Origin of the sequence: Xanthomonas cannabis pv. cannabis (genome assembly GCF_000802365.1) — a bacterium.
Classification (GTDB): Bacteria; Pseudomonadota; Gammaproteobacteria; order Xanthomonadales; family Xanthomonadaceae; genus Xanthomonas; species Xanthomonas cannabis.
Genome location: NZ_JSZE01000076.1, coordinates 1 through 40,933, shown reverse-complemented (window position 1 = coordinate 40,933; position 40,933 = coordinate 1). Strand labels below are relative to the sequence as shown.

Below are 40,933 nucleotides of genomic sequence, written 5' to 3'. Positions count from 1 at the left end.
CCTTGAGCTTGGCGGCCAGTTCGGTGCGCGAGCCGAGCGCATCGTCGCCGCCGGGCGTGGACAGGCGCCGCGCAATCGCGGCCGCTTCGTCGTGGTGATAGCCCACCTGCAGCAGCGCGGTTTCGACATCGGTGCCGAGCACAATGTCGGTGGGCTCGCCCTTGTTGCGGCAGGTGACCTCGGCGATACGCGTGGTCAGCGCCAGGCGCTCGTCCCACTCCGGCGACTGCTCGCCTTGCCGCAGCAGGGTGAGCGTGAGCACGTCGGACCAGGCCTGGCGCAGCAGCGATTGCACGAACCGCGGCGGTGCGCTGTTGTCGCACACCTGCTCGATCCGCGCCTGCGCCTGCTGTTTGGCAGTTTCCAGCCGTTCCTTGCCGCGCGCGGCATCCACATGCCGGCGTTCGGCCACGTCGGCCTTGCGTGCCAGGACGCGCAAATGCGCCTGGATGTCGTCGTTGGCGGCGGCGAAGGTCGCCTCGTCGCCCTGGTAATCGTTGACGATGGTGTCGACCGCGGCGCCCAGCTTGTGCAGCAGCTGCGGGTCTACATCGTCTTCGCCCAGCCACACCGCGCCGGACTCGGCCACGGTGTTGAGCAGCTCGCGCACCGGGTGCTGGTCGCGCACGAAGAAATGCGTGTCGGCCAGGGCTGCGCGTACCACCGGCACCTGCAGCCTGGCGAGCAGGGCTTGCGCAGGTGTGTGATCGCGCACTTCGCGTTGCATCTGTGCGTAAAGCAGGCCAAGCAGGTCGAAGGTGTCGTTGTCCTGCGGCGACAGCGTGGCGTCTGCGCCGTGCTCGGCGCGCAGCAGCTCCAGCACCTGGCGCTGCACCGCATCGATACCGGGTGCCGGCGACAACGCACCCGGGCGTGCGCCCGTCGCGCCCTGCAGGCTGGCCAGTGCCTTGCCCAACGCGGCCTTGGGCACGTTGGGCGCAGCGCTGGCTGCCGGCGCTGCAGCCGGCTGGGCGGCGGCCTGCAGCAAGCTGCCCGGGGCGGTAGTGCCGTGCGCGCCAGCGGTGCCGGCTGCCTGCCAGTGGCGTGCCGAGGACATCAGGCCGCCAAGTGCGTGTGCGGCCTCGTTCAACCCGGGCGAGGTCGCGTGCATGCTGCTGGTAGCACCCGACGCTGCAGGGGGGAGGCCTTGCGGATCGAGCAGGGCACTCTGCCAGGCGCTCGGAGCGGCGTGCCCGTGCCAGCCGTTGGCCGGCCGCGGGGAGCGTTGCGCGCCGCCGTGCGCGCCTGCTGCGGCGTTGCCTGCAGGTGGCGCCGCACCCGCTGGCGCGGTGCGGCGCGTCTGCACATGGGTGGGCTTGACCAGGTAGGGGTGATAGATCAATCCGGGCAGGATGCCTTCCTGCGCGAGCATGGCATTGGCGCTCTCGTAGACATCGCCCAGGCGATCCATCACCTGATGCTCGAAGACCTTGTACAGCGCGAGCTGCCCATCCAGGCCGAGACCCAGGGACTGGCCGCACTCACGCACGATCCGGCACAGGGCATAGGGCCCGAGCGGCAGGGCGTCGAGCTCGAATTCCGGCACTGCGCCGATCACTGCCAGACGTTGCGCCAGCAGTTGCAGCGCATCGGCACGCCGCGAGGTCTCGCGGCGTGCGATGTCGCTGAGCACGATGTCGCGATCGATGTCGGTGTCTTCCACCAAGGTCAGCGTCTGCGGTGGCGTGGACGCTTCGGCGGGCGGCATCAGCGCAGGGCGCTCCTGCAATGCCGCCAGGTCCTGCGCCAGATGCTGCAGGAACAGCTGCGGAAAGCGGTCGATGTGATCGCGCAAGCCGCGCATCTGCGCGTAGGTATCGGCCTGAATCTGGCTGTTGCGTGCGTGCTCGGCCTGATGCAGCAGCGCGCGTTCCAGCTCGACGATGGTCAGCCGCAGCGGGCCGCCGAGCGCCTGCACGCACTGCGCATGCAGCCTGCCAAGCAGGCGCCGGCCGCGCGCGGAAACGGGCGCGTCGGCGATCGGGCTGCTGAGCGTGGGCTGCAGGGAGGACAGGGGCGTGGACATCCGGGGAGATGGGCTCGGTGCGAAGCGTGAGCTATGTAGCATGTTTTCCGGCGGCGCAGCGATCATCGCGATGCGAGGTGCCAGGAGTCCGGTGCCGGCCGCGCCGCCTCGATGGGGCACGAGCCCACGCTGGCGCATGTTCGCCGCACCACGATGTTGCCGGCGCAGCAGCGGGGCGCGTGATCAGGTCAAAAACAGCTCGACCACGTCGTTGGTGAAGCGGCGGCCCAGCTCGGTGGGCACCACGCGCCCGTCCTGTTCGACCAGCCAACCCTGCGCCACCGCACGCGCGACCGGTGCGGCGATGGCCGACGCGGCCAGGCCGGTGCACGCTTCGAAATCGCCCAGGCGAAACCCTTCGTGCAGCCGCAGCAGATTGAGCATGTATTCGAACGGCAGCCGCTCGCGCGGCACGACCTCGTCGCCGCCGACCGATGCGGGCGTGCCGGCGCTGGCCAGGTAGCTCTGCGGATGCTTGTGCTTCCAGCGCCGCAGCACGTGTTGTTCGGCGCCGGAACTGATCTTGCCGTGCGCACCTGCGCCGATACCCAGGTAGTCGCCAAACCGCCAGTAATTGAGGTTGTGCGCGCACTGCCGGCCCGGTTTGGCATAGGCGCTGACTTCGTACTGCGCATAGCCGGCCCCGGCGAGCAGCGCTTGGCAATGTTCCTGGATATCCCAGGCCGCATCGTCGTCGGGGATGCCCTTGGGCGGCCGCGCGAAGAACACCGTGTTCGGCTCCAGCGTGAGCTGGTAATGCGACATGTGGGTGGGCTGCAACGCGAAGGCGCGTTCGAGGTCGCGCTCGGCCTGTGCCAGGGTCTGCTCGGGCAGCGCGTACATCAGGTCGATATTGACATTCTCGTAGCCGGCATCCTGCGCCAGCTTGATCGCACGCTCGGCCTCGGCGCTATCGTGGATGCGCCCGAGCCGCTGCAATGCCACATCGTCGAAGCTCTGCACGCCAAAGCTCAGGCGGTTCACGCCGGCGGCGCGGTAGTGTTCGAAGCGGCCATGCTCGGCAGTGCCCGGATTGGTTTCCAGGGTGATTTCAAGATTGGGTGCAAAGCGCAGCCGCGCTGCAGCCGCCTGCAGGAATCGGTCGATCGCCTGCGGCGGAAACAGGCTGGGCGTGCCACCGCCGAAGAACACCGAATGCACCACCCGGCCCCAGACCAGTGGCAGGTCTGCATCCAGGTCGCGGATCAGTGCATCGACGTATTCTTCGAACGGCAGCACGCCCTTGGCCGCATGCGAGTTGAAATCGCAGTACGGGCATTTGCGCACGCACCAGGGCAGGTGCACGTAGAGCGAGAGCGGGGGCGGGATCAGGGCGGGCACTGCGTGCGGTCGTCGGTTACAGCGTGAGCGCGTGCAGCTTGTGCTGCAGCGTTGCCAATGCCACTGCGCGGTGGCTCAGGCGGTTTTTCATGTCGCTGTCCATTTCCGCCGCGGTCAGGCCATGCACCGGATCCAGAAACACCGGGTTGTAGCCGAAGCCGCCATCGCCACGCGGTTGCGTGGTGATCACGCCCTCCCAACCGCCTTCGGCGATCAGCGGCTGTGGATCTTCCGGGTGACGCAACAGGACGATCACCGCGTAAAAGCGCGCACTGCGGCGTTCGGCGGGCACGTCGCGCATGGCATCGAGCAACTTGGCGTTGTTGGCCTGCGCGTCGGTCGGGCTGCCGGCGTAGCGCGCGCTGTACAAACCGGGCGCACCGCCCAGCGCATCGACGATCAGGCCGGAGTCGTCGGCCAGCGCCGGCAGGCCGGTGACTGCGCTGGCATGGCGTGCCTTGATCAACGCGTTCTCCACGAAGGTCAGGCCGGTTTCCGGCACGTCTTCCACGCCCAGCTCGCCCTGCGCGACGATGCGCAGCGGCAGTGCCGCCAGCATGGCGCGCAGTTCTTCCAGCTTGCCGGCGTTGCCGCTGGCCAATACCAGTTGCTTCATTGCTTGGGCTCCAGCAGATCCCACTTGGTGCCGTACAGATCGCGGAACACCACGACCGTGCCGTACGCCTCCTCGCGCGGGGTTTCCAGGAATTCCACGCCGAAGGCCTGCATGGCTGCATGGTCGCGCCAGAAGTCGTCGGTGTAGAGAAAATGATCCACGCGCCCACCGGTCTGATCGCCGATGCGCGCGCGTTGCGCGGCGTCGGCCGGCTGCGCGAGCAGCAGGCCGGCGTCCTGCGTGCCGCCCGGGCCGATCACCACCCAGCGTTTGCCATCGCCCAGTGCGCGATCTTCCAGCACGTGGAAGCCCAGCGCGCCGGTGTACCAGGCAATCGCCGCATCGTAGTCGGCAACCAGCAAGGTGGTCAGGGCGATGCGACGGCTCATCCGGCCAGTGCGGCGCGTTGCAGCGCGAACAGCTCGCCCATGCCCTTTTCGGCCAGGGCAAGCAGCGCGTTGAGTTCGTCGCGGCGGAAGGCATGGCCTTCGGCCGTGCCCTGCAGCTCGATGAAGCCGCCGCCATCGTTCATCACGACATTCATGTCGGTATCGCAGTCGCTGTCTTCGGGGTAATCCAGGTCCAGCACCGGCTCGCCGCGATAGATGCCGACCGACACCGCAGCCACCGCACCGATCAACGGATGCTTCTTGATGTCGCCGCGCTTGAGCAGCAGGTTCACCGCGTCGGCCAGCGCCACGTAGGCGCCGGTGATGGCCGCGGTGCGGGTGCCGCCATCGGCCTGCAGCACGTCGCAGTCCAGGGTGATGGTGCGCTCGCCCAGCGCGTTGCGGTCCACGCAGGCGCGCAGTGCGCGGCCGATCAATCTCTGGATTTCCAGCGTGCGCCCGCCCTGCTTGCCACGGGCGGCTTCGCGATCGGAACGGGTGTGGGTGGAGCGCGGCAACATGCCGTATTCGGCGGTGACCCAACCTTCGCCCTTGCCGCGCAGGAAGCCCGGCACGCGGTTTTCCACGCTGGCGGTGCACAGCACGCGGGTGTCGCCGAAGCTCACCAGCACCGAGCCTTCGGCATGGCGGGTGAAGGCGCGTTCGATGCGCACCGGGCGCAGCTGGTCGGCCGTGCGGCCGCTGGGACGGGAAAAGGTCATGCGATGAGTCCGGAAGTCGGGAGGTGGGTCGGGCGTCAGTGCGCGGCGTGCAGGCAGCCGGCAAGGGCGGCTAGGGTACCATTCGCGCTTTGACGGCACGGGATTCACGATGATCCGAAGCATGACCGCGTTTGCTGGCGGCGAACGCATCACGCCCTGGGGCACGCTCGGTTGCGAGCTGCGCTCGGTCAACCACCGCTTTCTGGAAGTGGGCACGCGCCTGCCGGAAGAATTGCGTGCGCTGGAGCCGCTGCTGCGCGAGCGCGTGGCTGCCAAGAACAGCCGCGGCAAGCTGGACCTGACGCTGCGCCTGCGCGCGCCGGACAACGCACAGACACTGGCCGTCAACGAAGCACTGCTGCAAGAACTGGGCGCGCTTGCCGCGCGGCTGGATGGCGTCTTCCCCAAGCTGCAGGTGGGCTTCACCGACCTGCTGCAGCTGCCCGGCGTGCTGCAGGTGCAGGACGTGGATGCACCCGCGCTGCAGGCGCAGGCGCTGGCCTTGCTGGACGAGGTGGTCGACAGCTTTGTTGCTGCGCGCGAGCGTGAAGGCAGCAAGCTGGCCGCGGCGATCAGCGAGCGGGTGGATGCGATCGAACGTATCGCCGCCGAGGTGCGCACGCTGATTCCGGCAATTCGCGAAGGGCAGCGCGTCAAGCTGGCCGCACGCCTGGCCGATCTGCCGCATCCGGTGGACCCGGGCCGCACCGAGCAGGAACTGGTGCTGTGGCTGCAGAAGCTGGACGTGGACGAGGAGCTCGACCGCCTCTCCAGCCACATCGCCGAGATCCGTCGCGTGCTCAAGCAGCGCGAGCCGGTGGGCCGCCGCCTGGACTTCCTGCTGCAGGAGTTCAACCGCGAAGCCAACACACTGGGCTCCAAGTCGGTGGACAGCCGCACCTCCAACGCCGCCGTGGATCTGAAGGTGTTGATCGACCAGATCCGCGAGCAGGTGCAGAACATCGAGTAGCCGGGATTCGGGATTCGAGATTCGGGATGGGGCAGTTGCCGGTTCCCGATGTCTGCGGGCCGCGGCCAATCCCGGTAGCATGTCGACCCCGGTGGTACCGGTCCGCAGCCTGTTCGCGAATCCCGACTCCCCAATCCCGAATCCCTGATCCTATGCGCGGCACCCTCTATATCGTTGCGGCCCCCTCGGGCGCCGGCAAGAGCAGCATCGTCAACGCCACCCTGGCGCGTGATCCCAAGATCGCCTTGTCGATCTCGTTCACCTCGCGCGCGCCGCGCCCGGGCGAGCGGCATGCCGAGCACTACCATTTCGTCTCTGCCGACGAGTTCCAGGGCATGATCGAGGCGGGCGACTTTTTCGAGTACGCGCTGGTGCATGGCGACTGGAAGGGCACTGCGCGGCAGTCGGTGGAGCCGCAGCTGGCCGCCGGGCATGACGTGTTGCTGGAGATCGACTGGCAGGGCGCGCGCCAGGTGCGCCAGAAGGTGCCCGATGCGGTGAGCGTGTTCATCCTGCCGCCGTCGCGCCAGGCGCTGGACGAGCGCATGCGCAAGCGCGGGCAGGACAGTGAGGACGTGATGGCACAGCGTCTGGCTGCCGCGCGCGAGGAGATGCTGCATTTCGAAGAGTTCGACTACGTGATCATCAACGAAACCTTCGACACCGCCGTGTCGGAGATGTGCGCCATCTTCACCGCCAGCCGGCTGCGCCGGCAGGCCCAGCAGCAGCGGCATGCCGGGCTGATCCAGGCTTTGCTGGACTGAGAGCGCATGCGTGAACGTCGCCCGCAGCGCGGGTGGCGTGGCGGGCACTGATCCGGCCATCCGGCCGGGCGCCAGGCGGCTCGCATTCGGGTGCAGTGGACGTGCTCAGCGGGTGGGCAGGGGCCCGGGTCTGCGCACCGGCAACGATCCCTTGGCCGGCCGCACGGGTCCAAGTCGCTGATTCCAAAGGTGACTGAATGGCCATCGGTTGCTCGCTCGACCGCACAGGCGTACACTCCGCCCCCTTTCCCTCATTCGATGCGCGGCCGTTGCTGGTCGCCGGGAGCCCGCATGGCCCGCATTACCGTAGAAGATTGCCTGGAAGTCGTGAACAACCGTTTCGAGCTGGTCATGATGGCCTCCAAGCGCGCCCGTCAGCTCGCCAACGGCGTGCAGCCGCTGATCGAAAATGCCGACGCCAGCGACAAGCCCACCGTGATGGCACTGCGCGAGATCGCCGCGCGCCGGATCGACAACGCGCTGATCGATGAAGTCGAGAAAGCCGAGCGCGAGCGTGCCGAGCGCGAAGCACTGGAATGGGCCGCCGCCGAAGTGGTCGCCGACGAAGACATGTCCAAGAACGACGATTGATTGCCCGCGTCACGGCGATCGATTCGAACAGCCCGCATCCACGCGGGCTGTTTTCGTTTTGGGGCCCGGCAGTACGCCGGCGTGTGCAAACGTTTGCCGTCACTGCGCCGCTGGCATAGTCTTCCGCCATGAACCCAGGCCCCACTGCCCAGGCGACCGTCGTGACGTCTCCGTCTTCCGACCAGGCCATTCCCGACTACGTCCTGCACTTCGAACGCGCCGCCAGCTACCTGCCCAGCGAGCAGCTGCCGATCCTGCGCCGTGCCTGGGAGGTCGGCGCCACCGCGCATGCCGGCCAGACCCGTAAATCCGGCGAGCCCTACATCACCCATCCGGTGGCCGTGGCCGGCGTGCTGGCCGAGCTGGGCCTGGACATGGAGTCGCTGATCGCCGCGATCCTGCACGACACCATCGAAGACACGCCGCTGACCCGCGAGGAGCTGGCGTCCGAATTCGGCGAAGCGGTGGCCGAGCTGGTCGATGGCGTCACCAAGCTGGACAAGCTCAAGTTCCGCGACCGCCAGGAAGCGGCGGCAGAAAGTTTCCGCAAGATGCTGCTGGCGATGTCGCGCGATTTGCGCGTGATCATGATCAAGCTGGCCGACCGCCTGCACAACATGCGCACGCTCGGCGCGCAGAGCACCGAGGCGCGTGGCCGCATCGCCCGCGAGACGCTGGAGATCTACGCACCCATCGCCCAGCGCCTGGGCATGAGCCTGATCAAGTCCGAGCTGCAGAACCTGGGCTTCCGCGCGTTGTACCCGTGGCGCCACGCCATCATCGAAAAACACATCCGCAGCCAGCCGGTGGTGCGGCGCGAATCGATGGCGCAGGTGGAAGTGCAGCTGTCGCAGCGCCTGGCCAAGGAAGGGCTGGAACATCGGCTGGTGAGCCGCATCAAGACGCCCTGGAGCATCTATTCCAAGATGCACGAAGAGAACAAGTCCTTCGACCAGGTGATGGACGTGTTCGGCTTCCGTCTGGTGGTGCGCTCGGTGGCCGACTGTTACCACGCCCTCGGCGCGGTGCATGCCACCTTCAAGCCGCTGGACGGGCGCTTCCGCGATTTCATCGCGATCCCGAAGGCCAATGGCTACCAGTCGTTGCACACCGTGTTGTTCGGCCCCTACGGCTCGCCGATCGAAGTGCAGATCCGCACCGAAGAAATGGACCTGATCGCCGAACGCGGCGTGGCCGCGCATTGGACCTACAAGGTCGGCTCGGCCTCGCCCAATAGCGCGCAGAGCCGCGCGCACGACTGGATCGTGGAGCTAATCGATTCGCAGCGCGCCGCCGGCTCGTCGCTGGAGTTCCTGGACAACGTCAAGGTGGACCTGTTCCCGGACGAGGTCTATCTGTTCACGCCCAAGGGCAAGATCCTGGCGTTGCCGCGCAATTCCACCGCGCTGGATTTCGCCTACGCGGTGCACACCGACGTGGGCAACCGTGCGGTGGCCTCGCGCGTGGACAAGAAGCTGGTGCCGCTGCGCACCAAGCTGGTCAGCGGGCAGGCGGTGGAAATCATCACCGCGCGCTCGGCTACGCCCAAGCCGCAGTGGCTGGAATTTGTGGTCAGCAGCAAGGCGCGCACCGCCATCCGCCATCAGCTCAAGCAGCTCGAGCACGAAGATGCCGTGCAACTGGGCCACCGCATGCTCGATCGTGCGCTGGAGGCGATGGACTCCTCGCTGGAGCGGCTGCCCAAGGGTCGTCTGGACGCCTTCCTCAACGAGCACCGCTACCCACGCCTGGAAGCCTTGCTGGCCGATGTGGCACTGGGCAACTGGATGCCGACCCAGGCCGCGCAGGCGTTGATGGCTTACGCGGAATTGCGTGGTGGCGGCCATTCCAAGCATTCGCACGAAAAGATCCTGATCGACGGCAGCGAACGCGGCGTGATCAGTTTCGCCAACTGTTGCCAGCCGATTCCCGGCGACGAGATCATGGGCTACCACACCGCCGGCAAGGGCATCGTGGTACACCGGCTGGATTGCCCGAACCTGGCCGAGCTGCGCAAGTCGCCCGAGCGTTGGGTGCCGATCGACTGGGATTCCAGCGTGACCGGGGACTACGACACCGCGCTGGTGGTGGAAGTGGAAAACCGCACCGGCGTGCTGGCGCAGTTGGCCGCGGCCATTGCGCAGAGCCAGTCCAATATCGAACGCGTGGATTACCTGGACCGCGACTTCAATGCGGCCGTGCTGCGCTTCAATATCCAGGTGCGCGACCGCCGCCATCTGGCCGAAGTGATGCGCCGGCTGCGCCGCCTGCACGTGGTGCAGAGCGTGGGGCGGCAGTGAGAGCTGGCCGTCGTCAGTGAGTCGCGGACGATAGGAAGCAACTGCCGTGCACGCGTGGCATATGCGGCCGGGGTATCGCCCGCGCTAGCCTGCCGGTGAGCGCCGTCGTTGTGCCTGCCGCTCGACGTTGCTGGCGGTGAACATGCGCTTCAATCGTTGCGCTCAGGCAATCAACCGGCGCAGTGCGGGGTTGTCGTTGTCCTGCTTCCACACCAGATGCAATTCCACCGGCGTGGCCGGCGTTTCATCGCGCAGCGGCAGGTAGACGATGCCGGCGTAGCGCAGGCCGCTGGCGCCTTCCGGTACCAGGGCCATGCCCATGCCGCCGCGTACCAGCGCCAACACCGAATGGATCTGGCTGACGTACTGCACCGAGCGCGGTGCGATGCCGCGTGCGCCGAACAGCTGCGCCAGCAGGTCGTAGAAATAGCGCGCTTCGTCTGGCGCGTAATTGACCAGTGGCTGGCCGTCGAAATCCTGCAGGCGCAGACTGTCGTGTTGCGCCAGCGGCGAGTCTTCCGGCAGCGCGGCGATCAGCGGTTCGCGGGCCACGCAGCGGCTGTGCAGGCCCTGGCGCTGGATCGGCGGACGCAGCAGGCCAATATCCAAGCGGCCGGCATCCAGCGCATCCAGCTGCGCCAGGCTGACCATTTCCTTGAGTTGCAGGTCCACATCCGGCGCTTCGCTGCGCCAGCGCGCAATCGCCTCGGGCAGGAAGCGATAGCTGGCGCCGGCGGTAAAGCCCACCGATACGCTGCCGGCATCGCCGGTGCCGATCCGCCGCGCACGCAGGCCGGCGTTCTCGGCCATGCGCAGGATCGCGCGCGCTTCGGCCAGCAGGCTGCGCCCGGCCTGGGTCAGTCGCACATGCCGGCTATTGCGCTCCAGCAGCGCGGTGCCAACGCTGTGCTCCAGTAGCTGGATCTGCCGGCTCAGCGGCGGCTGGGTCATGTTCAGGCGCTCGGCCGCGCGCCGAAAGTGCAGCTCGTCGGCGACGGCCACAAAGCAACGCAGTTGCTGCAGATCGAACATGGCGAAGTACTTGGCTGGCGAAATGCTGGAATTGGATGCTGCACCCGCAACATCTGTGCATCGCAATTGCCGATGAATAGGCGCGTGGTCAGGCGTGGCATGGCTGACGAGCGCAACCATTGGTAATTACAAAGGCTCAAGAAAACCGTTGTAAAGCAGGTGTTTGCGGGTCATTGCAGCAGTTGGTGAAGCGATTGATTCAATTGATGTATCAAACAATACGTCCTTTGGTTTGGACCAGCAACGATCTCCCGTCCCAGGATCAATCGCATCCCCCGCCCAGGAGCGTTTTCCCAATGAGCAGCAGATACACACCGACCGAAATGGCCCAAGCGCTTGGCGCCGGGTTGCTGTCATTTCCGGTCACCCATTTCGATGCCGACCTGGCCTTCGACGAGCCCGCCTACCGCAGCAACCTGGACTGGCTGTCCTCGCATCCAGCTGCGGGCCTGTTTGCCGCCGGCGGCACTGGCGAGCTGTTTTCCCTGACCCTGGACGAAGTGAACCGCGCGGTGCGTGCCGCCGTGACCCAGACCGCCGGGCGCATGCCGGTGATTGCGCCGGCCGGCTACGGCACTTCGATCGCGATCGAGATGGCGCAGGCCGCCGAGCGCAACAACGCCGACGGCATCCTGCTGTTTCCGCCGTACCTGACCGAGTGCGATGCCGACGGCGTGGCCGAGCATGTCGAGCGCGTGTGCAAGGCGACCTCGCTGGGCGTAATCGTCTACGGCCGCGCCAACGCCAAGCTCGACGATGTGACCCTGGCGCGCGTGGCCGAGCGTTGCCCCAACCTGGTGGGCTACAAGGACGGCATCGGCGATGTGGATCGCATGACCCGTATCTACGCGCGCCTGGGCGACCGCTTGCTGTACGTGGGCGGCCTGCCCACTGCCGAAACCTTCGCGCTGCCGTATTTGGAAATGGGCGTCACCACGTATTCGTCGGCCATCTTCAATTTCCTCCCCGAATGGGCGTTGGACTTCTACGCTGCCGTGCGCGCGCGCGACCACGCCACCATCTACCGCGAGCTCAACGACTTCGTGTTGCCGTACACGGTGCTGCGCAATCGTCGGGCCGGCTATGCAGTGTCCATCGTCAAGGCCGGCATGCGCGCGGTCGGCCGCCCGGCCGGGCCGGTACGCACGCCGTTGGCGGACCTGACCGATGAAGAATCCGCGCTGCTCAAGCAACTGATCGGAGGGCGCCGCTGATGCATGCCATCACAGGTCAATCGCTGATCGGGCAGCGCTGCGTGCAAGGCAGCGGCGCGCACTTTCATGGCGTGGATGCAGCCAGCGGCGAATCGCTGCAGCCGGCTTTCGGCTCGGTGAGCGCGCAGGAGCTGGAGCAGGCTTGCGCATTGGCGCAGTCGGCCTTCGACACTTACCGCGAAACCACGCTGGAAGCACGCGCGGTCTTTCTGGAAACCATTGCCGAGCAGATCCTGGCGCTGGGCGATGCCTTGATCGAGCGCGCCATGCGCGAAAGCGGGCTGCCGCGCGCCCGGCTCGAAGGCGAGCGCGGTCGCACGCTCGGGCAGCTGCGCCTGTTCGCCACCGTGGTGCGCGAAGGCAGCTGGTTGCAGGCGCGCATCGACCCGGCACTGCCGCAGCGCGCACCGTTGCCGCGTGCGGATCTGCGCCAGCGGCATATCGCGCTGGGGCCGGTGGCAGTGTTCGGCGCCAGCAATTTCCCGCTGGCGTTTTCGGTGGCTGGCGGCGATACGGTGTCGGCGCTGGCAGCCGGGTGCCCGGTGGTGGTCAAGGCGCATGGCGCGCATCCGGGCACCTCCGAACTGGTTGGCCGTGCGATCCAGGCGGCCGTGGCGCAATGCGGCCTGCCCGAGGGCGTGTTCTCGCTGCTCTTCGACGCAGGCATCGAGATCGGTACGCAGCTGGTGGCCGATTCGCGCATCAAGGCGGTGGGCTTCACCGGCTCGCGCGCTGGCGGCCTGGCGCTGGTCAAGATCGCTGCCGCCCGCCGCGAGCCGATCCCGGTGTACGCGGAAATGAGTGCGATCAACCCGGTGTACCTGTTGCCGCAGGCATTGCAGGCGCGCGCGCCGGCCCTGGGCAAGGCCTTCGTCGGCTCGCTGACCCTGGGGGCCGGGCAGTTCTGCACAAATCCCGGCTTGCTGCTGGCCGTCGATTCTCCGGCGGTGGATGCCTTCATCGCGTCTGCGACACAGGCGCTGCAGAACGTTTCGCCGGCGGCGATGCTGACCGCAGGCATCGGCGATGCCTTTGCGCAAGGCGTCCAACGCCTGGCGGCACATCCACAGGTCGCCACGCTGGCGCGCGGCGCTGCGGCGGAATCCGGGCGCTGCCCGGCTGCGTTGTTCGGCACCGATGCCGATGCATTTCTGGCCGACGAGACACTGCAAGCCGAAGTGTTCGGTGCCTCGTCGTTGCTGGTCCGCTGCAGGGATGTTGATCAGCTGCGCGCGCTGAGCGAGCACCTGGAAGGCCAGCTCACCGCCACCTTGCACATGGATACCGACGACACCGCGCTGGCTGCCACGCTGCTGCCGGTGCTGGAGCGCAAGGCCGGCCGCATCCTGGTCAACGATTGGCCGACGGGCGTGGAGGTCTGTCACGCCATGGTGCACGGTGGCCCGTCCCCGGCCACCTCCGACAGCCGTAGCACCTCGGTGGGCACGCTGGCGATCAATCGCTTCCTGCGGCCGGTCTGCTACCAGGACCTGCCCGCCGCGTTGCTGCCTGCGGCGGTGGCGCACGGCAATCCGCTCGGCGTGTGGCGACGCGTCGACGGCGCACTGGGGCACGACTGACAGCACCGGCGGCAACCATGCCTGAGGCGTGCCGGAGGAGGGTCCGGCATGCCAGCTGCAGGCGCCATTTGGAGTACCGAAGCGCACTGCGCTTCCATCGTCATAGGTGAGGAACGATGATGGCTACCGATTCAACGACCGTCGGTTCGACGACAGTTCCGCGCAGGCGCTATTTGATCCTGCTGATGTTGTTCGTGGTGACCACGATCAACTATGCCGATCGCGCCACCTTGTCCATCGCAGGTTCCGCGGTCCAGGATGCGCTGGGCATCGACGCGCTGCAGATGGGCTTCATCTTCTCTGCGTTCGGTTGGGCGTATGTGGCCGGGCAGATTCCCGGTGGCTGGCTGCTCGACCGCTTTGGCTCGCGCCGTGTGTATGGCCTGTCGCTGCTGATCTGGTCGGTCTTCACGGCGTTGCAGGGCTTCATCGGCTGGGTGCCGGTGGCCTGGGCGGTCACCACGTTGTTCGTGCTGCGCTTTCTGGTCGGCATTGCCGAGGCGCCGTCGTTCCCGGGCAATAGCCGCATCGTGGCGGCCTGGTTTCCCACCGCCGAACGCGGCCTGGCTGCGTCCATCTTCAATTCCGCGCAGTACTTCGCCACGGTGGCATTTGCGCCGCTGATGGGCTGGCTGGTACATGCCTGGGGTTGGGAACACGTGTTCCTGGTGATGGGCGGCGTGGGCGTGTTGCTGGCAGCGCTATGGCGCAAGACCATCTACGCACCGCGCGAACATCCGCGCCTGAGCGCACAGGAGCTGCACTACATCCAGCGCAACGGCGCACTGGTGGACATGGAGCAGGGCAACAAGCCCGGCACTCAGCCCAAAGGCACCCAGTGGCATTACGCCAAGCAGCTGCTGTGCAACCGCATGTTGCTGGGCGTGTATATCGGCCAGTACTGCATCACCACGCTGACGTATTTCTTCCTGACCTGGTTCCCGGTGTACCTGGTCAAGGAGCGTGGCATGTCGATCCTGGAAGCGGGCTTCGTGGCCTCGCTGCCGGCGGTGTGCGGCTTCATCGGTGGCGTGCTGGGCGGCTATGTGTCCGACCGCATGGTGCGGCGCGGCTATTCGCTCACCGTCTCGCGCAAGACGCCGATCGTGATCGGCATGCTGATGTCGGTGACGATGATCGGCTGCAACTACGTGCAGGCCGAATGGATGGTGGTCGGGCTGATGGCGCTGGCGTTCTTCGGCAAGGGGATCGGCGCGCTGGGCTGGGCGGTGGTGGCCGACACCTCGCCCAAGGAAATCGCCGGCTTGTCCGGTGGACTGTTCAACACCTTCGGCAACATCGCCGGCATCACCACGCCGATCGTCATTGGCTACATCGTTTCTACCACCGGCAGCTTCGAGTGGGCCCTGGTGTTCGTCGGGCTCAACGCATTGCTGGCGGTGGTGTCCTATCTGGTGATCGTGGGCGACATCAAGCGCGTGGAACTCAAGGCGCCCCCTGGCGGCCCGTCCATGCCCGTACCCGCACCGCTGTGACCATCCTCGGAGAATCCTCATGACCATCCACACATCACCTGCAGCCATCGGCACCACGCCGCGCATCACCGACGTGCGCGTGGTGCCGGTCGCCGGGCAGGACAGCATGCTGCTCAATCTCAGTGGCGCGCATGCGCCGTACTTCACCCGCAACGTGCTGGTGCTGCGCGATTCGTCCGGGCGCACCGGCGTGGGCGAGGTGCCCGGTGGCGCTGCCATCGCCGGGTTGTTGAACGAAGCGGCCGTACTCATGCGTGGCCGCGCCATCGCCGAGTACCAGCGCATTCTCAACCAGGTACGCACCGCCTTCGCCGACCGCGACAGTGCCGGGCGAGGGCTGCAGACCTTCGACCTGCGCATCACCATCCACGCAGTGACCGCGATCGAAGCGGCATTGCTGGATCTGCTGGGGCAGTTCCTGGATCAACCGGTGGCCGCGCTACTCGGCGAAGGCCAGCAGCGCGATGCGGTGGACGTATTGGGCTACCTGTTTTTCATCGGCGACCGCCGCAAGACCGGGCTCGATTACCGCGACGGCAGCGATGCAAGCGATGCCTGGGAAGCGGTGCGCGACCAGGAAGCCTTGAACCCGGCAGCGGTGGTGCGGCTGGCCGAAGCAGCGTATGAAAAATACGGTTTCCGTGATTTCAAGCTCAAGGGCGGCGTGCTGCGCGGGGAAGACGAAATCGAGGCCATCCACGCCTTGCATGCGCGTTTTCCGCAGGCGCGCATTACGCTCGATCCCAACGGCGCATGGTCGTTGCAGCAGGCCATCGCGCTGTGCCGCGACATGCACGGGGTCATGGCGTATGCGGAAGACCCGTGCGGGGCCGAGCAAGGCTATTCCGGTCGCGAAGTCATGGCCGAATTCCGCCGCGCCACCGGCCTGCCCACCGCCACCAACATGATCGCCACCGACTGGCGGCAGATGGGGCACGCCATCCAGTTGCAGTCGGTGGACATCCCGCTGGCAGATCCGCATTTCTGGACGCTGCAGGGCTCGGTACGGGTGGCGCAACTGTGCCGCGATTGGGGCCTGACCTGGGGCTCACATTCCAACAACCATTTCGATATTTCGCTGGCGATGTTCACCCACGTGGCGGCCGCAGCGCCGGGGCAGGTGACGGCGATCGATACGCACTGGATCTGGCAGGACGGCCAACGGTTGACGCGCAACCCGTTGCAGATTGCAGGCGGCCAGATTCAGGTGCCGGCCAAGCCTGGGCTGGGCGTGGAACTGGACCTGGATGCACTGGACGCGGCGCATCGCACTTATCAAAGCCTGGGCCTGGGCGCGCGCGATGACGCGGCCGCCATGCAGGCGCTGATTCCCAACTGGACCTTCGACAACAAGCGGCCGTGCCTGGTGCGCTGAAGCGTGCCGATGCTGGCTGCCCGCGCCCGGGCAGCAGCGCCTGACCGGGTGGTCAACGCAGGTGGAGAACCGAGCAATGAAAAGCATGATGGCACTCAGCGGCGCGGCGCTGCTGGCGGTCGGTGCGGGCGGCCGTGCGCGGGCGCAGGAACCGGACGCGGGATTCTGGAATGGCGCAACGGCCGAAGTCACCGCGCTCAACTTCTACTACAACCGCGATTTCCGCAGCGGCGACGGGCAGGGCAAGCGCGCCGAATGGGCACAGGGCTTCGTGGTGGATGCCAAGAGCGGTTACACGCGCGGCCCGATCGGTGCCGGGCTGGATCTGCTCGGCATCGGCGACTTCAAGCTCGATGGCGTGCGTGCCGAAGGCGGCACCGGGTTGCTGCCCAACAATGACGACGGCACCGCGCAACATGCGTTGGTGCGCGTGGCACCCACGCTCAAGTTGCGCGCCTCGCAGACCGAGCTGAAATGGGGCAGCTTCATTCCCAACGAGCCGCTGGTACGCGCCAGCATCACCCGCATCATGCCGGAGACGTTCCAGGGCGCGACGCTGGAATCCAAGGACATCCCTAAGCTCGACCTGCTGCTTGCCCGCTTCACCAGCGCCTGGTATCGCGATGGAGATTCGCGCGTGCCGATCACCTTGACCAACAAGAACCGGCGCTTTCTGGGCACGCCGGATTCGGATGCGCTCAACCTGGTATCGGCCACCTACACGCTGGCGCCGGGAACGCAGCTGCGCTATCAGGGCGCGGTGATGGAAGACATCTACCGCCAGCAGCTCTACAACCTGATCCAGACGCACACGTTCGGCAAGGACCAACTACGTCTCGACCTGCGCTATTTCCGCACCGATGATATCGGTCAATCACGTGCCGGCCTGATCGACAACCGCATGTTCAGCAGCATGCTGTCCTGGCGCACGGGCGGGCAGGAATTCGGTGCCGGCTATCAGAAGCTGACCGGGCCCAGCGCCATGCCATGGCCGGGCGGCACCGACGGCAACGTCTTCAACTGGACCTTCATCAACGATTTTCTCGAACGCGGCGAACGCAGCTGGCAGCTGCGCTACAGCATCGATGGCAAGAGCATCGGCATCCCCGGGCTCAGCATCATGGCGCGCTACATCAGCGGCGACAGTGCACGCCCGGCAACCTATGCGGGCGAAGGCCGCGAATGGGCGCGCGATGTGTTGACCACGTATCAATTCCAGGGCGAGCGTTTCAAGCATGTGAGCGTCATCTGGTTCAACGGCACCTTCCGCTCCAATTACCAGCGCAATGTCGATGAAAACCGCCTGATCCTGCAGTACCGGCGCCAGTTCGACAGCCCCGAGCGGTAATGCAGTCCACCCCACGTCTTGCAAGGTAGCCCCCCGATGTCCGCAACCCAGCAATCCACCCGTTGGCTCAGCATCCGTGCTCATGCGCGCGACAACGTCGCCATCGTCGTCAACGATGATGGCGCGCCGGCCGGCGCCACCTTCGCCGATGGCCTGACCGCCATCGAGCACGTTCCGCAAGGCCACAAGATCGCGCTGGTGGACCTGCCCGCAGGCGCGGCGGTGATCCGCCTGGGCGCGGTGATCGGTACCGCCAACGCCGACATCGCGCGCGGCGCGTGGGTCAGCGAGCAGTTGCTGGCGATGCCCGAGGCACCCGAGCTGGCTGCACTGGATCTGGCGCTGCACCCCGCGCCGGAGCCCGAGCCGCTGCACGGGTATACCTTTCAGGGCTACCGCAACCGCGATGGCAGCGTGGGCACGCGCAACATCCTGGGCATCATGACCAGCGTGCAATGCGTGGTCGGCGTGCTCGGCCACGCGGTAGAGCGCATCCGCACCGAGCTGCTGCCCAGGTATCCCAATGTCGATGACGTGGTGGCGATCAATCACGTCTACGGCTGCGGCGTGGCGATCACCGCCCCGGAGGCGATCATTCCCATCCGCACGCTGCGCAACATCGCGCGTAGCCCCAACTTCGGCGGACAAGCGCTGATCGTGGGACTGGGCTGCGAAAAGCTTGCCCCCGAACGGCTGCTGCCGGACGACGCCAGCATCGACGACAGCGGCGTTTACCGCCTGCAGGAAGCCAGCCTGGGCTTTGCCGACATGGTCGGCTCGATCATGACCATGGCCGAAGAACGGCTGCGCCATCTGGATACCCGCCGCCGCGAAACCGTGCCGGCCAGCGAGCTGGTGGTGGGCATGCAGTGCGGCGGCAGCGATGCGTTTTCCGGCGTCACCGCCAATCCGGGTCTGGGCGTGGCCGCCGACCTGCTGGTGCGTGCCGGCGCCACGGTGATGTTCTCCGAAAACACCGAAGTGCGCGACGGCATCCACCTGCTGGTGCCGCGGGCGGCCAATGCCGATGTGGCCAAGGCGCTGGTGCGCGAAATGGCCTGGTACGACGCCTACCTGGCGCGCGGCCAGGCCGACCGCAGCGCCAACACGACACCGGGCAACAAGAAGGGCGGGCTGGCCAATATCGTGGAAAAGGCGATGGGCTCGATCGCCAAGTCCGGCTCCTCCCCGATCAACGGCGTGGTCCCGCCGGGCGAGCGCGTCAAGGGGCGCGGCCTGCAGTACTGCGCCACCCCGGCCAGCGATTTTGTCTGCGGCACGCTGCAGGTGGCGGCCGGCATGAACCTGCATGTGTTCACCACCGGGCGTGGCACGCCTTACGGCCTGGGCATGGTCCCGGTGATCAAGGTCGCCACCCGCAGCGAACTGGCGCAACGCTGGTCCGACCTGATGGACATCGATGCCGGCGGCGTTGCCACCGGCACCAAGACGCTAGAACAGCTGGGCTGGGAGTTGTTCCAGCGCTATCTGGATGTGGCCAGCGGCCAGCGCACCTGGACCGAGCACCACCGCCTGCACAACGACCTGGCCTTGTTCAATCCGGCGCCGATTACCTAGTCCTGGCCCTCTCACGGGAGAAGGCGCGCCTCCCTTCTCCCGTCGGGGCATTGTCCCCTTCATGGGGGAGAAGGTGCCCCGAACGGGCGGATGAGGGTACGGGCGAAGCCTCACGCACTACGTCACAAGCGTCAGCAGCGCACACCTACAGCTCACTGAAACCATGGCGCGCGCAAGCGAAAGCCAGCCGCAACCAATACCACGGCAAGACGCCCAGTCCACCGAGCAACGCGCCGCTAGTCCGCCAGCTACCGCCCGCGCGCAGCCATCCCCCCATTCCCCATTCGCCCGTCAACCGCATGCGCCGATACAATGAGCGTTCGTTTTCAGCGTTGACGGAGTCGCCATGTCCCAGATCATCCATACCGACCAGGCGCCCGCCGCCATCGGCCCGTATTCGCAGGCCGTGCGTGCCGGCAACACCGTGTATTTCTCCGGCCAGATTCCGTTGGACCCGGCTACCGGCGAGATCGTGCCGGGCGATATCGGTGCGCAGGCACGTCGCGCGTTCGACAACCTCAAGGCGGTGGCCGAAGCGGCCGGCGGCTCGCTCGACAAGATCGTGCGCCTGGGCCTGTACCTCACCGACCTCGGCCAGTTCGCCGCCGTCAACGCGGTGATGCAGGACTATTTCCAGGCCCCGTTCCCCGCGCGCTCCACCATCGAAGTGTCCGGGCTGCCCAAGGGCGCCGGCTTCGAAGTCGATGCGGTGATGGTGCTCGAGTGACCGTGCGTAACTGAGCCGATCGATCCGTCGTGCCGCGCGCGCGTCCCGCTACCCCGGCTCTGGCCGTCGCCGGCCAGGCCTCGCTCGCCAGCCTGCCCGGGGTCGGCCCGAAAGTCGCCGAGAAATTTGCTGCGCGCGGCATCCTGAGCGTGCAGGACCTGTGGCTGCATCTGCCGCTACGCTATGAAGACCGCACCCGCCTGACCACGATCGCGCAGCTGCAGAGCGGCGTGCCGGCGCAGATCGAAGGGCGGGTCGATGCGGTGGAACGCGGCTTCCGCTTCCGCCCGGTGCTGCGCGTGGCGGTCTCGGACGACTCGCACGGCAGCGTGGTCCTGCGCTTCTTCCATTTCCGTGCCGCACAGGTGGCGCAGTTTGCGGTCGGCACGCGCGTGCGCGTGTTCGGCACCCCCAAGCCCGGCCAGCAGGGCTGGGAAATCGTGCACCCCAGTTATCGCGTGCTGGCCCCGGGCGAGGATGCCGGACTGGGCGACAGCCTGGACCCCGTCTATCCGGTGCTCGAAGGCGTTGGCCCGGCAACATTGCGCAAGCTCATCGGCCAGGCGCTGGAGCGCTTGCCACCGGAGGCGGCACTGGAGCTACTGCCGCCGCACTGGCTGCAGGACGAGCGCCTGCCATCGCTGCGGACGGCATTGCTGACCATGCATCGGCCGCCGGTGAACACCGATCCGCAGCAATTGCTTGCAGGCGGTCACCCCGCCCAGCAACGCCTGGCCATCGAAGAATTGCTGGCGCACCAACTCAGCCTGCGTCGCCAGCGCATCGCGCTGCAGCGGTTTCATGCGCCGGTGTTGCCCGGCAATGGCACGTTGGTGCAGCAATTGCGCAGCGTATTGCCGTTCCAGCTCACCGGCGCGCAACAACGCGTGTTCGAACAGATCGCGCACGACCTTGCGCAGCCATCGCCGATGCTGCGGCTGGTGCAAGGCGATGTCGGCAGCGGCAAGACCGTGGTCGCTGCGCTGGCGGCGATGCTGGCGGTGGAACAGGGCAAACAGGTCGCACTCGCCGCGCCCACCGAACTGCTGGCCGAGCAGCATCTGACCAATCTGCGCGGCTGGCTGGAGCCGTTGGGCGTGCGCATCGTCTGGCTGGCCGGCAAGGTCACCGGCAAGGCGCGCGCCGCGGCGATGGCCGAGGTTGCCTCCGGCCAGGCGCAGGTGGTGGTGGGCACGCACGCACTGATGCAGGAAGCGGTGGTCTTCCATGACCTGGCGTTGGCCATCATCGATGAGCAGCACCGCTTCGGGGTGCACCAGCGCCTGGCATTGCGCGACAAGGGCGCAGGCGCCGGCAGCGTGCCGCATCAGCTGGTGATGACCGCCACGCCGATCCCGCGCACGCTGGCGATGTCGACCTACGCCGATCTGGACGTCTCGTCCATCGACGAACTACCGCCCGGCCGCACGCCGGTGCAGACCATCGTGCTGAGCGCAGAACGCCGCCCCGAGTTGGTCGAACGCATCCGCGCTGCCTGCGCCGAAGGACGGCAGGCGTACTGGGTGTGCACACTGATCGAAGAAAGCGAAGACCCCGGCAAGGGCGCGCCAAACGGCCCGCCACGCATCGAAGCACAGGCCGCAGAAGTCACCTTCGACGCCTTGTCGGCGCAACTGCCCGGCGTGCGCGTCGCACTCGTGCATGGCCGCATGAAGCCGGCTGAGAAACAAAAGGCCATGCTCGATTTCAAGCAGGGTCGCAGCGATCTGCTGGTCGCCACCACCGTGATCGAAGTCGGCGTGGACGTGCCCAATGCCTCGCTGATGATCATCGAAAACGCCGAGCGCCTGGGCCTGGCACAGTTGCACCAGCTGCGCGGCCGGGTCGGGCGCGGCGCGGCCGCTTCCAGTTGCGTACTGCTGTACCAGGGCCCGCTGTCGATGATGGCGCGCCAGCGTCTGGAAACCATGCGTCAGACCAACGACGGCTTCGTGATCGCGGAGAAGGACCTGGAATTGCGCGGCCCCGGCGAACTGCTCGGCACCCGGCAGACCGGCCTGGCCAGCTTCCGCATCGCCGACCTCGCACGTGACGCCGGCTTGCTGCCGCGCGTGCAGGTGCTGGCCGAACGGCTGCTCGCCGACGCGCCGGAAATCGCCGACCGCGTCGTCGCGCGCTGGATCGGTGGCGCGGTGCGGTATGCGGCCGCTTGAGCGGCCGGGATTCGGGAGTCGGGATTGGGGATTCGTCAAGGCGGCGTTGCTGCGACCTGCACGTGTCCGGAATTCGCGCGGCTCGCCGATCCTTGCGAAGATGCCGCAACGAATCCCGAGTGCCCGATCCCGAATCCCATGACAAAAACAATACCGCTGCTGATCGATACCGACCCGGGCGTGGATGACGCGCTGGCGCTGCTGATGGCCTTCAACGACACCCGCCACGAGGTGGTCGGGCTGACCATCGCCGCCGGTAACGTCGGCCTGGATCACACCGTGCGCAACGCCTTGAAGGTGTGCGAGATCGCCGGGCGCACCGATGTGCCGGTCTACGCCGGCTGCCCGCAGCCGCTGCTGCACCCCTCGGTGGATGCGGCGCACGTGCACGGCATCGATGGCTTCGGCGACGTGGGTCTGGCACCGGCCAAGCGCACTGCCGAGGCGGAGCATGCGGCGCTCGCCATCCTGCGCCTGTCGCACGAACACGCCGGCGAGCTGCTGCTGGTCGCGCTTGGCCCGCTGACCAACCTTGCGCTGGCGCTCACCCTGGATCCGACCCTGCCGCAGCGCGTGGCACGGCTGGTGGTGATGGGCGGAGCGCTGACCGGGCACGGCAACATCACCGCGGCGGCCGAGTTCAACATCGGCTTCGACCCGGAGGCGGCGCACATCGTGTTCCGCGGCTTCCCCCAGTTCGACGTCGCCGACTGGGAGGCCACCATCGCGCACGGCCTGTTGCACCGGGACGTGGAGCAATGGCTGGCCGCCGATACCCCCCGCGCCCGCTTCTACGAGGAAATCTCGCGCAAGACCCGGCTGTGGTCCGAAGACAGCCGCGGCGAGTACTGGTATGCGGCCGATGCGCTGGCCATGGCGTTCGCCCTGCATCCGGAAGGCGCGCAGAAGCTGGAGCAGCGCCCGGTGCACATCGAGCTGTCCGGCACGCATACCCGCGGCATGACCCTGGTGGACTGGAACCGCCAGGGTGGGGCGCCCGACAACGCCAACCTGCTGCTGGCCTATGACCTTCAGCAGTTCTACGGCCTGGTCGGGGCCGCCCTGGCCGCCAGTTAGGCCCGCCTTGCGCCGGGCAAGTGGGGGCCGCTATAATGCCCGGCTTATCCAGGCAGCCCGGCGCCAAGTCCATGAAAGATAACGTGCATCCCAACTACAAAGACGTCGTCTTTCACGACGTGACGTCCGATTTCAAGATTCTGACCCGTTCCACCATGAGCTCGAAAGAGACCGTGAAGTGGGAAGACGGCCAGGAATATCCGCTGGTCAAGGTGGAAATTTCCTCGGCGTCGCACCCGTTCTATACCGGCAAGCACAAGGTGATCGACACCGGCGGCCGTATCGACAAGTTCCAGAAGCGCTACGCGCGCTGAACTTGCAGGACGGGCTGTACCGGCAGCGGCCGCGCATTGCGCGGCCGTTGTTTTTTGGGTCGCCCGCGCTTCGTTTGCGTGCCCCCGGCCAGTGCGTCTACGACTTCTGTCCAAGCGACGCCAAAATGCTGCTGTGCGATAATGACGTGATCCTAGGCGACGCCTTGGACTTCCATCACGTGCCTGCCCATGTGGGATCAGGCGCCTTCCACTGAAGGAGCGTACACAGTGTCCGATCTTGATCAGGTCACGCTCAACGCCGGCGACAAGTCGGTCGTTCTGCCGGTTCTCAAGCCCACGCTGGGCAATGACTGCGTCGATATTTCCAAGCTGACCAAAGAAACCGGTCTGTTCACCTACGACTCGGGCTTCACCGCCACCGCCAGCTGCAAGTCGGCCATCACCTATATCGATGGCGACAATGGCGTGCTGTTGTACCGCGGCTACCCGATCGAACAGTTGGCCGAGAAGTCCAGCTTCCTGGAAGTTTCGTATCTGCTGATGAACGGCGAACTGCCGACGGCGGACGAATTCAAGAAGTTCGACCACGAAGTGACGCATCACACGATGATGCATGAGTCGCTGAAGAACTTCCTCGGCGGTTTCCGCCACGACGCGCACCCGATGGCCATGCTGGCCGGCTCGGTCGCTTCGCTGTCGGCGTTCTACCACGACACCCTGGACCTCAACGATCCGGAGCAGCGCCGTCAGGCCGCCATCCGTCTGATCGCCAAGGTGCCGACCCTGGCAGCTGCTGCGTACCGCTATTCGATCGGCTGGCCGATCCGTTACCCGCGCAACAACCTGAACTACGTCGACCGCTTCCTGCACATGATGTTCGAAGTGCCGAGCGAGCCGCTGGAGATCAACCCGGTCGTGGCCAAGGCGCTGGATCTGCTGTTCATCCTGCACGCCGACCACGAACAGAACGCCTCCACCTCGACGGTGCGCCTGGTCGGTTCGACCGGTGCCAACCCGTACGCATCGGTGGCTGCCGGCATCACCGCGCTGTGGGGCCCGGCACACGGCGGCGCCAACGAAGCGGTGCTGAAGATGCTCGAAGAGATCGGTACCGCCGATAACGTCGAGTCCGCCGTGGCCAAGGCCAAGGACAAGAACTCCTCGTTCCGCCTTATGGGCTTCGGTCATCGCGTCTACAAGAACTTCGACCCGCGCGCCAAGATCATCCGCGAGATGACCCACAAGGTGCTGGGCGAGCTGGGCGTCAACGACCCGTTGCTGGAAGTGGCGTTGAAGCTGGAAGAAGCCGCGCTGAAGGACGACTACTTCGTGCAGCGCAAGCTGTACCCCAACGTCGACTTCTACTCGGGCCTGATCTACAAGGCGCTCAATATCCCGGTGGAGATGTTCACCGTGATGTTCGCCATTGCGCGTACCGCCGGCTGGGTGTCGCATTGGCTGGAGCAGCAGGTCGACCCGGAAATGAAGATCGGCCGTCCGCGCCAGATCTACACCGGCTACGACAAGCGCGACTACACCGACAGCGCCAAGCGCTAAGCGGTTTCAGGTTGTCTGCGTAAGCAACGCCCCGCACCGCGGGGCGTTTTGCGTTGTGGCTTGCGGTCTGCCGGATGAGTGACTGGGCCTGCACGTCTGGGCCCGGTGGCGCCGCGCGTTCGGTACGGCTTAGGGCAGTTGCTGTACGTAACCCTGGCGCTCGTCATCGGCCAGCAGTTGCCGCACCTGCGCCGCCGAGGCGCGCGGCATCGGTTTTTCGTCCAGCTGCGACAGCGGTGCCTGCCGCAACGCGTCGTAGGGCAGCACGGTCAGGTCGAAGGTGAGCTCCTCGGCACTGAACAGCCACACCGGGAAGTCGCCAGTGCGGTCGCGATCCAGGCGCAGACGGCGGGTGCGCGCCTCGGCCGGAATGCGGTGGTCTTCCAGAAACCGCTGCACTGCATCCGTATCGTCGCTATGCAGCTGCAATTGCACCGGCGCGTTCGCATCGGCGGTGCCGTCCAGCACCGGGCCGGTCAGTCGCGGCTGAAACGGGCTGAGAAATTCCAGTGCACGCACGGCTGCTTCGCGGCGTTGGCGTAGACGCACGCCGTGCTCGGGTCCGGCGAACAAGCGTTGGTATTCGCGCAAGGCATCTTCGATCTCGCGGTTGCGCGGCAACGAGGCATCGTCATGAATGCCGAGACGGCTGGCGGCCTTGAGCTTGGCCTGATGAAAATCGCGAATCCCGCCCTCGGCCATCAGGCGGGCGGCCTCATGCGCCAGACGATGGCGACGCTCCCGGGTGCGTGTATCGGCGTGCTCGCGTGCGTGTTGCATGACCGGGCTCCCCTGATGAACCTGGGCTCGACTCTACAACAGCTGCATGAAGACATGGCGAATGCGTCGCGCCATGTCGCGCACGAACCGCGTCGTACTGCCGACTTCGCTCAACAGGCAATCAGCCACAAACGGCAGCTGCCTGTTCGCGTCACTGCACCTGCCTCACCCGCCCAAGAAAAAGGGGAACCGGAGCAGTCCCGCTGTTCCGATTCCCCATTCCCGAATCCCGAATCCCGGCCCTCAAAAAATATCGAAGGCCTTCTCGTCCTGCTGCTCCTGCAGGCCGTAGTCGTAATCCTGCAGGCGATCCAGGTCCTCGTTCTTGACCCATTCGACCGCGCCATTGATGGTGGCCTGGGACATGCCATCGGGCGGGTCGTTGGCGGCGATCGGCTTGTCCTTGAGTGCCACGCGCATGTAGTCGATCCAGATCGGCAGGGCGGCCTTGCCGCCATATTCGCGATAGCCCAGCGAGCGGAAGTCGTCGCGGCCCACCCACACGGTGGTGGCGTAGGGGCCACCGAAGCCGGAGAACCAGGCATCGCGGTGGTCGTTGGTGGAACCGGTCTTGCCGCCGACGTCCTCGCGGCCGAGCACCTTGGCCGCGGTGCCGGTACCGCGCTGGACCACGTCGCGCATCATCGACACCAACTGGTAGGCGGTGCGCTCGTCGATGGCGCGCGGGGCGATCTTGGTTTCGGCAATCGGTGCCGGCGCGGCGTCTGCCGGCGTGGGTGCGGCATCGGCTACCGGTGCCGGCGGTGTTGCCGGTGCCTGCGCGCCGAAGTTGAAACCGTCCACCACCTGGCTGACCGGGGCGACATTGCCGCCCTGCAGCGCGCAGGTGCGGCAGGCCACGGCAGGCACTTCCTTGAAGATGACATTGCCGTCGCGGTCCTTGATCTCATCCACGATCCAGGTGTCCACGCGCGAGCCGCCGTTGGCGAACACCGCATAGCCGCGTGCCACCGAGAGCGGGGTCAGCGACGCGGTGCCCAGCGACATCGACAGGTTGGGCGGCAGCTCCGCTTCCTGGAAGCCGAACTGGCTGATGTATTTGCGTGCAAAATCGACGCCGATCGCGTCCAGCAGCCGTACCGACACCAGGTTGCGTGACTGCACCAGCGCCTCGCGCAGGCGCATCGGGCCGCGGAATCCGCCGCCATCGTTCTGCGGCGACCAGGTCTTGCCGCGACGGTCGCGGAACACCACCGGCGCATCCAGCACGATCGAGGCCGGGTTGAAGCCCTTTTCGAAGGCCGCCGCATACACGAAGGGCTTGAAACTCGAGCCTGGCTGGCGGCGTGCCTGGGTGGCGCGATTGAACTTGTTGCCGGCAAAGCTGAACCCGCCGACCAGCGCGCGCAGTGCGCCGCTGTTGGCGTCCAGTGACACCAGGGCCGCCTGGCCACGCGGTAGCTGGTCGATGATCCACTCGCCGTCCTTTTCGCCTGCCCGGATGCGGGTCAGGTCGCCGCGTGTCAGCAGCTTGGCGGGCGTCCTGCCGGTCCAGCGGCTGGCCGAGGCAGGCAGGGTGAGTTCGGTCTTGTCGTGTTGCACGACGGTGACGCCGCCGTCGGGGTTGCTGCGCGCCACGATCACCGGGCGCAGCCCGCCCTGGGTGAACACCCCGGACAGATGCTTGGCCAGTGCCGGCGCGTCGGCATCTGCGGCCACGTCGACATGCTGCTCCACGCCATGCCAGCCATGACGATGGTCGTACAGGCGCAGGCCGTCGTTGATGGCGGCGTCCGCGCCGGTCTGCAGGGTGGCATCGATGGTGGTGGTGACGTGGTAGCCCTTGTTGAGCACATCGCCACCGTACTTGGCGATCATCTCCTGGCGGACCAGTTCGGCCACGTACGGCGCGTAGACCTCGACCGGCGGCTCGTGCGGCTTGGCATGCATCGGCACCGCCTTGGCGGCATCGGCTTCGGCCTGGCTGACGAAACCCAGGTCGGCCATGCGCTGCAGCACGTAGTAGTCGCGCCGTTCGCGGGCGCGTTCCGGGTTGCTGATCGGGTTGCCGCTGGACGGGAACTTGGGAATGCCGGCCAGCGAAGCCATCTCGTCCAGGCTCAGCTCACTCATCTTCTTGCCGAAGTAGTACTCGGCGGCCGCACCCACGCCGTAGGCGCGATTGCCGAAAAAGCTCTTGTTGAGATAGAGCTCGAAGATCTCGTCCTTGCTCAGCTCACTCTCGATCTTGCGTGCCAGCAGGATCTCGGCGAGCTTGCGGGTGTAGCTGTACTCGGAACTGAGGAAGAACTGCCGCGCCACCTGCTGGGTGATGGTCGAGCCGCCCGGCACGCGCTTGGCGTCGGTGGTGGCCAGCAGCCACACCGCACGGCCGATGCCCTTGTAGTCCACGCCCCCGTGCTCGTAGAAGCGCGCGTCCTCGGTCGCCAGGAAGGCCTGCTTCAGCCGCAACGGCACCTCCTTCATCTGGATCGGATAGCGCCGGGTCTCGCCATACACGGCCATCAGGCGGCCATCGCTGGCATACACGTACATCGGCTCCTGCAGCTCGACCTGCTTGAGCGACTGCACATCGGGCAACTTCGAGGAAATGGCGTAATACAGGCCGCCGGCAGCGATAGCGCCAAGCAGTGCGAGCACGACGAGCGCGGCCAGGATCCAGCCCAGCCAACGGCGAATACGGGGCATGTACAGAGAGATTCCGATTGCAGATTTCTTGGTCACAGAGTATAGATGACGCCGGGTTTGGCTGGGGCCGAACTCTGGGGATCGCAGAAGACAGCAAGGGGGTCACGGTCGCGAGGTCATTGCCTTGCGCGTGAAGGGCTTGTCAACTGTTAAAATTTGATTATTAATACGAGGGCGCAGACATGCGTCCAAGTGCCCGTCGGCAGGGGAGTTACCGTGGGGCTTTTACCCAAGAGTCAGTCGCCACTGATTGGTGTCGATATCAGTTCCACTGCGGTCAAGCTGTTGCAGCTGTCGCGCAGCGGGAATCGTTTCCGCGTGGAGCACTACGCGGTTGAACCGTTGCCGCCAAATGCGGTGGTGGAAAAGAACATCGTCGAAGTGGAGGCGGTCGGCGAAGCCATTCGCCGCGCCATCAACCGTTCCGGCAGCAAGGCCAAGAACGCGGCAGCTGCCGTGGCTGGCTCGGCGGTGATCACCAAGCTGATCCCGATGCCGGCCGATCTGGACGACAGCGACATGGAGGCCCAGGTCGAACTGGAAGCCACCAATTACATTCCGTACCCGATCGAGGAAGTGAATCTCGATTTCGAGGTGCTGGGCCCGATGCCCAACAGCCCGGACATGGTCCAGGTGCTGCTGGCCGCCTCGCGCTCGGAAAACGTGGAACTGCGCCAGTCGGCGCTGGAACTGGGTGGCCTGACCGCCAAGGTGATGGACGTGGAGGCCTTCGCGGTCGAAAACGCGTTCGCCCTGGTCGCCAGCGAACTGCCGGTCGCCGCCGATGCGGTGGTTGCGCTGGTCGACATCGGCGCCACCATGACCACGCTCAGCGTGCTGCGCTCCGGGCGCAGCCTGTACAGCCGCGAACAGGTGTTCGGCGGCAAGCAGCTCACCGACGAAGTGATGCGCCGTTATGGCCTGACCTACGAAGAAGCCGGGCTGGCCAAGCGCCAGGGCGGGCTGCCGGAGAGCTACGAGGTCGAAGTGCTGGAGCCGTTCAAGGAAGCGACGGTGCAGCAGATCAGCCGTTTGCTGCAGTTCTTCTATGCCGGCAGCGAATTCAACCGCGTCGACTGCATCGTGCTGGCCGGCGGGTGCGCCGCGCTGTCACGCCTGCCGGAGATGGTGGAAGAGCAGCTGGGCGTGACCACCGTGGTCGCCAACCCGCTCGCACAGATGACGCTGGGCCCGAAGGTTCAGGCCCATGCGCTGGCGCTGGATGCGCCCGCCTTGATGATCGCCACCGGCCTGGCCCTGAGGAGCTTTGACTGATGGCAAGAATCAATCTATTGCCCTGGCGCGCCGAGCGCCGGAAGGCGCGCGAGCGCGAGTTCTATTCGATGCTGGGCTTCGCCGCATTGGGCGGCGTGCTGTTGTCGGCCTTGATCTGGTTCTACTACGACGCGCAGATCACCGGCCAGACCGAGCGCAATGCGTTCCTGACCACCGAGATCGACAAGGTCAAGGCGCAGAACGAAGAGATCAAGGAACTCGACAAGAAGAAGGACCGCCTGCTTGCGCGCAAGAAGGTGATCGAGGAGCTGCAGGCCAACCGCTCGCAGATGGTGCACCTGTTCGATTCGCTGGTGCGCACCATTCCCGATGGCGTGGCGCTGACCAACATCAAGCAGGACGGCGACATCCTGACACTGGAAGGCCGCTCGCAATCCAACGCCCGCGTCAGTGCCTACATGCGCAACCTCGAAGGTTCGGGCTGGATGACCAATCCGGACCTGTCGATCATCGAGGCCAAGAGCCAGGACAAGGCCGGGCAGCCTGCCACCTCGTCGATGGACACCAAGACGCTGCCGTACGTGTTCACGCTCAAGGTCAAGCTGGCCAACCCGAACGAGGCTGACAAGAACGGCACTACGCCGGGCGTAGTGGATCCGGCCGCGCCGGATGCAGCACCTGCCGGTGCCGCGCCTGCTGCTCCAGCGGCGCCTACGCCCGCAACGTCGCCGGCCGCGGCGCCTGCACCGACGCAGGCAGCACCGGCGCCCGCCAATCGGCCGCAGGAGGGGGCGGCGTCATGAGTAAGAAATCATTCAAGCTCAGTGATCTGGACTTCAACAACATCGGCGGTTGGCCGCAGCAGGCACGCATCGTGTTCTGCGTGGTGGTTGGCCTGTTCATCCTGGTGCTGGCCTGGTTCCTGTTGATCAGCGGCAAGCGCGATGAGCTGGAAGGGCTGGAAGGCACCGAATCCCAGCTGCGCACCGAGTTCGAGACCCAGCAGGGGCGGGCGGTGAATCTGGAGCCGCTCAAGCAGCAGCTCGCGCAGATGGAGCAGGTGCTGCAGCAGATGCTGCGTCAGCTGCCCAGCAAGACCGAAATGCCGGATCTGATCATCGATATCTCGCAGACCGCGTTGTCCAGCGGCCTGTCCAACGAGCTGTTCCAGCCGGGACCGGAATCGCCGAAGGAGTTCTACGCCGAGAAGCCGATCGCCCTGCGCATGGTGGGCAGCTACCACCAGTTCGGCGCCTTTGTCAGCGGCGTGGCATCGCTGCCGCGCGTGGTGATCCTGACCATGCACGACATCAACCTCAAGCCCAAGGATGCCAAGGCTGGCATCACACCGCGCGGCGCGCTGGAGCTGTCCGGCACGGTCAAGACCTATCGTTATCTGGACGATGAGGAAATGGCCGAGCAGGAGAAGGCGGCGGCCGACGCGGCGAAGAAGGGCGGCCAATGACCATGAAACTGCTCAAGATCTTGTCCTGCGTGGCGCTAATTGCTGTATTGCCGGCGTGCACGCGCGGGGTGACCAGCACCCCGGGCGATGCGCCGAATCTGGAAGCCTGGGTGGCTGAGGTGCGCGCGCGTCCTGCGCCGCCGCTGGAGCCATTGCCGGTGATGCAGCAGTTCGAGACGTTCGAATATGCCGCGCAGGTGATGCGCGACCCGTTCAGCGACGCCTGGGTCAGTGCGGAAGGCGGCAACGGCACGCGTCCGGATCCGAACCGGCGCAAGGAACCGTTGGAGGCCTTCCCGCTCGACGCGCTCGACATGGTGGGGACCATTGGGGGCGGCTCGGGTCTGATCGCGCTGGTGATGGCACCGGACAAGGTGACCTACCGCGTGCGGCCGGGTGTGTATCTGGGACAGAGCGATGGCCGGGTGACCGGGGTCTACGAAGACCGCATCGAGCTGATTGAACTTGTGCCGGACGGTGCGGGTGGATGGCTTGAACGGCCGGCCGCGCTCGCATTGGATGATCAATAAAGTGATAGGGGATAGCACGATGACGTTTTCCAATGCCCAGCGGCTGCGTCCGGTTCGACGCCACGCGATGCTCCAGGCCTGCGCGTTGGGATGTGCGCTGGCGCTGGCCGGCGGCAGCGCGTTTGCCGCCGCCGCGCTGACGCAGCCCGCGCAGGACCCTGCCAAGACCGCTCCGGCGAGCCTGGCGGTGTCCAAGATCGATTTCAAACGCGGTGACGATGGTGCGGGCCGCCTGATCCTGAAGTTTGACGGGCAGGGCGCCAGTCCCGATCTGCGCACGCAGGGCGACAGCGTGCTGGTGGACATCAGCAACGCAAAGCTGCCGCCCGAGCTGCAGCGCCCGCTCAACGTCACCGACTTCGCCACGCCGGTGCAGCGGGTGGAGGTCAAGCCGTCCGGTTCCGGCTCGCAGCTGGTGCTGTCGACCAAGGGCGCCTTCGATTCGCTGGCCTACCAGACCGGTAACGAATACGTGGTGGAAATCACTCCGCGCAAGGGCCAGCCGGCCGTTGGCGGCGTGAGCGCCGCGTCGGTCACCCAGGCCGCCGCGCAGATTGCCGCGCGCGGCTACAGTGGTCGCCCGGTGACGTTCAACTTCCAGGACGTGCCGGTGCGCACCGTGCTGCAGCTGATCGCCGAAGAGTCCAACCTCAACATCGTCGCCTCCGACACCGTGCAGGGCAACGTCACCCTGCGCCTGATGAACGTGCCGTGGGACCAGGCGCTGGACATCGTGCTGCGCGCCAAGGGCCTGGACAAGCGCCGCGATGGCGGCGTGGTCTGGGTCGCCCCGCAGCCGGAGCTGGCCAAGTTCGAGCAGGACAAGGAAGACGCCCGTATCGCGATCGAGAACCGCGAGGATCTGATCACCGATTATGTGCAGATCAATTACCACAATGCGGCGGTGATCTTTAAGGCGCTGACAGAGGCCAAGGGGATTGGCGGTGGTGGCGGTGGTGGGCAAGGCGGACAAGGTGGTGCCGGTCAGCAAGATAATGGCTTTTTGTCGCCACGCGGACGTTTGGTTGCTGATGAACGTACCAACACTTTGATGATCAGCGATATTCCGAAAAAGGTCGCGCAGATGCGCGAATTGATTTCGCATATTGATCGCCCGGTGGATCAGGTCCTGATTGAAAGCCGCATCGTGATTGCTACCGATACGTTTGCGCGCGACCTTGGCGCGCGCTTTGGTGTCACCGGTGCAACGGGTCGGGGCATCTTGAGCGGTTCGCTGGAAAGCAATGTCAACTACCTCAATACCTCTGCGCAAGCTGGTCTGGAAATCGCCAATGGTGGTACGCAGACAACGTTGCCAGCTCATCTGTTTCCATCCGGCCTGAACGTTGATCTTGGAGCTGGTGGTTTCACGAACAGCGGCGCCGCGGGTCTTGCTTACACGCTGTTGGGCTCACATTTCAACCTGGACATCGAGCTGTCGGCGATGCAGGAGGAAGGTCGCGGTGAGGTCGTTTCGAATCCGCGCATCGTGACGGCCAATCAGCGTGAAGGCGTAATCAAGCAGGGCCGGGAGATCGGCTATGTAACCATCAGCGGTGCCGGTGTCGCCGGCGGCGGTTCGCAAGCCAACGTGCAGTTCAAAGAAGTCCTCCTTGAGCTAAAAGTCACGCCGACAATTACCAACGACAATCGCGTCTTCCTCAACATGAATGTGAAGAAGGATGAAGTCGCTCGATTCATTGATCTGCCGCAATACGGCACTGTGCCGGAAATCAACCGTCGCGAAGTCAATACGGCTGTGCTTGTGGCCGATGGCGAAACGGTTGTGATCGGTGGCGTTTACGAATTCACGGACCGCGAGAGCGTGTCGAAGGTGCCGTTCCTGGGCGACATCCCGTTCTTGGGTAATTTGTTCAAGAAGCGCGGCCGCAGCAAGGAAAAGGCCGAGCTGCTGGTCTTTGTTACCCCGAAAGTGCTGCGGGTCGCAAGCGCAGCGCGGTAACGGCACTGGACACCGACAGGAGGGCCGCGCAAGCGGCCTTCTTTTTCACTTCTTGTGCGCAAAGTCCGACGCAAACGCAGAAGCTCGCAATGCATGCCGGATTGATGGGCTATCCGCCATGCGTGATCGAAGACGGCTGCGATGTGGTCCCCGCCGATCAAAGGTAGCTTGGCTGGCCCGAGGTGAGCTTGACCCCCGTCACTCCCTGAACCTCTTAAAGCCCTGCGGTGAACCAATCGCGTTCGAATCGGTCACACTGGGCCTATGAACGCACCGCCGCTCCTCCCGCCAGAAGCCGCCGCCGCGCCCGCCGAGGACCGGCTGCATCGTCAATTCACCTCGCTGCGCGAGTCGCTGGCGCAGCGCATCGTCGGCCAGTCCGCGCTTGTGGAACGGTTGTTGATCGCCCTGCTGGCCGATGGCCATCTGCTGGTGGAGGGCGCGCCGGGCCTGGCCAAAACCACCGCAATCCGCGCGCTGGCCTCGCGGCTGGAAACGGATTTTGCGCGGGTGCAGTTCACCCCGGATCTGTTGCCCGCCGATCTGACCGGTACCGAGATCTGGCGGCCGCAGGACAGCCGGTTCGAGTTCATGCCGGGGCCGATCTTCCACCCCATCCTGCTGGCCGACGAGATCAATCGTGCGCCGGCCAAGGTGCAGTCGGCGCTGCTGGAGGCGATGGGCGAACGTCAGGTGACCGTTGGCCGGCATACGTACGCGCTGCCGCAGCTGTTCCTGGTGATGGCGACACAGAATCCGATCGAGCAGGAGGGCACGTTCCCGCTGCCCGAAGCGCAGTTGGACCGCTTCCTGATGCATGTGCGCATTGGCTACCCGCAGGCCGATGCCGAGGCGGAAATCCTGCGTCTGGCGCGCGAGGCGGCCCGCGACACCCTGGAAAAGCACGAGACCGTCCCCGACAGGATTCCGTTGGACGACGTCTTCGCCGCACGCCGCGTGGTACTGGATGTGCACCTGGCGCCGCAGCTTGAGCGGTACCTGATCGAGATCGTGCTGGCCTCGCGCGATCCGCAGCGCTACGACCCGGCATTGGCGCGGCGCATCGCCTGGGGCGCGAGCCCACGCGGTTCGATCGCCCTGGAGCGGTGCGCGCGTGCGCGTGCGTGGCTGGCCGGGCGCGACTACGTCACCCCCGACGACATCCGGGCCATTGCGCCGGACGTGCTGCGCCACCGCGTATTGCCCAGCTACGAAGCCACCGCCGAAGGGTGGGATGGCGAGCGCCTGGTCGCCGCGTTGCTGGACAAGATTCCGCTGCCCTGATCGGGCAGCGTGCTACCGAGGTATGCCGCCCTCCCGCCCGAGCCCGATGTCTTCGATTCCGTCCTTCCCCTCAGCGAACCCACCGGCTGCCGTGGCCGGTGACGGCCTGCGCCCCAGCCTTGCCGAGTTGATCGCGTTGCGCGGCACCGTGCAGCATCGCGGGCAACCTGGGCGTGGCCGGCATGGGCTGGTGGGGCCGGTGCCGGCCGCCACGCGCGGGCGTGGGATGGAATATGCCGAGTCGCGCGAGTACGTGGCCGGTGACGATGCGCGGCATATCGATTGGCGCGTCACCGCGCGCACCGGGCGGGCGCATACCAAGCTGTTTCAGGCCGAGCGCGAGCGCTTGAGCCTGATCGTGGCAGACACCTCGCCCGCACTCTTCTTCGGCACCCGCGTGCGTTACAAGTCGGTGCAGGCCGCCCGTGCCGGCGCCGTGGCGGCATGGCTGGCGCAGCGGCAGGGCGACCGTGTCGCGGCCTTGCGCGGCACCGCCAGCGAGGCGCCGATCGCGCCGCGGTCGGGGCAGCGCGGTGTGCTGCCGGTGCTCGATGCCCTGGCGCGCTGGTATGCGCAGCCGCCTGCTGGCGACGCCGGGTTGGAGGTCGCCCTGGATCATGCGGCGCGGCTCCTGCGGCCAGGCGCGCGCCTGACCGTGCTTGCCGATGCGCGCAGTGCAAGCCGGATCTCCGCAACGCGCTGGTCCGGGCTGGCATTGCATCACGAGGTGGTGGTGATCGTGCTGGTCGACCCGCTGGAGCTGTCGCCGCCAGCCCGCGCCCTGAGTTTCGATGTGCGCGGTGAGCGCATTGCGGTGGATCTTGCCAGCCAAGCTGCGCGCGCGCGCTGGCAGGCCGAGTTCGTCGCGCCGCTGGAGCAGCTGGCCACACTGCTGCAATCGCGCGGCGTACGCGTGCATCGCCTGTCCACCGACGATGCCAGCGACGCGTGGCTGGGCGGCGGCGCCCCCGTGCGGGGCGCATGACGATGAGCCCGCAGGCACTGCCGCTGCGCGATGTTCATCTGCCGCCGCCGCCGCCGTGGTGGCCGCTGGCGCCTGGCTGTTGGCTGCTGATCGCGGCAGTCGTGCTGGTGCTGGCCGGTGTGTGGTGCTGGTGGTGGCGTCGCCGCCAACGGCAACGTCGCTGGCTGGCGGCCTTCGATGCAGAGCTGCAGCGTGCCGCAACGCCTGTGCAGCGTCTGGCAGCACTGTCGGCGCTGCTGCGCCGCGCGGCGCGGAGCGTCGATGCGCAGGCCGATCGGTTGCAGGGCGATGCCTGGCTGCAGTTTCTGGATGGCCGCAACAGCAAGACGCGCGCATTTTCGCAAGGGCCGGGTCGCGCGCTGCTCGACGGCGGATTTCAGCGCGCCCCGGCGGTGGCCGACCTGGACGCGGTGCAGGCACTGGCGCGCGCCCGGTTTCTGGGTCTGATGCGGGGCCAGCGATGAACTGGCTGCAGTGGTCGCAGTGGCAGGACGCGCTGGCGCATTGCGCCTGGCCATGGGCGTGGTGGTTGATGCCGCTGCCGCTGCTGATGTGGTTCTGGCCGCAGCGCGGCCAGGAGTCTGCGGCGCTGCGTGTGCCGTATGCCGATCAGCTGCATGCGGTGGCCCAGGCGCAACGCGCGCCGTCGTTGCGCATGCCGCGCTGGCTGGCGTGGCTGGGCTGGTTCTTGTTGTGCGCCGCGCTGGCGCGTCCGCAGCAGCTGGGCGAGGTGATCCAGCCGCCGCGCGAAGCACGGCAGATGATGCTGGCGGTGGATCTGTCCGGCAGCATGAGCGAGCCGGACATGGTGCTCGGTGGCAACGTGGTCGATCGCCTCACCGCCGCCAAGGCGGTGCTGTCGGACTTTCTGGATCGGCGCGACGGCGATCGCGTCGGCTTGCTGGTGTTCGGCCAGCGCGCGTATGCACTGACCCCGCTGACTGCGGATCTGACCTCCGTACGCGACCAGCTGGCCGACAGCGTGGTGGGGCTGGCCGGGCGCGAGACTGCGATCGGCGATGCGATCGCGTTGTCGGTGAAGCGGCTGCGCGAGCAGAAGCAGGGCCAGCGGGTGGTGGTCCTGCTCACCGATGGCGTCAACACCGCCGGGGTGCTCAATCCATTGAAGGCGGCCGAACTGGCCAAGGCCGAGGGCGTGCGTGTGCACACCATCGCTTTCGGAGGCAGTGGAGGCTACTCGCTGTTCGGCGTGCCGATTCCGGCTGGCGGCAACGACGATATCGACGAGGATGGGCTGCGCAAGATTGCCGAGCAAACTGGCGGACGTTTTTTCCGTGCCCGCGATACCGAAGAGCTGGCGGGCATCTACGCCGAACTCGATCGCCTGGAGCCGGTGAAGGCCTTGGGTCCGTCGGTGCAGCCGCGGGTCGAACGCTACTACTGGCCCTTGGGCGCAGCCATGGTGATCGCGTTGCTCGCGTACGTGTTGCCGCGGAGATGGCGATGAGCGCGCCCACCGAATTGCTGGCAGCGTTGCATCTGTTGCGCCCCGACTGGCTGTGGGCCTTGCTGGCGATCGTGCCGGCGGCGCTGCTGTGGCACGTACGCCGGCGCAGTGCCGATGTGTGGCGTCACAGCGTGGACGCGCACCTGTTGCCGGCCTTGCTGGTGGCCGGCGGGCGGCGCGGATGGCTGGGTTTCGTGCTGGCCGCGCTGACTTACGCGCTGGCGGTGGTGGCGATGAGCGGGCCGAGCTGGCGGCAGACCGAGCGCCCGGTGTTTCAATCCAGCATGCCGTTGGTGGTGGTGCTGGATCTGTCCTCCAGCAGCCTCGCCACCGACCTGCCGCCCTCGCGCCTGCTCCAGGCGCGCGCGAAGCTGGCCACGTTGCTGCGCAAGCGTGCCGGTGGCGATGTGGCATTGCTGGTCTATGCCGGCGAAAGTTTCACCGTCGCGCCCCTGACGCAGGACGCCGCCAACGTGGCCGTGTTTCTGGATGCGCTGTCGCCGTCGGTGATGCCGGTCGATGGCAAACGCGCCGATCGGGCGATCACGGCGGCGAGCCGGTTGCTGCAGCAGGCCGGCTTCAAACAGGGCGACATTCTGGTGGTCAGCGACAGTGCCGATGGGTCGGCAGAAAGCGCTGCCCGCACCGCACGCGCACGCGGGTTCCATGTCTCCGCCCTGGGCATCGGCAGTGTGCGTGGTGCCGCTTACCGCACCGGCAGCGGCGAGATCGCCCAGGCAAGACTCGACGAGGGCCGCCTGCGCGATCTCGCCGGTCAGGGTGGTGGGCGCTATGCGCGCATTGCCCCGGACGACTCGGACCTGGAGGCGCTGGGGGTGCTCGATCCTGCCCAGCAGCCGCTTGCCGATGAGGCGGCCGAAGCCGGCGGCGGCAAGACCTGGCTCGATGAGGGTTACTGGCTGGTGATGCCGGTGATGCTTCTGGCGCTTCTGGCGTTTCGCCGGCGCGCGGTTGTGGCGGTGCTGGCGCTGGTGTGCATGTTGCCGCTGGCGCAGCCTGCACGGGCAGCGGACGGCACCTTGTGGCAGCGTGCCGATCAGGTGCAGCAACAGCGTCTGGATGCCGGGGTGCAGGCGTATCGCAAAGGGGACTTTGCCGCTGCGCAGAAGGCGTTCGAAGCGGTGCCGACCGACGAGGGCTTGTACAACCTGGGCAATGCGCTGGCGCGCCAGGGCCGCTACGACGAGGCAATTGCAGCCTACGATCGCGTGCTCAAGCAACATCCCAACCAGCAGGATGCGATCGCCAATCGCGCGGCAGTCGACGCGGCGCGCAAGCGTCAGCAGCAGGACAACAAGGACGGCAAAGGTCGGGACGGCAAGAGCCAGTCCAAGGATCAGAAACAATCCGGCCAGGATGGAAACGGGCAACAGCAGACGGGCCAGAATCAGCAGGACGCGCAGTCCGGCCAGGCCGGGCAGAAGCCGCAGGACGGCAAGCAGCAGCCCTCCGACGCGCAGACCCCGCAGGACGGCAAGTCGCAGGATGCGCAGTCCAAAAACGGGCAAGGCGAGCAGAGCAGGCAGGACACGCCACCGCAGTCTGCCGATGCCAGGGCGCAGCAGCAGGCCGATGAGGCGCAGCGTCGCAAGATGCAACAAACCATGGCGCAGGCGGGCGACAAACAGACGGACGCAGGCGGCAAGCAGGAGCCCGCCACCGCAAGCGAGACGCCGCAGCAACGCGAGCAACGCCAGGCGGTGGATGCCTGGTTGCGGCGGGTACCGGACGATCCGGGCAGCTTGCTGCGGACCAAATTCAGGCTGGAATACGAACGCAGGCAACGGGCCGGACGATGATCGGCAGACACCACTTGCGCCGCGCGGCGATCGGCATGCTGGCCTGCATGATGCTGCTGGTTGGCGCACCAGCGGGTGCGGTCACGCGCGCGTGGCTTGATCGCGATAGCGCCAATGCTGGCGACGTGGTGATGTTGAACATCGAAACCGACCAACGCGGCGTCGATCCGGACTACACGCCGCTGCGCAATGATTTTTCGCTGGGCGCCAAGAGCGCCAATCAGCAGATGCAGGTGACCAACGGTTCGGTGACGGTGCGTGCCCTGTTCGGTGTGGTGCTGACACCGCGCAAGAGTGGTGAACTGATCGTGCCGGCGATACGGGTTGGCAATGAGCGCACCGAGCCGCTGCGCCTGCAGGTGGTTGGAGCGGCGAACGATGCCGCCAGCAGTTCCAGCGGCGCTGCCGGCGGGCCGAGTGCGGCGCAGGGCAATGAAGAGGCTTTCGTCGAGACCCGGGTGGACGACCCGCAGCCCTATGTGCAGCAGAGCGTGGGGGTGGTGGTGCGCTTGTACTTTGCCAATCAACTGGCATCGGGCGAGCTGGATCTGGAAGCGCCCGATGGCGCGTCGCTGCAACGCATTGGCGATGACGTCAGTTCGGTCAAGCTGGTCAACGGCCGCCAGTACAACGTGGTGGAGCGGCGCTATCTGCTGGTGCCCGAGCGCAGCGGCCGGCTGGTGCTGCCCCCGGCGCGATTCAACGGGCGATCGGTCGGTGGATTCTTCGACGATTATTTCGGTCGCGGCAACGGTGAGCTGAGCGCGCGCAGCGCCAGCATTCCGCTGCAGGTGCGCGCCCAGCCGGCCAACGCGCCGCAGCCCTGGCTGCCGCTGCGCAGCCTGCAGTTGCGCTACACGGCCACGCCGCAACGCGCCACTGCCGGGGAAGCGACGCAGTTCATGGTGGAAGCCAGCGCGCGCGGCGCCACCCAGGCGCAGTTCCCCGAGTTGCCCACGCCAAGCGTGCCCGATGCGCAGGTGTTCGCCGAGCCGGCGCAATACGAAGAACGCTTTGTGGACGGCTCGCCGCAGCTGCGCCTGACGCGCCGCTATTCGATCGTGCCCAACCGCGCCGGCCCGCTGGTCGTGCCTGGGCTGCAGGTGGCCTGGTGGGATGTCGGCGCAGGCGCGGCCAAGACCGCAGCGGTGCCGGATCTGACATTGGATGTTGCGGCGGGCAGCGGGGCCTTTGCGGCACCGGCCCCGGCACCTGCGCCGACAGGCAGCCCGGCAAGCAACAACGCGGCGCCTGCGCCAACAGCCAGTGCGCTGACGTTGCAGCAGCAGCCGTCGCCAGCTACGCAACGGCCATGGGGATGGATGGCCGCCGCCGCAGGCTTTGCGGTGTTGTGGGTGGTGACGTTGGTATGGGCGTTGCGGCGCCGGCGCGGCGCGGCACGCAGTGCTGCCGAGGCCACCGTCGGCGACGCGCCCACGCCCGGCAAGCGTGCAACCCATGGCGTGGCCGAGCTGCGCCGCGCGCTGGACAGTGGCGGCATGGACGATGTGGCAAACGTGCTCTGCGGCATGGCCGGTGTGGCCGATATCGACAGCGTATTGGCCGCCTTGGCCGATCCC

General features: G+C 66.5%; 34 protein-coding genes. 26 read left to right on the top strand and 8 right to left on the bottom strand.

Features of this window, described 5'->3' with window-relative positions:
* The 5 genes from OZ10_RS13595 to rph form a co-directional block, all read right to left on the bottom strand.
* Positions 1 to 2,026 (bottom strand): DUF1631 family protein (locus tag OZ10_RS13595; protein WP_039565411.1); only part of this gene is annotated, 2,026 nt, incomplete at its 3' end.
* Positions 2,027 to 2,209: 183 nt separating this feature from the next.
* Complete coding sequence (gene hemW, locus OZ10_RS13590; protein ID WP_039565408.1) at positions 2,210 to 3,367, bottom strand: radical SAM family heme chaperone HemW; 1,158 nt, start codon at positions 3,365 to 3,367, stop codon at positions 2,210 to 2,212.
* A 16-nt stretch (positions 3,368 to 3,383) separates the two neighbouring features.
* Positions 3,384 to 3,983 carry an RdgB/HAM1 family non-canonical purine NTP pyrophosphatase gene (gene rdgB, locus OZ10_RS13585; protein ID WP_039565406.1) on the bottom strand — a complete coding sequence of 200 codons (600 nt, stop codon included), beginning with the start codon at positions 3,981 to 3,983 and terminating at the stop codon, positions 3,384 to 3,386.
* A complete protein-coding gene (locus OZ10_RS13580) occupies positions 3,980 to 4,372 on the bottom strand; it encodes a VOC family protein (RefSeq protein WP_039410406.1) in 393 nt (130 codons plus the stop codon). The genes rdgB and OZ10_RS13580 overlap by 4 nt, the downstream gene beginning before the upstream one ends.
* On the bottom strand, positions 4,369 to 5,094 hold the full coding sequence (rph, locus tag OZ10_RS13575) for a ribonuclease PH (protein ID WP_005996762.1): 726 nt from the start codon (positions 5,092 to 5,094) through the stop codon (positions 4,369 to 4,371). The genes OZ10_RS13580 and rph overlap by 4 nt, the downstream gene beginning before the upstream one ends.
* 109 nt (positions 5,095 to 5,203) lie before the next feature.
* Between rph and OZ10_RS13570 the strand changes: the two genes are divergently transcribed.
* From OZ10_RS13570 to OZ10_RS13555, 4 genes are all read left to right on the top strand, one after another.
* Positions 5,204 to 6,064 carry a YicC/YloC family endoribonuclease gene (locus OZ10_RS13570; RefSeq protein WP_039410400.1) on the top strand — a complete coding sequence of 287 codons (861 nt, stop codon included), beginning with the start codon at positions 5,204 to 5,206 and terminating at the stop codon, positions 6,062 to 6,064.
* A 152-nt stretch (positions 6,065 to 6,216) separates the two neighbouring features.
* Entirely contained in the window at positions 6,217 to 6,828 is a 612-nt protein-coding gene (gene gmk, locus OZ10_RS13565; RefSeq protein WP_005996765.1) for a guanylate kinase, read from the top strand.
* A 291-nt stretch (positions 6,829 to 7,119) separates the two neighbouring features.
* Entirely contained in the window at positions 7,120 to 7,419 is a 300-nt protein-coding gene (gene rpoZ / locus OZ10_RS13560; protein WP_002812428.1) for a DNA-directed RNA polymerase subunit omega, read from the top strand.
* Between the two features lie 128 nt (positions 7,420 to 7,547).
* Entirely contained in the window at positions 7,548 to 9,719 is a 2,172-nt protein-coding gene (locus tag OZ10_RS13555) for a RelA/SpoT family protein (RefSeq protein ID WP_039410369.1), read from the top strand.
* A 162-nt stretch (positions 9,720 to 9,881) separates the two neighbouring features.
* Here the strand turns inward: OZ10_RS13555 and OZ10_RS13550 are convergent, their stop codons facing one another.
* The gene (locus OZ10_RS13550) at positions 9,882 to 10,751 is read right to left on the bottom strand and encodes a LysR family transcriptional regulator (RefSeq protein WP_039410367.1); all 870 of its coding nucleotides are present in this window, start codon (positions 10,749 to 10,751) and stop codon (positions 9,882 to 9,884) included.
* A 296-nt stretch (positions 10,752 to 11,047) separates the two neighbouring features.
* On the opposite strand from OZ10_RS13550, the gene kdgD reads away from it, so the two are divergent.
* From kdgD to OZ10_RS13495, 11 genes are all read left to right on the top strand, one after another.
* Entirely contained in the window at positions 11,048 to 11,965 is a 918-nt protein-coding gene (kdgD, locus tag OZ10_RS13545) for a 5-dehydro-4-deoxyglucarate dehydratase (RefSeq protein ID WP_039410364.1), read from the top strand.
* The gene (locus OZ10_RS13540; protein ID WP_039409884.1) at positions 11,965 to 13,545 is read left to right on the top strand and encodes an aldehyde dehydrogenase (NADP(+)); all 1,581 of its coding nucleotides are present in this window, start codon (positions 11,965 to 11,967) and stop codon (positions 13,543 to 13,545) included. Before kdgD ends, OZ10_RS13540 begins: the two co-directional genes overlap by 1 nt.
* Positions 13,546 to 13,661: 116 nt before the next feature.
* Positions 13,662 to 15,041 (top strand): MFS transporter, encoded by a 1,380-nt coding sequence (locus OZ10_RS13535; protein WP_039409887.1) that lies wholly within the window; start codon positions 13,662 to 13,664, stop codon positions 15,039 to 15,041.
* Positions 15,042 to 15,060: 19 nt separating this feature from the next.
* Positions 15,061 to 16,416, top strand: a complete 1,356-nt coding sequence (gudD, locus tag OZ10_RS13530; protein ID WP_081419523.1) for a glucarate dehydratase — start codon at positions 15,061 to 15,063, stop codon at positions 16,414 to 16,416.
* A gap of 76 nt (positions 16,417 to 16,492) precedes the next feature.
* A complete protein-coding gene (locus OZ10_RS13525; RefSeq protein ID WP_039565404.1) occupies positions 16,493 to 17,764 on the top strand; it encodes an OprD family porin in 1,272 nt (423 codons plus the stop codon).
* Between the two features lie 36 nt (positions 17,765 to 17,800).
* Complete coding sequence (gene garD, locus OZ10_RS13520; RefSeq protein WP_039409893.1) at positions 17,801 to 19,342, top strand: galactarate dehydratase; 1,542 nt, start codon at positions 17,801 to 17,803, stop codon at positions 19,340 to 19,342.
* 346 nt (positions 19,343 to 19,688) lie between these two features.
* The gene (locus OZ10_RS13515) at positions 19,689 to 20,069 is read left to right on the top strand and encodes a RidA family protein (RefSeq protein ID WP_022972872.1); all 381 of its coding nucleotides are present in this window, start codon (positions 19,689 to 19,691) and stop codon (positions 20,067 to 20,069) included.
* Between the two features lie 29 nt (positions 20,070 to 20,098).
* Positions 20,099 to 22,243, top strand: a complete 2,145-nt coding sequence (gene recG / locus OZ10_RS13510; protein WP_039409901.1) for an ATP-dependent DNA helicase RecG — start codon at positions 20,099 to 20,101, stop codon at positions 22,241 to 22,243.
* A gap of 138 nt (positions 22,244 to 22,381) precedes the next feature.
* Complete coding sequence (locus OZ10_RS13505; RefSeq protein WP_039409904.1) at positions 22,382 to 23,320, top strand: nucleoside hydrolase; 939 nt, start codon at positions 22,382 to 22,384, stop codon at positions 23,318 to 23,320.
* 71 nt (positions 23,321 to 23,391) lie between these two features.
* Entirely contained in the window at positions 23,392 to 23,634 is a 243-nt protein-coding gene (locus tag OZ10_RS13500; protein ID WP_039409907.1) for a type B 50S ribosomal protein L31, read from the top strand.
* A 228-nt stretch (positions 23,635 to 23,862) separates the two neighbouring features.
* Positions 23,863 to 25,152 (top strand): citrate synthase, encoded by a 1,290-nt coding sequence (locus tag OZ10_RS13495; RefSeq protein WP_039409911.1) that lies wholly within the window; start codon positions 23,863 to 23,865, stop codon positions 25,150 to 25,152.
* Positions 25,153 to 25,281: 129 nt separating this feature from the next.
* On the opposite strand, the gene OZ10_RS13490 is transcribed toward OZ10_RS13495, so the two are convergent.
* Together OZ10_RS13490 and OZ10_RS13485 are read right to left on the bottom strand one after the other, a co-directional pair.
* Positions 25,282 to 25,932: a hypothetical protein gene (locus tag OZ10_RS13490; protein WP_039409914.1), complete on the bottom strand. Its 651-nt coding sequence runs from the start codon at positions 25,930 to 25,932 to the stop codon at positions 25,282 to 25,284.
* 243 nt (positions 25,933 to 26,175) lie between these two features.
* Entirely contained in the window at positions 26,176 to 28,602 is a 2,427-nt protein-coding gene (locus OZ10_RS13485; protein ID WP_039565401.1) for a penicillin-binding protein 1A, read from the bottom strand.
* A 216-nt stretch (positions 28,603 to 28,818) separates the two neighbouring features.
* On the opposite strand from OZ10_RS13485, the gene OZ10_RS13480 reads away from it, so the two are divergent.
* From OZ10_RS13480 to OZ10_RS13430, 11 genes are all read left to right on the top strand, one after another.
* Complete coding sequence (locus OZ10_RS13480) at positions 28,819 to 29,877, top strand: pilus assembly protein PilM (RefSeq protein ID WP_039409920.1); 1,059 nt, start codon at positions 28,819 to 28,821, stop codon at positions 29,875 to 29,877.
* Positions 29,877 to 30,641: a PilN domain-containing protein gene (locus tag OZ10_RS13475; RefSeq protein ID WP_039565398.1), complete on the top strand. Its 765-nt coding sequence runs from the start codon at positions 29,877 to 29,879 to the stop codon at positions 30,639 to 30,641. Before OZ10_RS13480 ends, OZ10_RS13475 begins: the two co-directional genes overlap by 1 nt.
* Complete coding sequence (locus OZ10_RS13470) at positions 30,638 to 31,303, top strand: type IV pilus inner membrane component PilO (protein ID WP_039409926.1); 666 nt, start codon at positions 30,638 to 30,640, stop codon at positions 31,301 to 31,303. Before OZ10_RS13475 ends, OZ10_RS13470 begins: the two co-directional genes overlap by 4 nt.
* Positions 31,300 to 31,833: a pilus assembly protein PilP gene (locus tag OZ10_RS13465; protein ID WP_011038332.1), complete on the top strand. Its 534-nt coding sequence runs from the start codon at positions 31,300 to 31,302 to the stop codon at positions 31,831 to 31,833. Before OZ10_RS13470 ends, OZ10_RS13465 begins: the two co-directional genes overlap by 4 nt.
* Before the next feature lie 19 nt (positions 31,834 to 31,852).
* Positions 31,853 to 33,796 (top strand): type IV pilus secretin PilQ, encoded by a 1,944-nt coding sequence (locus OZ10_RS13460; RefSeq protein WP_039409933.1) that lies wholly within the window; start codon positions 31,853 to 31,855, stop codon positions 33,794 to 33,796.
* 264 nt (positions 33,797 to 34,060) lie between these two features.
* Positions 34,061 to 35,080, top strand: coding sequence for an AAA family ATPase (locus OZ10_RS13455; protein WP_039409936.1), 1,020 nt, complete (start codon positions 34,061 to 34,063; stop codon positions 35,078 to 35,080).
* Between the two features lie 22 nt (positions 35,081 to 35,102).
* Positions 35,103 to 36,065, top strand: coding sequence for a DUF58 domain-containing protein (locus tag OZ10_RS13450; RefSeq protein WP_039565393.1), 963 nt, complete (start codon positions 35,103 to 35,105; stop codon positions 36,063 to 36,065).
* Positions 36,066 to 36,067: 2 nt separating this feature from the next.
* Positions 36,068 to 36,529: a DUF4381 domain-containing protein gene (locus OZ10_RS13445; protein ID WP_039565392.1), complete on the top strand. Its 462-nt coding sequence runs from the start codon at positions 36,068 to 36,070 to the stop codon at positions 36,527 to 36,529.
* A complete protein-coding gene (locus OZ10_RS13440) occupies positions 36,526 to 37,533 on the top strand; it encodes a vWA domain-containing protein (RefSeq protein WP_039565391.1) in 1,008 nt (335 codons plus the stop codon). The genes OZ10_RS13445 and OZ10_RS13440 overlap by 4 nt, the downstream gene beginning before the upstream one ends.
* Positions 37,530 to 39,353 carry a tetratricopeptide repeat protein gene (locus OZ10_RS13435; protein ID WP_039565390.1) on the top strand — a complete coding sequence of 608 codons (1,824 nt, stop codon included), beginning with the start codon at positions 37,530 to 37,532 and terminating at the stop codon, positions 39,351 to 39,353. Before OZ10_RS13440 ends, OZ10_RS13435 begins: the two co-directional genes overlap by 4 nt.
* Positions 39,350 to 40,933: BatD family protein (locus OZ10_RS13430; RefSeq protein ID WP_039565388.1), on the top strand; the 1,584-nt coding region annotated here is incomplete at its 3' end. The genes OZ10_RS13435 and OZ10_RS13430, both read left to right, overlap by 4 nt.

Coding starts and splice junctions, on each gene's coding strand:
- rdgB (WP_039565406.1), bottom strand. CDS start 3,983: ATGAAGCAACTGGTATTGGCCAGCGGCAACGCCGGCAAGCTGGAAGAA.
- OZ10_RS13580 (WP_039410406.1), bottom strand. CDS start 4,372: ATGAGCCGTCGCATCGCCCTGACCACCTTGCTGGTTGCCGACTACGAT.
- rph (WP_005996762.1), bottom strand. CDS start 5,094: ATGACCTTTTCCCGTCCCAGCGGCCGCACGGCCGACCAGCTGCGCCCG.
- OZ10_RS13570 (WP_039410400.1), top strand. CDS start 5,204: ATGATCCGAAGCATGACCGCGTTTGCTGGCGGCGAACGCATCACGCCC.
- gmk (WP_005996765.1), top strand. CDS start 6,217: ATGCGCGGCACCCTCTATATCGTTGCGGCCCCCTCGGGCGCCGGCAAG.
- rpoZ (WP_002812428.1), top strand. CDS start 7,120: ATGGCCCGCATTACCGTAGAAGATTGCCTGGAAGTCGTGAACAACCGT.
- OZ10_RS13555 (WP_039410369.1), top strand. CDS start 7,548: ATGAACCCAGGCCCCACTGCCCAGGCGACCGTCGTGACGTCTCCGTCT.
- OZ10_RS13550 (WP_039410367.1), bottom strand. CDS start 10,751: ATGTTCGATCTGCAGCAACTGCGTTGCTTTGTGGCCGTCGCCGACGAG.
- kdgD (WP_039410364.1), top strand. CDS start 11,048: ATGAGCAGCAGATACACACCGACCGAAATGGCCCAAGCGCTTGGCGCC.
- OZ10_RS13540 (WP_039409884.1), top strand. CDS start 11,965: ATGCATGCCATCACAGGTCAATCGCTGATCGGGCAGCGCTGCGTGCAA.
- OZ10_RS13535 (WP_039409887.1), top strand. CDS start 13,662: ATGATGGCTACCGATTCAACGACCGTCGGTTCGACGACAGTTCCGCGC.
- gudD (WP_081419523.1), top strand. CDS start 15,061: ATGACCATCCACACATCACCTGCAGCCATCGGCACCACGCCGCGCATC.
- OZ10_RS13525 (WP_039565404.1), top strand. CDS start 16,493: ATGAAAAGCATGATGGCACTCAGCGGCGCGGCGCTGCTGGCGGTCGGT.
- garD (WP_039409893.1), top strand. CDS start 17,801: ATGTCCGCAACCCAGCAATCCACCCGTTGGCTCAGCATCCGTGCTCAT.
- OZ10_RS13515 (WP_022972872.1), top strand. CDS start 19,689: ATGTCCCAGATCATCCATACCGACCAGGCGCCCGCCGCCATCGGCCCG.
- OZ10_RS13505 (WP_039409904.1), top strand. CDS start 22,382: ATGACAAAAACAATACCGCTGCTGATCGATACCGACCCGGGCGTGGAT.
- OZ10_RS13500 (WP_039409907.1), top strand. CDS start 23,392: ATGAAAGATAACGTGCATCCCAACTACAAAGACGTCGTCTTTCACGAC.
- OZ10_RS13490 (WP_039409914.1), bottom strand. CDS start 25,932: ATGCAACACGCACGCGAGCACGCCGATACACGCACCCGGGAGCGTCGC.
- OZ10_RS13485 (WP_039565401.1), bottom strand. CDS start 28,602: ATGCCCCGTATTCGCCGTTGGCTGGGCTGGATCCTGGCCGCGCTCGTC.
- OZ10_RS13475 (WP_039565398.1), top strand. CDS start 29,877: ATGGCAAGAATCAATCTATTGCCCTGGCGCGCCGAGCGCCGGAAGGCG.
- OZ10_RS13470 (WP_039409926.1), top strand. CDS start 30,638: ATGAGTAAGAAATCATTCAAGCTCAGTGATCTGGACTTCAACAACATC.
- OZ10_RS13465 (WP_011038332.1), top strand. CDS start 31,300: ATGACCATGAAACTGCTCAAGATCTTGTCCTGCGTGGCGCTAATTGCT.
- OZ10_RS13460 (WP_039409933.1), top strand. CDS start 31,853: ATGACGTTTTCCAATGCCCAGCGGCTGCGTCCGGTTCGACGCCACGCG.
- OZ10_RS13455 (WP_039409936.1), top strand. CDS start 34,061: ATGAACGCACCGCCGCTCCTCCCGCCAGAAGCCGCCGCCGCGCCCGCC.
- OZ10_RS13450 (WP_039565393.1), top strand. CDS start 35,103: ATGCCGCCCTCCCGCCCGAGCCCGATGTCTTCGATTCCGTCCTTCCCC.
- OZ10_RS13445 (WP_039565392.1), top strand. CDS start 36,068: ATGAGCCCGCAGGCACTGCCGCTGCGCGATGTTCATCTGCCGCCGCCG.
- OZ10_RS13440 (WP_039565391.1), top strand. CDS start 36,526: ATGAACTGGCTGCAGTGGTCGCAGTGGCAGGACGCGCTGGCGCATTGC.
- OZ10_RS13435 (WP_039565390.1), top strand. CDS start 37,530: ATGAGCGCGCCCACCGAATTGCTGGCAGCGTTGCATCTGTTGCGCCCC.